Origin of the sequence: Lelliottia sp., from assembly GCF_045627565.1 — a bacterium.
GTDB lineage: Bacteria > Pseudomonadota > Gammaproteobacteria > Enterobacterales > Enterobacteriaceae > Enterobacter.
On sequence record NZ_JAZQNX010000044.1, the window covers coordinates 57,672 to 114,827 of the forward strand.

Genomic DNA, 57,156 nt, shown 5'->3' on the forward strand with positions numbered 1-57,156 from the left:
TTTGATTGCCCTGTTTCCGCTGGCGATTATCGTTCTGGTGTTTCCGATGGCGCTACCGGGTGCGAATTTCACCACCGGTCAGGCTCTGCTGGTCGCGCTGATCTCTGCCGCCATGTACGGGGTATTCCTGCTTATTCAAACCAAGACGCACCAAAGCCTGTTTGTCTACGAGCATGAAGATGACGGCGATGACCCGCATCACGGCAAACCATCCGCGCATAGCAGCCTGTGGCACACCCTTTGGCTGATCGTACATCTGATTGCGGTGATTGCCGTGACCAAGATGAACGCCAATCCGCTCGAAACGCTGTTGACCGAATTGAATGCGCCTGTCGCCTTTACCGGCTTCCTGGTGGCCCTGTTGATTCTCTCCCCAGAAGGGTTGGGTGCGCTGAAAGCGGTACTCAACAACCAGGTTCAGCGCGCAATGAATCTGTTCTTTGGCTCCGTGCTGGCAACGATTTCATTGACCGTTCCTGTCGTGACGATGATTGCCTTTATGACTGGCAATGAGCTGCAGTTTGCGCTGGGTGCGCCAGAAATGATTGTCATGATGGCGTCATTGTTGCTGTGTCAGATTTCGTTCTCGACCGGACGCACGAACGTGCTCAACGGTGCGGCGCATATGGCGCTGTTTATCGCCTATCTGATGACGATCTTCGCCTGAGGCGGGTACTCATCTCCGCCTTCTTGCACGCGTGAAGGCGTAAAACGAAAACGGCAACCCTAGGGTTGCCGTTTTGCTTTCTATCACGGGACACTTTAGTTGCTGGTGTCCAGCTCGTCGAAGCTTTTAACCAGATCGTCAATCGCTTTGATTTGCTTCAGGAACGGTTCCAGTTTATCCAGCGGCAGCGCGGACGGGCCGTCACATTTTGCGTTGGCTGGATCCGGGTGCGCTTCGATGAACAGACCTGCGATACCCGTTGCCATGCCCGCACGTGCCAGTTCAGTCACCTGACCACGGCGACCGCTGGATGCTGCGCCAAACGGGTCGCGGCATTGCAGGGCGTGGGTCACGTCGAAGATAACCGGTGAGTTGTTGGAGACTTTCTTCATCACGCTGAAGCCCAGCATGTCCACAACCAGGTTGTCGTAACCAAAGTTTGCGCCACGGTCACACAGGATAATTTGGTCGTTGCCACCTTCGATAAACTTATCAACGATGTTACCCATCTGACCTGGGCTGACGAACTGTGGTTTTTTAACGTTGATCACCGCACCGGTTTTCGCCATCGCTTCAACCAGATCGGTCTGGCGTGCGAGGAATGCCGGAAGCTGGATCACATCAACCACTTCCGCAACAGGCTGCGCCTGTGACGCTTCGTGTACGTCGGTGATCACTTTCACGCCAAACGTCTGTTTCAGCTCCTGGAAAATCTTCATCCCCTCTTCCAGACCTGGGCCACGGTAAGAGTTGATAGAGGAGCGGTTGGCTTTGTCAAAAGAGGCTTTAAACACATACGGGATACCCAGTTTCTGAGTTACGGTCACGTAGTGTTCGCAGATGCGCATCGCGAGGTCACGGGATTCCAGAACGTTCATGCCGCCAAACAGCACGAACGGCAGGTCGTTTGCCACGTTGATATCACCAATGCTAACCACTTTTTGTTTCATAGGATCGCCTTATACAGGTGTGAATCGGAATTAAGATTAATGCAGTGTAATTTGTTTGTGCGCGATCGCGTTGATCTGCGCGCGAATCATTTCGCTTATCGGGTCTTCCGGGCACTGCTCAACGAAGTAGTTCAAATCCGTCAGCGCAACGTGATCGCAATCCAGTTGTGCGTAGATAAGCCCGCGGTCGCGGATCTCATATGGATCTTCGGGATTGAACTGCAGCAGCACCTCGCTGGCGCGTAGTGCCAGCTCCATCTGGCGCTCTTCCATGAGGGCCGATTTCAGCGTATCGAGCAGCTTGCGCACAACTTCAGCGTTGTCCGCTTCATCAAGATCTTCGTTGAAAAGCTCAGCCACCGGGCTGATGTTGCCTTTCAGCCAGACATCCAGCGTGTGTTCGTCCAGCGTGTCACCGTTGAAGGGGTTGATTAACCACATCTCGCCTTCCAGGGATTCCGCGCGCAAAATCAGCTGCGTCGGGAAAATAACCGGAACCAGCGGAATATCCAGACGGTTCGCGACCCAAAGCAGAACAGCCCCAAGAGCCACTGCGCTGCCCTGACGGTGTTTCAGTACTTCATCCAGCCAAAGCGCATCGGAAAGGCGGTACACGCCACGCGTGTCGCAAAAGCCCCATTCGCCGTAAAACAGCTCGATCAGTTTTTCCAGTTGCCAGTCCTGAGAACGAGCCTGATTGATCTCTTCGCGCGCCAGGCTCACCAGGCTTTCCAGTTCATCGTAGACCCATTCAGATGTGAAATCGTCGCGGATCATCTCCGATATCAGGACCATCCCATCGCAAAGCGGGACTTTATTAAATTCGAAATCGGCTAAGGACTTCATGACTTACCCCAGTAACGGTATTCTTGTGGTGGCGAGTTTAATGATGATGTACAGCACCACCAGCCCCAGCAGAAAGGCAATAAATCCGGCCTGCTGGCTGCGTGGACGACGACGCCCAAGCGCGATAAAACCCAAAACGATGTAGATGATAACGCCAAACAGCTTCTCAGTCAGCCATGTGCCTTTATCAGTAAATGGCAGATAGCCTGTGACCCACATTAAACCCACGCCGGAAAGGAAAAGCACCGTGTCGATACAGTGGGGTGCCACGCGCACCCACCGGGCGTCGATCAGTGAATTGTTGCTGTAGCGCCACCAGTAGCGCAGAACGAAAAAGCTGATGGTTAGCGCAACGGCGGCAATATGCACATAAATCAGAACGCTGAATGTACTCATGCCATTCTTCCCAGCGTTAAACGGTCATTGCCACCGTAGTCCTGGCAGGTTTCGACCCGTTCATAACCAGCGTGCGTAAACAGCGAACGCACCGCCTCGCCCTGCGTCCAGCCGTGTTCAATCAACAGCCAGCCACCAGCGGTTAAGTGCTGGCGTGACAACGTCACAATATGCGCAATATCCGCCAGGCCTTCTTCTGCCGCCACTAACGCCGTGAGCGGTTCAAAGCGCACATCGCCCTGCGACAGATGCGGATCGCGTTCATCAATATACGGCGGATTACTGACAATCATCTCAAACTGCTGGCCGACGAGAGCGTCAAACCAGCTGCTTTGTTGGATTTTTACGTTGTTGAAACCAAGACGCGCCACGTTACGCAACGCGAGCGCGACGGCATCGGGCATAACGTCAACGGCCGTGATCTGACAATCCGGCCGCTCGCTCGCCAGCGCCAGCGCTATCGCACCGGTTCCTGTCCCTAAATCGAGAATCCGACAGGCGGTGGCGGGAAGACGAGCCAGCGCGTGTTCCACCAGGCACTCGGTATCCGGGCGCGGGATCAGCGTGGCCGCAGAAACATACAGCGGCAGCGACCAGAATTCGCGTTCTCCCGTCAGGTGCGCCACGGGTTCACCCGCTTTGCGACGCGACAACAGTTCGGAAAGCTGGGCGTGCTGATCCGCCGTCAGCTCCGTTTCGCCAAACGCCAAAATATAGGTTCGCGCTTTGCCGGTGACATGTTCCAGCAAGATTTCAGCGTCACGGCGCGGGCTTTCGCTTTCGCCAAGCTCGCTAATCGCAACGCGTAACCAGTGCTGAAAATCCATTAGTCTTGATCTGCCAGGGCCGCCAGCTGATCGGCCTGGTATTCCTGCACGATGGGCTCAATCAGCGAGTCGAGTTTGCCTTCCATCGTTTCATCCAGACGGTAAATAGTCAGGTTGATACGGTGGTCGGTCACGCGCCCCTGCGGGAAGTTATAGGTGCGGTTACGGTCGCTACGGTCGCCGCTGCCCAACAGGTTACGGCGGGTTGAAGCTTCGGCCTGCTGACGTTTGGCAATTTCTGCCGCGCGAATACGCGAACCCAATACCGACAGTGCTTTGGCTTTGTTTTTGTGCTGGGAGCGTTCGTCCTGACATTCCACCACAATCCCGGTCGGCAAGTGGGTAATACGGATGGCAGAGTCGGTGGTGTTAACGTGCTGACCGCCCGCGCCGGATGAACGGAAGGTGTCGATACGCAAATCGCCTGGATTAATATCCGGCAGTTCGGCTTCTGGCACTTCTGGCATCACCGCCACGGTACACGCGGAGGTGTGGATACGGCCCTGGGATTCCGTTGCCGGAACGCGCTGTACGCGGTGTCCGCCGGATTCAAACTTCAGACGACCATACACGCCCTCGCCGCTAATTTTGGCGATCACTTCTTTATATCCACCATGCTCGCCTTCGTTGGCACTCATGATTTCAACACGCCAGCGACGCGATTCTGCGTAACGGCTGTACATGCGGAACAGATCGCCGGCGAACAGCGCGGCTTCATCCCCACCTGTACCGGCGCGGACTTCGACAAACGCGTTGCGCTCGTCATCGGGATCTTTCGGCAGCAGCAGAACCTGAAGCTGCTGCTCCATCTCTTCTGCACGGGCTTTCGCCTCCTGCAGTTCTTCTTGCGCCATCTCGCGCATTTCAGGATCGTCGAGCATCATCTGCGCGGTTTCAATATCTTCCTGAACCTGCTGCCAGTCGGTAAAGCAGCGCGAAACATCGCTAAGCTGCGCATATTCACGCGACAGCGCGCGAAAACGATCCTGGTCTGCAATAGTCGCGGCATCGCCGAGCAAGGCCTGAACTTCTTCGTGGCGCTCGTGCAGAGCTTCCAGTTTAGCGACGATAGAGGGCTTCATAGGCGTAAAATGCACCTTGTAATAGAAAATGGGTGTGTGGCGCTATTCCAGCCCGAGGCTGTTGCGCAGAATAGTCAGGCGTTCATCATCCCCGTTACGGGCAGCCTGTTGAAGTGATTTGGTTGGAGCATGAATTAACCGGTTGGTCAGTTTCCACGCCAGGTCCTGCATGATTACCTGCGGATCGCCGCCCTGTTCGAGGGCCGCCATCGCTTTTGCCGTCAGATCGTCGCGCACTTGCTCCGCCTGACCGCGGTATTCACGGATGGTCTCACTGGCGCTTTGCGCACGCAGCCAGGCCATAAATTCGCCCGATTCCTGCTCAACGATGGTTTCGGCCTGAACGGCGGCCGCTTTGCGTTGCGCAAGATTGTGCGAAATGATGCTTTGCAGATCGTCAACGCTGTACAAATAAGCGTTCGCAAGCTTGCCCACTTCTGGCTCGACATCGCGCGGGACGGCGATATCCACCAGCAGCATCGGCTGATTACGGCGCGATTTCAGCGCGCGTTCCACCATCCCTTTACCGATGATCGGCAGCGGGCTGGCGGTTGAACTGATAATAATGTCCGCGTCTTTCAGGCGTTCATCGATATCGCTTAACGCGATAACTTCTGCGCCCACTTCATCCGCCAGAACCTGTGCGCGTTCACGCGTACGGTTGGCGATAATCATGTGCTTGACCTTGTGCTCACGCAGATGACGCGCCACCAGCTCAATCGTCTCCCCTGCGCCAACGAGGAGCACGGTAACGGTTGAGAGGGATTCGAAGATCTGACGCGCCAGCGTACAGGCCGCGAAAGCAACCGAAACCGCACTGGCACCAATATCGGTTTCGGTTCGCACTCGCTTGGCGACGGAGAAGGATTTCTGGAACATGCGTTCCAGCTCGCTGGCTTTTAAATGCCCTTTTTGCGAATCCGCGAAGGCTTTTTTTACCTGACCCAGAATTTGCGGCTCGCCGAGCACCAGGGAGTCAAGACCGCTGGCGACGCGCATGAGATGACTGACCGCATCGTTATCTTGATGCCAGTACACGCTGGTGCGCAGCTCTTCTTCGTTCAGATTATGGTATTCACATAACCAACGAATCAGCGCTTCGTGGAGGTTATCTTGCTCTTCAACGCTCAGGTATAGCTCAGTACGGTTACACGTCGAGAGCACCACACCGCCCTGCACCATCGGTTGCGCAAGCAGGCTGTCCAGCGCCTGGTCGAGCGTATCCGGCGAAAACGTAACACGTTCTCGCAACGCAACAGGGGCTGTTTTGTGGTTGATACCGAGTGCTAAAAGGGTCATGTGAGCGGGAGTAGTACCAGCGTTAATAAGGTTAGCAGGACGCATCATACCTGATGCGCGAGATCAATAAAAGAGACTGCCCCCTTTCGGAGTAATAGGCCTCACCCGCTAATTTCATGATTTAAGACAATATGAACGTAGACGCTGCCACCGCCGGACGCTAGCATTAAGGGTTATAACTGCAACGCATCTCAAGGATTTGTCACTACTATGGCCCGATTGACTCGTTTGTTACCGCTGGCGGCACTGGTACTCTCTGCTTGCTCGATTACTCCGCCCAAGGGCCCCGGCAAAAGTCCTGACGCACCGCAGTGGCGTCAGCACCAGCAGGAAGTGCGCAATCTGAGCCAGTACCAGACCCGCGGCGCTTTCGCTTATCTGTCCGATCAGCAAAAGGTGTACGCACGCTTTTTCTGGCAGCAAACCGGGCAGGATCGTTATCGTCTGCTCCTGCTGAACCCGTTGGGTAGCACCGAGTTAGAACTCAAAGCGCAGCCGGGTGAAGCACAAATTACCGATAATAAAGGCCAGCAGTACACCGGAACCGATGCCGAAGAGATGATTGGCAAGCTGACGGGAATGCCGATTCCTATCAACAGCCTGCGTCAGTGGATCCTGGGCCTCCCGGGCGATGCGACGGATTACAAACTTGACGACCAGTATCGTCTTAGCCAAATCAACTACAGTCAGAACGGTAAAACCTGGAAAGTGGTTTACGGCGGTTACGACAGTGCCAGTAAGCCCGCGCTGCCATCCAGTATGGAACTGACCGAAGGCGGCCAGCGCATCAAGCTGAAAATGGACAACTGGATCGTTAAATGATGACCCAATGGCCCTCCCCGGCAAAACTGAACCTGTTTTTGTACATTACCGGCCAGCGTGCTGACGGGTATCACACGCTGCAGACGCTGTTTCAGTTTGTTGATTATGGCGACACGATCTCCATCGAACCGCGTCAGGACGGAGAAATCCATTTACTGACCCCGGTTGACGGCGTCGCCAGTGAAGACAACCTGATCGTGCGCGCTGCGCGTCTCCTGGTACAAGCGGCGGCAAGCTCAGGCCGCTTGCCTGAGCATTACGGGGCTGATATCGGCGTCGAGAAACGCCTGCCGATGGGCGGCGGGCTGGGTGGCGGGTCGTCAAATGCGGCAACGGTGCTGGTCACGCTGAATCATCTGTGGGGCTGTGGGTTTTCTCAGGACGAGCTAGCCACGCTGGGGCTGACGCTGGGAGCCGATGTTCCGGTATTTGTTCGCGGTCATGCCGCCTTTGCCGAAGGGGTCGGCGAGATTCTTACTCCCGTCGAACCGCCAGAAAAATGGTATCTTATCGCGCACCCGGGTGTGAGCATTCCCACTCCGGTTATTTTTAACGATCCGGATTTGCCGAGAAACACGCCTGTACGGTCAATAGAGACGTTACTAAAATGTGAATTCGGCAACGATTGCGAGGTTATCGCAAGAAAACGTTTTCGTAAGGTTGATGCGGCGCTTTCCTGGCTGTTAGAATATGCGCCGTCGCGCCTGACTGGCACAGGTTCGTGTGTTTTTGCTGAATTTGACACCGAATCCGCCGCTCGTCAGGTGCTAGAGCAAGCTCCGGAATGGCTGCACGGTTTTGTAGCACGTGGGATGAACACGTCCCCTCTACAGCAGCTCATTCTGGCGCAGACTGAGTTTCGGTGACAACGTCACCCTGTTCCAGACGTTGCATCGCGCTCTTTAATACACCGCCTGGATAGCGTTCGCCTGGCCCGCACAGTTTGTGGCGAAAGTTATCCCCATTGGACGCATGCCTGAGGTTCTTCTCGTGCCTGATATGAAGCTTTTTGCTGGTAACGCCACCCCGGAACTAGCACAACGTATTGCCAACCGCCTGTACACTTCCCTCGGCGACGCCGCTGTAGGTCGCTTTAGCGACGGCGAAGTCAGCGTACAAATTAACGAAAATGTACGCGGTGGTGATATTTTCATCATCCAGTCCACCTGTGCTCCAACTAACGACAACCTGATGGAATTGGTTGTTATGGTCGATGCCCTGCGCCGTGCTTCTGCAGGCCGTATCACGGCTGTTATTCCTTACTTTGGTTATGCTCGCCAGGACCGTCGCGTCCGTTCAGCGCGTGTTCCCATTACCGCTAAAGTTGTTGCTGACTTCCTGTCGAGCGTTGGTGTAGACCGCGTTCTGACCGTTGACCTGCACGCAGAGCAGATCCAGGGCTTCTTCGACGTTCCTGTTGATAACGTATTCGGTAGCCCAATCCTGCTGGAGGATATGCTGCAGCTGAATCTGGACAACCCAATTGTGGTTTCCCCGGATATCGGTGGCGTGGTTCGTGCGCGTGCGATTGCAAAACTGCTCAACGATACCGACATGGCTATCATTGATAAACGCCGTCCGCGTGCTAACGTTTCTCAGGTGATGCACATCATCGGTGATGTTGCTGGCCGTGACTGCGTTCTGGTTGATGACATGATCGATACCGGCGGCACGCTGTGCAAAGCCGCCGAAGCGCTGAAAGAACGTGGTGCTAAACGCGTATTTGCGTACGCAACTCACCCGATTTTCTCGGGTAATGCGGTCAATAACCTGCGCAACTCCGTGATCGACGAAGTTGTGGTTTGCGATACCATTCCACTCAGTGAAGAGATCAAGGCGCTGCCAAACGTGCGCACTCTGACCCTGTCCGGAATGTTGGCCGAAGCGATTCGTCGTATCAGCAACGAAGAATCCATCTCTGCTATGTTCGAGCATTAATCGAACCCGGCGCAAAAACCCGCTGCGGCGGGTTTTTTTGTCTGTAACATTCATTTGTATGATCAATGCCAACTTCACCTGCCATTCACATGACAGATGATGCGCTCACGGATGAAAGATAATTGTGAAAAATATCGCCCCCTCACATGTTCTGCCCTTTCGCGCCCTCATCGACGCCTGCTGGAAAGAGAAATACACCTCATCGCGATTCGTCCGCGATCTGATTGCCGGTATCACGGTTGGGATCATCGCCATTCCGCTGGCGATGGCACTGGCTATTGCGAGCGGTGTTGCCCCGCAGTACGGGCTTTATACTTCAGCAGTTGCCGGTATTGTCATTGCCCTGAGCGGCGGGTCGCGCTTTAGCGTATCTGGCCCGACCGCCGCCTTCGTGGTGATCCTCTATCCCGTCTCACAGCAGTTTGGGCTGGGGGGGTTACTGGTTGCAACGCTAATGTCCGGCGTGTTTTTGATCCTGTTTGGGCTGGCACGTTTTGGCAGACTGATTGAGTATATTCCGCTTTCGGTGACGCTGGGGTTTACCTCCGGGATCGGCATTACCATCGGGACCATGCAGATTAAGGATTTCCTGGGTTTGCAGCTCGCGCATGTGCCTGAACACTATCTGCAAAAAGTCGGGGCATTGTTTATGGCGCTGCCCACGGCAAATCTGGGTGATGCGGCGATTGGCATTGTCACGCTGGGTACGTTAATTCTTTGGCCGCGCCTGGGCATTCGTTTGCCGGGTCATTTGCCCGCGCTGTTATTGGGTTGTGCAGTCATGGGGGCGGTCAATGTGTTGGGTGGACAAGTTGCCACCATAGGCTCGCAGTTCCACTATATTCTGGCGGATGGTTCTCAGGGTAGCGGTATCCCTCAGCTTCTGCCGCAGCTGGTGCTGCCCTGGGATCTGCCGGGCTCCAGCTTCACGTTGAGCTGGGACTCGCTAGGCGCACTGCTTCCCGCCGCATTCTCCATGGCGATGTTGGGTGCGATAGAATCGCTCCTCTGCGCCGTTGTCCTCGATGGCATGACCGGAACCAAGCACAATGCCAATGGCGAACTGGTTGGACAGGGATTAGGCAACATTATCGCCCCGTTCTTTGGCGGTATTACCGCGACGGCCGCGATTGCGCGCTCAGCCGCTAACGTGCGCGCAGGGGCAACCTCACCGGTTTCCGCCATTATTCACGCGCTTTTGGTGATCCTCGCACTGCTGGCCCTGGCCCCTTTATTGTCCTGGCTGCCGCTGTCTGCGATGGCTGCCCTGCTGTTGATGGTCGCGTGGAACATGAGCGAAGCGCATAAAGTGGTTCATCTCCTGCGGCGTGCGCCAAAAGACGACATCATTGTGATGCTCATCTGTATGTCGCTGACGGTGCTGTTTGACATGGTGATCGCCATTAGCGTGGGGATCGTGCTGGCGTCGCTGCTGTTTATGCGACGCATTGCGCAGATGACGCGTCTGGCCCCAGTGAATGTTCAAGTCCCTGAGGATGTACTGGTTTTGCGCGTCATTGGCCCACTGTTTTTTGCCGCGGCAGAAGGTCTGTTTAGCGATCTGGAATCCCGGATTCAGGGTAAACGCATTGTGGTGTTGAAGTGGGATGCGGTTCCGGTACTCGATGCGGGTGGTCTGGATGCCTTCCAGCGCTTTGTCGAACGTCTACCGGAAGGCTGCGAGCTGCGCGTCAGTAATCTTGAATTCCAGCCGCTGCGCACGATGGCGCGCGCTGCTGTGCAACCGATTCCTGGGCGACTGGCATTTTATCCCAACCGCGAGGCGGCATTAGCAGATCTGTCCTGATACCGTTGACGGGCGTTGATGTCATTCTTTAGGCATAAAAAAACGGCTCTCTTGGGAGCCGTTTTTACATTCACATAGCGCGTTAGCCGTGCTTGTGCTGGTCGCGGCGGCAGCGTTTATCATAATGACGCACCCACCAGTATCTGTCGCTGACCTGTTCATGACCGCTCACACGTGCGCCCGCAAGCCACAGAACCGCCCCAACGAAGATGCTAAGAATCGCACCATGGGCGAAATACTGCGGCAGGTCAATCTGAGGCAACTGGTTTAAAATTGAATAACCCACACCGGCTACCATCACGAACAGGCCCAATCCCATCAGCACATTACCGAGTCGTGAAGCGTTTTTGCGTTTCATATATCACCTCCGCAGCCTGGGTTGCAGGGAAAATGTCCCTAATCCTTGTGTGTAAAGTATAGACAACACCCCTTTTATGAGTTGCGTGAATGATCACATTAATGACTCTCGTCACAACAAAAGTTTACAAATAAGCACCTGAACAACATGAAATTCTAATGATTCAACTGCGTCATTATTCGCAAATCCCCCTTCCTTTCGCAGAATTTTGTCAATCGGCGCGGCAAACAGTAAACTACGCGCCAAATCTGGAACCTTTAGGAATTGAAACGTGACGATTAAATTGATTGTCGGCCTTGCCAACCCCGGTGCGGAATACGCGGCAACCCGCCATAACGCCGGCGCCTGGTATGTTGATTTACTGGCTGAGCGGTTGCGTGCCCCCCTGCGTGAGGAGCCGAAATTCTTTGGCTATACCTCGCGCATCAACCTTGCGGGTGCTGATGTGCGTTTGCTGGTTCCAACCACGTTCATGAATTTAAGTGGCAAAGCGGTGGCCGCGATGGCGACATTTTATCGCATTAATCCGGATGAAATTCTGGTCGCTCACGATGAACTCGACTTACCGCCAGGCGTGGCGAAATTCAAACTGGGCGGCGGTCACGGCGGGCATAATGGCCTGAAGGACATCATCAGCAAGCTCGGCAATAACCCGAACTTTCATCGCTTACGCGTGGGAATTGGTCATCCAGGCGATAAAAATAAAGTTGTGGGTTTTGTGCTAGGCAAACCGCCGAGCTCAGAACAGAAGCTCATCGACGAAGCCGTAGACGAAGCGGTACGCTGTACGGAAATCTGGTTGCAGGATGGCTTAACCAAAGCGACCAATCGCCTGCACGCTTTCAAAGCGCAATAATCCCGTCGTACAGGCTTTTTTACCGCGCGTGACGCAGGTTACGTGTATAATAGGCAAAGTTATTTACTTTTCTTCGATCTGTTAACGCTAACGGGTTGAATATCAAGACATTAAGGTGATTTAAAGATGGGATTTAAATGCGGTATCGTTGGCCTGCCAAACGTTGGCAAATCCACCCTGTTTAACGCGCTCACCAAAGCGGGCATCGAAGCAGCAAACTTCCCGTTCTGTACCATTGAGCCAAACACCGGTGTCGTGCCGATGCCCGATCCACGTCTGGACCAGCTCGCGGAAATCGTAAAACCACAGCGCATTCTACCGACAACCATGGAATTCGTGGATATCGCCGGTCTGGTTAAAGGGGCTTCCAAAGGAGAAGGTCTTGGCAACCAGTTCCTGACCAACATCCGTGAAACCGAAGCGATCGGTCACGTGGTTCGTTGCTTCGAAAACGACAACATCATCCACGTGAATAATAAAGTGGACCCGGCTGACGATATCGACGTCATTAATACCGAGCTAGCACTGTCTGACCTGGACACCTGCGAGCGCGCGATTCACCGCGTGCAGAAACGTGCCAAAGGCGGCGATAAAGACGCGAAAGCAGAACTGGCTGCGCTGGAAAAATGTCTGCCTCAGCTCGAAAACGCGGGCATGCTGCGTTCACTGGCACTGACCGAAGAAGACAAAGCGGCGATCAAATACCTGAGCTTCCTGACGCTCAAGCCAACCATGTACATCGCGAACGTTAACGAAGACGGTTTTGAAAACAACCCGTACCTCGACAAAGTGCGCGAAATCGCAGCTGGCGAGGGTTCCGTCGTCGTGGCGGTGTGTGCTGCCGTTGAGTCTGACATTGCTGAACTGGACGACGCCGATCGCGAAGAGTTCATGGCCGAACTGGGTATTGAAGAGCCAGGTCTGAACCGCGTGATTCGCGCGGGCTACGAGTTGCTGAATCTGCAAACCTACTTCACCGCTGGCGTGAAAGAAGTTCGCGCATGGACGATTCCTGTTGGCGCTACCGCTCCGCAGGCCGCAGGTAAGATCCATACCGATTTCGAAAAAGGTTTTATCCGCGCTCAAACCATCGCGTTTGAAGACTTCATCGCCTACAAAGGTGAGCAAGGCGCGAAAGAAGCCGGCAAAATGCGTGCTGAAGGTAAAGACTACATCGTGAAAGATGGCGATGTGATGAACTTCCTGTTCAACGTCTAATTCTTTCTGCTTTCTCGTGGGGTTTCACAAAAACTCATGAAGAGTGCCTGAAACATTAAAATCCACGCATTGGCGTGGATTTTTTTATCAAAAAATTGATACCCCAGTCGCAAGTCATTCGCCCAAATCCACCAGCAGCAACGTGCCAAAACTCCCCGGCGGCACATGGTGATTCGCCCCCTTCGGCACAAAGCAAAACTCCCCCGCAGCCAGCGTAAAATGCTGTTCCTCAATAACCAGCGGCAGTTCACCATCAAGCACCAGAAGCATCTCCTCAAAATCATTGTGCGCTTCCGGAGGAATGCCCTCTCCGCCCATTTTAATGATTTTGATTCTGGCGTCTCCCACCGCACCCAGGATTTGCGACTGCCAGATTTGCGGTATTTTTGCCACGATGCTCGCAATTGACGTTTTCATCCCTTTCCCTCTCTGTATTTTTGTTGTGCGAGACGAAAGGTTTAACATGATAAAGATAAAATACTGTTACTAATTCGTTGAATTATCATTAACAAAAATCTTCTAAGATTAGCTAATAATCGGCTTAAAACGAAAATGAAGCCGTTTTCTATCCGCATAGTCAGGAGTTCCCATGAATAACAAACGCCGCTCAGTACCCGGAATCCGACACTATGACGGTCCAGCCGGCGGATGGGGGGCCTTAAAAGCCACCGCCATTGCCGTGCGCACGCAAATGGATACCTTCGAAGCACCCGCCACGTTGCTTAATACCAATCAGCCTGATGGATTTGACTGCCCAGGCTGTGCGTGGCCGGATAAAGAACACAAATCAACGTTCCAGTTCTGCGAAAATGGGGCCAAAGCCGTTACGTGGGAAGCCACCAACAAGCGCGTCACGCCCGCTTTTTTTGCCGAAAATACCGTTACGTCACTGCTGGCAAAAAGCGACTTTGAACTGGAAGGCTACGGCCGACTTACGCACCCGCTTGAGTATCATCATGCGAGCGACACATTTCGCCCGGTGGAATGGGAACGCGCCTTCGCCCGGATCGGCGAAGTGCTGCGTGACCTTCCTGCCGACGCCGTCGAGTTTTACACCTCTGGCCGCGCATCCAATGAAGCTGCGTATCTGTTTCAGCTTTTTGCGCGCGAACTGGGTACCAATAATTTTCCTGATTGTTCCAATATGTGCCATGAAGCCACCAGCGTGGGTTTGCCTCGATCAATCGGTATTGGTAAAGGCACGGTTTCACTGGATGATTTTGACAGCACCGAGCTTGTCATTTCGATAGGTCATAATCCTGGAACCAACCATCCGCGCATGATGGGCACACTGCATGAGTTGGCCCGGCGCGGAGTGCCTATTATCGTCCTCAACCCGATGCGTGAAAGAGCGCTGGAACGGTTTGCCGATCCGCAAAGTGTTATCGAGATGGCGACCTACGGCTCAACGGATATCGCGTCGACCTATTTTCAGGTTAAAGCCGGAGGCGACGCCGCCGCACTGAAAGGTATCGCGAAACATCTGCTGGCCCTTGAGTCCCAGCAGGGCAAAGTGCTGGACAGCGACTTTATTGCCCAACACACGCAAGGTTTTGACGCATTTTCCGCTGACATTACCGCGACCCCGTGGGAAGCCATTGAACGCGAATCGGGTCTTACCCGCGCCGATCTGGAAACCGTGGCAGTCGCTTATGCTAAATCGAATGCCACCATCATTACCTATGGTATGGGGATCACCCAGCACAACAAAGGTACCGCTAACGTGCGTCTGATTGCCGACCTGCTGCTGATGCGCGGCAATATCGGCAAGCCAGGCGCCGGGATTTGCCCCTTGCGCGGGCATTCAAACGTGCAAGGAAACCGGACGGTAGGCATCACCGAAAAACCCTCTGCCACCTTTTTGTCGCGCATTGAAGAGGTGTTTGGTTTCACTCCGCCGTCAAAACACGGCCATGATGCGGTGCAAACCACGCAGGCCATGATCGCCGGGCAATCTAAAGCCTTGATCTGCCTGGGCGGCAATTTTGCCGTGGCGATGCCTGAGCACGAGCGCGTTTTCCCGGCGATGCGCAAACTGGATTTGAGCGTCCACGTCGGCACCAAGCTGAATCGCACGCATCTGCTCACCGCCAAAGAGACGTTTATTTTCCCCTGTCTGGGGCGTACAGAGCTGGATATGCAGCTGACCGGCAAGCAGTCGATCACCGTTGAAGACTCCATGTCGATGGTCCACGCCTCGTCCGGAAAACTCAAACCCGCGTCACCTCACCTGCTCTCTGAACCGGCGATTGTGGCGGGAATGGCCAAAGCAACGCTGCCTGACAGCAATGTCGCCTGGCAGGAACTGGTGACGAATTACGATTTGATCCGTGATTTGATTGAAAAAACGTTGCCGGGCTTCGACCACTACAACGATCGCATCAGAACGCCGGGTGGTTTTCGCATGCCGTTACCGCCAACCGAGCGCGTCTGGCCCACCCCAACAGGCAAAGCGATGTTTTCTGTGTTTGACGGTGTCGATGAGAACATCAATGGCATCGGGGAGAACGTCCTGCGGCAGGTCACGCTACGCAGTCACGATCAGTACAACACCACGATTTATGCCCTCAATGACCGCTATCGTGGGGTGTTTGGCCGCCGAGATGTGCTGTTTATGAACGAAGGGGATATGGCGCAGCTGGGGCTGGAGCACGGCGACCGCGTGGACATTACCACTGCGCTGCCGGACAGCGAACTGCGTTTGAACGATATCACCGTGGTGGCGTATCACATTGCCAGCGGTACGGTCGGAGCGTATTACCCTGAGGCGAACGTGTTGGTCCCGCTGGATTACCTGGATAAAGAGAGCGGAACGCCGTCCTATAAATCCGTGCCCGTCACCGTCACTCTGCGTTCAAAAGAGATCCGCCCGCTCTAATCGCTACGCCGACGCCGCGGCAAACACGCCCGGCGTCGTGCCAAAATGTGCGCGAAAGTGTTTAATCAAATGGCTTTGATCGAAAAAGCCCACGTCGCTGGCAACCTGCGCGGCACTCACGCCTTTGGCGAGCAACGCTTTGGCGCGCACCAACCGAAGCTGCGTCAGGTATTGATGGACAGAAAGCCCAGTCATATTCTGAAACGTGCGCATAAAGTAGAACTCGCTTAACCGCGCCACCTCAGCAATCTCTTTCACCGAAACGGGATGCATGTACGCGCATTGCAGAAAATCGACCGCACGACGGATATCCGCGCGTACAACGTCCTGCCGTCCACTGCGCGCAGATCGTTCCCCGTAGCGCCCCACCAGCAGGTTCAACACCTGATACATCACGCACTCTTTTTCCAACGGATCGCGACTTTCGCTCAGCACGGCCGAGGCCTGCAGCATACTGCGCGCCATTTTGGGATCGTGACGCATGCCTTCGGAACCAAAATTCACCTCGCCCTTGCCGCGAAGCACCGTTTCAGCCACATCGTTCAGCAGAGCTTGCGAGGGATAAAAGGCGCAATAGTCCCAGCCTTCGTCGCGCTGCACCGCTTCGCCGGTATGCACTTCGCCCGGGGCGATAATCATCACCGTGCCCGGCGCGGCAATTCCACGCTCACGGCAGATGCGCGTGCGTTGTGCCCCGCGCGCAAAGGCAGCGATAACAAATTCATCATGGAAATGGGCCGGATAACTGTGCTCGTAGCAGGACGCGCGCAGGATCTCCATCCCGCCGTGCAGCCCTTTATCACGCCAGAGCTTGATTTCATCCCGCGATTCTCTCATTCCGGTTATGCCTTTCATCCCTAAAGCGGATTATTTCTGCCATTGAGCAGGATTTTACTATAGCGATTTTTGCCAATTATTAAGATTATCATTCCGTGACATATAAACGAGATAAATAGATGTTAATGAATACAACGACTTCTCAGCGGAACCACGCCCGAGCGGAATTTCGCGCAGGCGTCACAGCCTGCTTGCCCACCATCCCTGGTTACTGGAGCATCGGTTTTGCCGCCGGTGCAATTGGAACCCTGTCGGGGTTTACGACCATCCAGACAGCCCTGCTGGCAAGTGCTCTGTACGCCGGTTCGGCGCAGTTTCTGTTTTACTCCCTGTGGGCGACGGGCGCAGAAATCGCGTCAGTCGTCTTAAGCGTATTCCTGGTGAATCTTCGGTATCTGCTGATGAGTTCCGCAATGAGCTTGTTCTTTCGTGAGTACACCACAACGCAAAAAATCATCAGCGGACTGCTGCTCACCGACGAAACCTTTGGCGTCGCCGTGCAGCAAGGTAGTCAGCAGAATAAGGTCCCGTTCGCGTGGATGCTGGGGCTTAATCTGGCCGCCTGGATAAACTGGATCCTCGCCTGCGTCGTCGGCGCAGGGCTGGCATCGGCCCTGCCACCGTCGTTAATGGAAGGGTTGAGCTTCAGCCTGGTGTCGATGTTTATCGGCCTGGTCTTGATGATCTGGTTTGCCAGCCGCCGAAAAACGCTCGAATCCTTCAGCATTGCCGCCGCGGTCATGATCACGTTGCTGACGGCAAGCCATACCGATATGAGCGTGGTGGTGATTGTGGCCGCGTCCGTTTCCGCCACGCTGGCGACGCTTGGATTGCGCCTCTTCAGTAAGGGTGAGAAATAAGATGGAACGGAATATTTTACTGGCGATTATGGCCTGCGCGGTCGTCACGGCGTTGATGCGCACGGTGCCGATTCTACTGCTGTCCCGATTCCGTCTGGCCCCCATTTTACAGCAGTGGCTGAGTTTCATTCCCTCAGCGATTATGGCCGCGATTGTCACCGCCGAACTGATGGGGAAACCCGCGCTGACGCCTTCGGGGATCAGCCTGTCGCTGCTCGCTGCGCTGGCCGCCACTCTGGCAGGCATTGTGACGCGCAGCCTGTTCGCGACCGTCATTGCCGGAATGGTGGCGTTTTCAGGATTAAGCTATTTTCTGATGGGCTAGTTTACAGCTGAGTCACGCCTTTTCGCGCCGCCGCATCGCGCCAGTCCAGCAGCAATGAATAGGGCTGGCGCGTCACCTCGCTAAATCCTCCGATAAACATGTCATCGCAAATCTGCCGGTATTTTGCCTCGCTCACCAGATTAGTCAGCGCGGCACGGATGCGTGAAAGCGTCTCGTGCGAGGTGTTCTTCGCAGCGATCAGCGGCAATCCCGGCGCTAACGGGCTTTCGCCAATCACCGTCAATTCGTCAATCAAGTCGGGTTCGTGGCGCAGCAAAAGCGCCCAGGTGATGCAGTCGATAGCCGCGATATCCGCCGCACCGCGCTTAATTTCTATCAATGATTGTCGATGGCTGCCGCTGATGACGACACATTTGAAAAACGGCGCAGGGTGGTCAAGCGACGCGACCATTTTTAGCAGCACGTTGTAGCCAGATTGCGAATCTCTCGCGTTGCACGCCACGCGTTTCCCCTGAAAATCTGCCAGCTTCTGGTGTTTATCCGTCGCGCGCGCCACTAAAAAACTGCGGTAATGAATCCCGTCACAGCCGGGTGCGGTGTAATGAAAGCACCCTACCGTTTGCACGTCCGGTAGCTGCGTCATCAGCGGGAAACCGCAGGTCTGGCTGAGCAGCAGATCCGGGTGACGCCAGTGCGACAGCAAGTCGTCCCCCGGCCCGCTGGTATTGAGTTGACTTACGGGCACACCGCGTTCAGCGAGCAACGTCCGCACGGTAAACGTTAGCGCCTCGTTATCGGCGCGGTTTACGGCATACATCGGGAACGCGAGGAGATTAATCATGGGTATCGCTTGTCTTCACCCCTGGATGGACCGTCACATCCACTGTTTTTGCCCAAAACTGACGTAACCATTCGCCATAGCCGCCTACCACGAATGTGTGGTTACGCCGCTGATAGTCCGCTTTATCACGCAAATAAATGTCTCGCAGGCCGTACCAGGGCACGCCCGGGAGATCGTGATGCACAGAATGATAGTTGAGATTCAGAAATAACACGCGCCACGGCAGCGACGCCTCGTTGATCACCGACCGCGCCAGCGGATCGTCTGCGGCACGATGCTCGTAAAAAGAGCGAATTTTAGTCAGCGCCAGCGCGGGAAAACTCACCGCCAGCACAAAGTACAGCGCAGAAAACCCGCGCCCTTCCATCCAGACAAACAGCCCCGCCAGCAGCGCGACGTGCACCAGCCACATCACCATGGCTTTGTAGTGTAAATCCCGAAACGCCCGCCCTGCACTCGCCAGTGTTTGGCCAATATCCAGCAGAGGCGCTAACAGCAATCGTCCCGGGAAGGTATTACGCAGATGAATGATTTTGCGCTGCCAGGGTGAAAATTGCGCCCAGGTTGCGTCGGTGAAATAGTATGATTCGGGATCGTCCGTCGGCACCGTCAGACGATCGTGGCGATGATGTGCCAGATGCGAATCACGATACAGTCCGTACGGATACCAGACCGCCAGCGGCAGCATGCCCAGTAGCTGATTAAACCACGCCACGCGAGTGGGATGGCCGTGGATCAGTTCATGCTGCAGCGACAGATACCAGGCGGTGAACCCGATAAGCAACAGCGTGGAGGGAATGAGGCCGAGGGATTGCCAAAAAATTAGCGTCGTAAACCAACCGCCGTAGATTCCCGCAATCAGCATCCACGTCGGGAATTCGCTGCGCCACAGCCAGCCTTGCGAAAGACGTCGTATGGCCTCCCGCTGCTCTTCATGTAAATAGTAAGACGACCTTTTACCCATCTGTTCCAGCGCCATTTCCGCAGTCTGTGTTTATCTACGACGATCTGAGAAAAGGCCGGAAATCACAAAGAATTTAAATGGCTAACCTTTGCCAAAATATGGCGAGAAAAGCGGTGAGAGGGAGTGTTAACGCCGGGATTGCCCTGGTCGCCGTATTCCTGGAATTGGGCATACTGCGTATCGCCGTCATTCCGAGTCAGAAACGGGCTCATGCCCGAAAAGTGCCGCCCGCCGTGTGAAATAAACGCCCCTTTTCGGGGCGTTTTCTTATTCCGCCATCACCGGTTTGACCCGCACGCCCGCTAGCACAATCACCATGGCGGAGACCAGCAGCAGACCGCTGCCAGCAAATACGCCGCTGGCACCGTTAAGATCAAATATCGCCCCGCCACCTGCCGCGCCAGCACCAATCGCGAACTGAATGGAGGCGACCAACAAACCGCCCGCGCTTTCGGCCTCGTCAGGAACAGTCGTGGCAAGCCAGGTTGACCAGCCTACCGGCACCAGCCCAAACGCAAATCCCCACAGCGCCACCAGCAGACCGTCCAGCATCGCCAGATGACCAAACGCCACCATCATCAACGCCAGGATGCCCATCACGAAAGGAACCAGCGCCAGCGTCAGGCGCAAATTACGCGCCAGCAACATCCCGGCAATCGACGTGCCGACAAAATTCGCCAGCCCGAAGCCAAGCAGGATCAGGGAAATAGTCTCTACGCTGGCCTGTCCAACGGTTTCGAGGAACGGACGCAAATAAGTGAAGAAAGCAAAATGTCCGCTGAAAATGAGTACCGTCGCCAGTAAACCGCCAATCATCCCCGGACGGCGCAGCACGCGCATGAGCGTCGCCAGGCTGCCGCTGCTCTCCGGCTTCATCGACGGCAGTACCCAGAGCTGCCACAGCAGCGCAACAATGCTCGGCACAATGCAGAGGATAAAGACGTTGCGCCAGCCAATCAGGCTGCCGAGATAGCTGCCGAGCGGCGCGGCAACCACGGTGGCGACCGACACGCTGGAGAAGATCACCGCCAGTGCTTTTGGCACTTTATCCGCGGGCACCAGCCGCATCGCCGTGGCCGTCGACATCGCCCAGAAGCCGCCAATGGCAATCCCCAGCAGTAAACGGCCAAACAGCAACACGTTCAGCGTGGGCGCAAATGCCACCAGCAAACTGGAGATAATTTGCAGCACCGAGAAAAACATCAGCACCCAGCGGCGGTCGATATTTTTCGTCGCGGGCGTGATCAGCAACCCGGTGACCAGCGCAACCAACGCCGTTGCGGTGACCGCCTGCCCGGCCATGCCTTCCGTCACCCCCAGACTTGCCGCCATCGGTGTCAATAAACTGGCGGGTAAAAACTCGGCCGTAATCAGGCCAAATACTCCCAGTCCCAGTGAATAGACGGCTCGCCAGGCGGGTTTTGCGGGCACGATTGCCTCACTCGCCGCGATACATGAACTCATCTGTTGCTCTCCCGTTAGAATAATGTGACAACTGTCACGAATCATAGGGCGTTCCCCACGGACGATCTATGACATATAATCTCCACTTATTGATTATTCGTCCGGAGTTATCTCCATGACCGTTCAGCCACCCGATATGATCAGCGAGCTTTTGCGCGGAATGCGGCTTTCTGGTGTGAAATACCGTCGAATTGAAACCACCGCGCCCTTTGGTGTGTCATTTGCCTATGTCGCTGGCAAAGCGCAGTTTCATTTCGTGAGTCAGGGGACTGCCCTGCTGCGCATGGAGAGCGGCGCGCGCTTTACCCTCAACAGCGGCGACGCGCTGTTTATCCCCAATGGCAATGCGCACGCCCTGCTTTCTGAAGAAAACGCCACCGTCATCCCGGTTTCCGCCTATCCCAGCGAATCGATTTGCAACTCAGTCTGCGCCATTACCTGCGAGCCGTGCCCTCAGAGCGACAAGACGGTGATATTCAGCGGATGTATGGACTTTGAGCTGGGCGGGATGCAGCCGCTGATCAAAGCGATGCCCGAAGTGATGATGGTGAGTCGCCTGATGTCGACGTGGCCCGAGATCCATCCGCTGCTGGCGGCAATGGAGCGCGAGTCCATGACGCGCCAGGTGGGGTTTGCCGGAATTCTGGCGCGCCTCGCGGATGTAGTCGCCGCCCTCATCGTGCGTGGCTGGGTGGAAGCGGGTTGCGGCAAGGCCACCGGCTGGGTACAGGTTTTGCGCGATCCGCGCCTCAGCCGTGCGATTTATGCCATGCACCAGCAGCCAGGCCTCAACTGGAGCGTGGCAGAGCTGGCAAAAGAGGCCGGGACATCGCGATCCGTTTTTGCCGAGCGCTTTTTATCGGCCACCGGTACGACACCGGCAAAATACCTAAGCGAGCTGCGGATGCGGCTGGCGATTCAGTACATTCGTCATGAAAATCAGCCGATTGAAACGGTCGCGCTGCGCCTGGGTTATGGCTCACTCGCGGCGTTTAGTCGCGCTTTTAAGCGCATTGTGGGCCAGGCGCCGGGTGCCTTACGCGAAACCACCCCGATTGCAGAGGAGATCTAAACAGTAAATCGTCTGGTTCTGCCTAAAGTGGGATGTTCAACACGCGAAACCCGCGATATTCGTCTAAGGTTTTCAGGTGATTGACGACAGCGTTCACGCTGCTCGCAAATAAAAGGAGAAGAATCGATGACGATAATTGATCTGCGCCGTCCTGCGGCTTTACCGCTGGCGCTGCGCGTCGCATTGGGAGGCGCACTGCTGGGTGTGGCTGCGTTCAGCCATGCGGAAGAGGCACAATCGACGCAAAAGCAGTCGCCGGATATTCTGCTCGGTCCCCTGTTCGTCGACGTGCAGAGCGCAAAATTATTCCCTGATCAAAAAACCTTTGCCGACGCGGTACCAAAAAGCGATCCCTTAATGATCCTGGCGGATTACCGGATGCAGCATAAACAGTCCGGCTTTGACCTGCGCCACTTTGTCGAGATGAACTTCAGCCTGCCGGGCGAAGGGGAAAAATATGTTCCCCCCGCCGGACAGAACTTACGCGAACATATTGACGGTTTATGGCCGGTGCTGACGCGCACCACCGACAAGGCCAGCAAATGGGATTCACTGCTTCCGTTGCCAAAACCCTATGTCGTGCCCGGCGGGCGTTTCCGTGAGGTCTATTACTGGGACAGCTACTTCACCATGCTGGGCCTGGCCGAGAGCGGCCATTGGGACAAGATCAGCGATATGGTGGCGAACTTTGGCTACGAACTCGACTCGTGGGGCCACATTCCTAATGGGAACCGCAGCTATTATCAGAGCCGCTCCCAGCCGCCTTTCTTCTCGCTGATGGTTGAGTTGCTGGCGACGCATGATAAAGAGGCGCTGAAAACCTATCGTCCGCAGATGGAAAAAGAGTACGCCTACTGGATGGAGGGCGTGGAGACATTGCAGCCGGGACAGGCCAACAAACGCGTGGTGAAACTGGATGATGGCTCGATTCTGAATCGCTACTGGGATGACCGCGATACGCCCCGCCCTGAATCCTGGCTGGATGACGTGACCACCGCAAAAAATAACCCGGACCGTCCGGCGACGGAGATCTACCGCGATCTGCGATCTGCGGCGGCGTCTGGCTGGGACTTTAGCTCCCGCTGGATGGACGATCCGCAAAAGCTGGGGACGATACGCACCACCAGCATCGTGCCTGTCGATCTTAACGCCCTGATGTTCAAGATGGAAAAACTGCTGGCAATAGCCAGCCAGGAATCGGGTGATGCTGCTGCGGCCAGCAAGTATGAAACCCTGGCGACGTCTCGTCAAAAAGCCATGGAAAGCCATCTGTGGAATGAAAAAGAGGGCTGGTACGCCGATTACGATCTGAAAAGCAAAAAGGTGCGTAATCAGCTGACTGCCGCCGCGCTGTTCCCGCTGTATGTGAACGCGGCGTCAAAAGACCGCGCAGCGAAAGTCGCCAGCGCGACGTCCTCGCGTTTGCTAAAACCAGGTGGGATCTCAACGACCACCATCAATAGCGGCCAGCAGTGGGATGCGCCAAACGGCTGGGCACCTTTACAATGGGTTGCCGCTGAAGGGCTGCAAAACTACGGACATGAAAAAGTGGCAATGGATGTCACCTGGCGCTTCCTCACCAACGTTCAGCACACCTACGATCGCGAGCAAAAACTGGTCGAGAAATATGATGTTTCAACCACCGGGACGGGCGGTGGTGGAGGCGAGTATCCGTTGCAGGACGGATTCGGCTGGACCAATGGCGTGACCTTAAAAATGCTGGATCTTGTGTGCCCGAAAGAGAAACCGTGCGACAGCGTACCGGCCTCGCAACCGGCGGCGAATGATGATGTTGCTCCTCAATCATCAGCGCAGAAGAGTGCGGCGCAGTAGCCAGAACGTTATCTTATTGCTCACATCCCAAAAGGGAATAGCAAACAAAACGGCAACCTCAGTTGCCGTTTTCCTTTTTATCTCAGTGCACCGTGCTTAATTAGAAACTGTAGCTCGCTCCGACCTGATAAGTACGGTCGCGCCCAATCCAGCAGTTTGTGGCGTCATAACAGGTAAAGGTTTCTTTGTTGGTGATATTCTGCGCGCTGGCCTTAAGGGTCAGTCCTTCCAGAGAAGGCATAACTTCACCCAGACGATACGACGCGGCCAGATCATACTGCGTCGTTCCGCCCAGTTTGCCCCGATCGTTAGTTGGCGCAATTTCCATCGGCCCGGTATAACGCGCGCCTAACCCCAAATTCAGTCCTTTGAGCGGCGTGCTGTCGAAGGTGTAATCACCCCAAAGATTAAAGGCATTTTCCGGCACCTGCGTCGGTCGTTTGCCCTGATACTTATCATCTTCGGTGTTGATCGCATGGGTGTACGCATAGTTTGCAATCAGCGTCAGATTATCGGTCGGACGGCTGACGACGGACAGCTCTGCCCCTTTCGACTCCACTTCACCCGTTTGACGATAGTTCAGGAAACCGGGATCGGTGGTGACGACATTTTTCTGGCGAATATTGAACACTGACGCAGTCAGCGTGGTGGCGTACTCTTCCAGCAGATATTTGACCCCGCCTTCCACCTGTTTGCTGGTGGTCGGTTTGACATCTTTCGCCATCAACGTGCCCTGCGGCGAAACGGGTGCAAAGCCTTCCGAGTAACTGATGAACGGTGAAATTCCGTTTTCAAAGGCATATAACGCACCCAGTCGCTTGGTTACGCGATCCTGCGATACCCAAGCCTTGTCGCCATTCTGCAGATAGTTGGTGGTGACCGAACGGTAATCGTCGTAGCGCAAACTACCGAGGAGATTCAGGCCGCCAAACTCTACCTGATCCTGCAGGTAGTAACCGTTTTGCTGATAGCTCAGGCGGTTTTTCTGCGCAGTATACAGGCCCAACGCGCTTTCGCTGATTTGTGTGTAATCTGGGTCACGCATATCGATACCCGGCGTTGCCGACGCATAGCGATAGTGGAAATGGGAATTCAATTTCTGATAATCAAAGCCCGCCAGCAGGTGATGTTTCCATTCCCCCAGGGTCACGGTTTTCGTTACCTGGTTATCCATATTGAAACTGTGCAGATCTTCATCCGTGGTGTAAGCAAAGCGATTGAGCTGGTAAACCTCACTTCCCGCGCCCGTTGAATAGACGCTGCGCTGATGGGTGTCGACGTCAAAATAGCGCGCTTTTTGGTTGAAACCCCAGCCGCTGTCAAATTCATGTTCAAAGCTGTAGCCCAGCATCCACTGGCGTTGCTTGAAACCACTCCACTCATCGCCCGCGTAGTCGCGTCGATCAGCATATTTCGACCGCAAATACGATAACGGCAACGGATTCGACGGCGAGAGGCTCGGGGTGTTTTGCGCCAGCGCGTCAAGGGTGAGGCGCGTTTTGCTGTCAGGCTGCCAGGTTACAGACGGCGCGACCAGATAGTTTTCGGTGCGCGTGGTATGCGGCTGATCGTCACCTTCGGTCGCTTTACCCAGCAGACGGTACTTCCAGTCGCTGTCGGCGATTTGCCCGGTGGAATCCAGATAGCCCTCTTTCAGATTGCGCGTGCCGGTAGTAAAGCCCACTTCCGTATGCTGGTCTTTTTGCGGTTTTTTGCCCTGAATATTCACCAGCCCGCCGGGCGAGCCACCGCCGTACAGAACAGATGCGGGACCTTTGAGAATGTCCACACTCTCGATCAACAAGGGATCGATCCGCGCTTTGGTATTTCCGGTCACGTTATAGGGAAGTTGCAAGCCGTTGTAATACTCTTGCTCAACGGTGAAGCCGCGAATTTTGTATTCGCTCATATACGAGGTATTGCCACGCACTTCGGTAGAAACACCCGGCGCATAGCGCAGGATTTCGTTGACCGAATTCGCGTGGCGCTGCGCGATCTCCGTGGCCGATATCGTGTTTATCACCTGCGGGGTTTTACTTTCAGCCACCGCTGATTTTGTGGCGCTGTTGGTCCAACCGGGCAGCGCGCTATCTTGCTCCGTCCCGCTGACCACGATCGTGGATTCCTGAGCAAACGCAGGCGTGTGTAACGCCAGCGTGACTGCGCCTGCCAACGCACATATCGCAAAACGTGAGGTTTTCATATTGTCGTCTTATTATTAGAAATGGATAGAAACGACAATTATTCTCATTTCGATTTACAAAGCAATATCAAGACCAAAAAAAACGGCCCTCAATTGAGAGCCGTTGATGTCTGCTTACGCACGCCTGAGTAATCGGAAGATCGCCAGCACGACGATGGCACCCACAACAGCCACCAGGAAACTGTGCAAATTGAAACCACTCACGCTGCCGCCGACGCCAAACATTGTCGCCAGCCAGCCTCCCACAACTGCACCAATCACACCCAGTACACAGGTCAGGATAAAGCCGCCGCCATCACGCCCAGGCATGATGAATTTTGCGATAATACCGGCAATCAGACCAAACACAATCCACGCGATGATACCCATACGATGCCCTCTTGCAGATTAAACACATGCGCTGAAACCTTCCGCGCAAGTGACTTAAGTATAGGACAGCACGCGAAAATCATTCTTTGTCACCGACTTAATTACGTCTCATTTTAAAAAAAATTCACCGGTTTGTATTAAGTTCTTTCGTTTACTGCCGATACTTCATCGACAGTCTGTCAGACAACCGAGGAGCCATTCGGCGTGAGTAATTACAGTGAGCAGTTCCTGAAGCAAAATCCGCTGGCTGTCTTAGGGGTATTACGCGACCTGCATAAGGGCGAAGTCCCTTTGCGCATCAGTTGGTCTACCAATCAGTTTATCAGCAAGATCCTTGAGGCGACCCCTGAGCGCCTGGTCATCGACCTCGGTAGTCAGGAATATGAAAATCGTGCGGCTTTGCGCGCGCAAAATCTCGCTGTGATGGCGGAAACGAAAGGCGCGAAAGTCGAGTTTGTTCTGCCGCAGCTGATTCAGGGCGACTATCAGGGCCTGCCTGCCTTTTTTGCGCCATTACCCGATAGCGTGTGGTTTGTTCAGCGCCGCGAGTATTTTCGTATCAACGCCCCGCTGCATCCCTCCTATTTTTGTAAAGCCAAAATGCCGGATAAAAAAGAGATCCGCTTCCGCCTGTTTGACCTTTCATTAGGCGGCATGGGCGCATTGATGGATACGATACGACCAGAGGGTTTGGTCGAAGGGATGCGTTTTTCCCAGATTGAGCTGGATATGGGCGGCTGGGGACGGTTTTACTTTGACGCGCAGCTCATTGCCATTAGCGAACGCAAAGTCGTGGACAGCAAAAACGAAACCATTACCACGCCACGTCTGAGCTTCCGCTTTCTGAATGTCGGACCGGGTGCCGAGCGCGAACTTCAGCGTATTATTTTCTCACTGGAGCGAGAAGCGCGGGAACGCGCGAATAAGGTGATTTGATGGGTGCCGGACAGCCTTTCGCTGCCCGGCAACGGCATTACATGGCGTCCATGGCTTTCTGAACTTTCCAGATATAGCGCGGGGCCTGTGGTGCCGGATGATTCTTCGCAACATGGTCAACAAATTCGTTTTTATCCATGCCGTTGATCTCTTCAATCGCTTCTTTGCGATCCGATGAGAAAGTACGTAGCAGTGCGCCTGCGCCGTTAACGTAAGAGACCACCAGCGCGTACTGCATCACTTCCGGATCGTCGATACCTTTAAGAACACCATGTTCCAGAATGCTCAAATACGCCGTACCCATGGAGATATTACGTTCCGGGTTTTTCAGCTCGCTGGTCGACGGCTGACCTTTCCAGCCCATGTAGCGGTATACTTCGCGCCCTGCCGTAGAGGCTTTAAGCTGCATTAAACCGACCGCGTTCGATTTGCTCACAAGCGTAGGATTGCCCCCTGATTCCACCGCGATAATCGCCGTGATCAGCCGCGGACTCACGCCCCAGGCCTTCCCGGCTTTTTCACTGATAGGCATCCACTGCATCGCACGCTTCACAGGCACTTCCGGATTCCATGGCGGATTTTGGTAATCCTTTTTGGAGCTACAGCCCGCCAGCAATACCATCAAAAAAGCAAACCATCTCAATTTCACGTCATCTATCCTTATATCCGGTCATCGCGATTACGCTATCCCCCTTGAAGCAGGCGGCCTATAGGCGGCATGATATAGATAATTAAGTTCTCATTCAGCAAGGAATTGCCATGTCCCGATTTCATCTCATCGCCCCTTCCGGTTACTGCATTAACCAGGACGCCGCACAGCGCGGTATTCAGCGCTTACTGGAATCTGGCCATTCGGTAACAAATCAGACAATTATCCCCCGTCGTCAGCAGCGTTTTGCCGGAACAGAGACGCAAAGACTGGCGGATATCAACGATCTGGTAAACCTTGAAGGCGCGAACAACATCGTGCTGGCGGTGCGTGGCGGGTATGGCGCCAGCCGATTACTCGAAACCATCGACTGGGACGGACTGGCCACTCGCCAGCAGCACGATCCCCTGCTGATTTGTGGCCACAGCGATTTCACCGTCATCCAGTTGGGCTTGCTGGCGCGGCATAACGTCATCACCTTTAGCGGCCCGATGCTGGCAGCGAATTTCGGCGCACCGGATCTGGACGACTTTACACAGGCGCATTTCTGGCGGGCGCTGCAAAATCCCGTTTTCACGATTGAATGGCAAGGCACTGGTACGCAGTGCGAGTGTGAGGGTCAACTATGGGGCGGAAATCTGGCGATGCTGGTGTCGCTGATTGGCACGCCCTGGCTGCCAAATATTGAAAGCGGCATTCTGGTGCTGGAAGATATCAACGAACATCCGTTCCGCGTCGAGCGCATGCTGCTGCAACTTATGCACGCGGGCATTCTCTCCCGTCAGCGTGCCATCGTGCTCGGTAGTTTTAGCGGTTCCACGCCGAACGATTACGATGCCGGGTATACGCTGGAAAGTATGATGGATTACATTCGCTCAAGAGTGAATATTCCCGTGATCGGCGGCCTGGATTTTGGTCACGAACAGCAGACGGTGACCTTGCCGCTCGGCGCACACGCCGTCCTTAAGCACGACGGGGCTGTCAGCGAATTAACAATCAGCGGTCATCCCGTTATAAAGGCATAAAAAAGCCTTTTTACCGGGCCAATAAAACACGGTTTCGGCCGTTATTATGTTAGGGTTTATGTAACAGTTACTACATTGAGGTGGGAGTAAGACAACATTGGATGCCGCAGCGGTAATCAGCCTTTTCATTTTGGGTTCAGTCCTCGTAACCTGCAGTATTTTATTAAGTTCATTTTCTTCGCGTCTCGGCATACCTATACTTGTTATCTTCCTCGCCATCGGCATGCTTGCTGGCATCGATGGTATTGGCGGTATTCCCTTCGATAACTATCCCTTCGCCTACATGGTGAGTAACCTCGCGCTGGCGGTGATATTGCTGGATGGCGGGATGCGCACGCAGGCCAGCTCCTTTCGCGTGGCACTCGGTCCTGCGCTGTCGCTAGCGACGGTCGGTGTGCTGATCACTTCCGGTCTGACCGGCATGATGGCCGCCTGGCTGTTCCACCTGGATATCATGGAAGGGCTGCTGATTGGCGCGATCGTCGGGTCTACCGATGCGGCCGCGGTGTTTTCCCTGCTCGGCGGTAAAGGGCTGAACGAACGTGTTGGCTCAACGCTGGAGATTGAATCCGGCAGCAACGATCCGATGGCGGTGTTTCTTACCATCACGCTGATTGAGATGATTCAGCAGCATGAAACCGGTCTGAGCTGGATGTTCGCCTGGCATATTCTGCAGCAGTTTGGACTGGGGATTATCATCGGCTTAGCGGGTGGCTACCTGCTGCAACAGATGATCAACCGTATTTCCCTGCCTGCTGGCCTGTATCCTTTGCTCGCACTGAGCGGCGGTATTCTGATTTTCGCCCTGACGACCGCACTGGATGGCAGCGGCATTCTGGCTGTGTATCTCTGCGGTTTTCTGCTGGGTAATCGTCCGATACGCAACCGCCACGCGATTTTGCAAAACTTTGACGGTCTGGCCTGGCTGGCGCAAATCGGCATGTTCCTGGTGCTCGGACTGCTGGTGACGCCGTCCGATCTGCTGCCAATTGCCATTCCGGCGCTGCTGCTTTCGGCGTGGATGATTTTCTTTGCCCGTCCGCTGTCAGTCTTTGCCGGACTGCTGCCGTTCCGCGGGTTTAATCTTCGCGAACGCATCTTCATCAGTTGGGTCGGTCTGCGCGGCGCGGTGCCGATCATTCTTGCCGTTTTCCCTATGATGGCCGGTCTGGATAACGCGCGGCTGTTCTTCAACGTCGCATTCTTCGTGGTTTTGGTGTCGCTGCTGTTCCAGGGGACGTCTCTGGGATGGGCGGCCAAAAAAGCGAAAGTGGTGGTTCCACCTGTCGGTCTACCGGTTTCACGCGTTGGTCTGGATATTCATCCGGAAAATCCGTGGGAGCAGTTTGTCTATCAGCTGAGTGCTGATAAATGGTGCGTGGGCGCGTCGCTTCGCGATCTGCATATGCCCACCGAAACGCGTATTGCCGCGCTGTTTCGTGATAATGCGCTGCTGCACCCGACCGGCAGTACCCGCCTGCGCGAGGGGGATATTCTCTGCGTAATTGGCCGTGAAACCGACCTTCCGGCGCTCGGCAAGCTGTTCAGCCAGTCGCCACCGGTGGCGCTGGATCAGCGTTTCTTCGGTGATTTTATACTGGAAGCCAGCGCGAAATTTGCCGATGTGGCACTGATTTATGGGCTGGATGAGGGTCTGGAGTACCGGGATAAACAGCTGACGCTGGGTGAGATCGTGCAGCAACTTCTGGGTGCTGCACCCGTCGTCGGCGATCAGGTTGAGTTTGCCGGGATGATCTGGACCGTCGCGGAGAAAGAAGATAACGCGGTGCGCAAAGTGGGCGTGCGCCCTACGGAGGATGAGACTGAGTAACGTCGCCTCGGCGCATTCCGATTAGAACAGACTAAAAAGGCAACCATCCGGTTGCCTTTATTTTTGGTGGTTACACCGTCACAACAGGCACCCGCGGGGCCAGCGCTGTTAACAGTTCATACCCTACTGTGCCCGCCGCCGACGCAACGTCATCGACTTTCACCTCGTTGCCCCACAATTCGACCGGAGAACCGATGCCTGCCTGCGGGCACGGCGTTAAGTCTATCGCCATCATATCCATTGAAATCGTACCCACGGTGCCGGTACGCACGCCGTCAATCCACACGGGCGTGCCGCTCGGCGCAAGACGCGGATAGCCGTCTGCGTAGCCCCCTGCCACAATCCCAATGCGCTGTTCGCCCGTTGAACGGTAGCGACTGCCGTAGCCCACGGTATCCCCCGCTTTCAGCGTCTGGATGCCGATAATTTCGCTGCGCAACGTCATAACCGGTTTAAGCCCGCTGTTGGCGATGTCCTGCCACTGACCAGACGGCGATGCGCCATACAGCACAATTCCCGGGCGCACCCATTGATAATGCGCTTCCGGGTGCCAGAGCGTCGCGGCGGAATTCGAGAGTGACCTCGCGCAGTCTAGACCCTCTGCCGCCTGCTCAATCCGCGCCATGGCATCCGTAATGCCGTCTGGCTTTTCCGCGTCAGCGAAGTGCGCCATCAACGTCATTTCACCGACGTTTTTGATCTCACGCAGCTGTTGCCAGACCGTGTTAACGCGTTCGGGCTGAAAGCCCAGGCGGTTCATGCCGCTATTCATTTTGAGGTAGATATCGAGCGGCGAATGCAGTTTCGCGTTTTGCAGCGCCTTGATTTGCCAGTTGCTGTGCACGCTGGTGGTCAGACGATACTTATCCAGCAGCGGCAGCTCGTCGGCGTGAAAGAAGCCTTCCAGCAGCAGAATCGGGCCTTTCCAGCCGCGCTCACGCAGCAGGATCGCCTCTTCCAGATTCAGTAAGGCAAAACCATCGGTGGCGCTTAGCGCGCTCCAGATGGATTCAATACCATGGCCGTAGCCGTTAGCTTTTACAACCGACCAAACGCGGGAGCCTGGTGCAGCACGGCGGACAATCTGCAGGTTGTTTTTCAGGGCCTGCAAATCCAGCTGAGCCAGAATAGGACGGGACATGACAACTCCTTGTTAATTATGTGCGCCGTGCAAATGCTGTGGGCGAGATGGTGTAAAACCCGACTGATAGCGCGCAGCGCTTAAATCATCGAACGGAATCGCTGGCGTACGGCCCGAAATCAAATCACTGAGCAACTGCCCCGAGCCGCAGGCCATCGTCCAGCCCAGCGTTCCGTGCCCCGTATTGGTCCATAAATTCTTAAACGGCGTGCGCCCGACAATAGGCGTGCCGTCCGGGGTCATCGGACGCAATCCGGTCCAGAAAGTGGCTTGTTCGACAAATCCTCCCCGAGGGAAGAGATCGCGCACCACCATCTCCAGGGTTTCGCGGCGCGGTTGCAGCAATTCCGTATTAAAACCGACAATTTCAGCCATGCCGCCCACGCGAATTCGGTTATCAAAGCGGGTGATGGCGATTTTGTAAGTTTCATCAAGGATAGTTGAAACTGGCGCGCCATTATCCTCTTTGACCGGGATTGTGAGCGAATACCCCTTAAGGGGGTAGACCGGAATATCCAGCAGTCCCTTCAGCATCGCTGTGGAGTAAGAACCAAACGCCATGACGTAACTGTCGGCTTTGATCACTTCATCGCCACATTTTACGCCGTAGATTTTTCCGCCTTCGGACAGCAATTTATCGACGGGGGTGTTGTAGCGGAACGTGACGCCAGCCTGCTCGCACATCTTCGCCAGACGCTGGGTGAAAAGCTGACAGTCGCCAGTTTCATCATTGGGCAGACGCAGCCCGCCGGTCAGTTTGTGCGCCACTTCGGCCAGCGCCGGTTCAACCTGCGCCAGTTGGCTCGCGTCGAGGAGTTGGTAAGGCACTCCGGCATCTTCCAGGACTGCGATATCGCGCGTAGCGTTTTCATACTGCTGTGCGGTGCGGAACAGCTGCAGCGTGCCGCCCTGACGCCCTTCGTACTCAATACCCGTTGACGCACGCAGGGTTTTCAGACAGTCGCGGCTGTACTCCGCCAGACGCACCATACGGCCTTTGTTTTCCATGTAATGGCGAGTGTCACAGTTGCGCAGCATCTGCCACATCCACTTGAGCTGAGACGGCGTGCCATCGAGGCTGATCGCCAGCGGAGCATGGCGCTGGAACATCCATTTAATGGCTTTTAACGGAACACCAGGTGCTGCCCACGGCGCAGCGTAACCGGGGGAAATCTGCCCGGCATTCGCCGCACTGGTCTCAAGCGCTGATCCCGGCTCACGATCAATGACGGTCACCTCATGTCCAGCCTGACATAAATACCAGGCGCTGGTCACGCCAACGACTCCACTTCCCAGGACGACAACACGCATATCGGCTCCATTATGTGCAAAAGAATAATCATCTAATTACAGATTGATAACCTAGTTGAAAATATTATTCAACATACGACTTTTTTATGGTGACTTACCTCACACCTTCCCTGACAGACCGGGAGAGGGGTATTCTGGGATCTCGTGCTACGCTTTATCGTTAACCAGCAGAATGCTCTGTCGACGTGACGTTTTCTATCAGATCACAAACGCGAAATCGTAAAGAAAACATTTCTACGCCAGCACGTTTTTGAAAGCGTTGTTCTATGCTTGAAAGGAGGCTCTCCAGACAGAGAGAGCACCGACAACGAGGGCGCGCTAATGGCTACCATTGATTCGATGAACAAGGACAGCACACGTCTCAGCGATGGACCCGACTGGACCTTTGAATTACTCGATGTTTACCTGGCCGAGATTGACCGGGTAGCCAAACTGTATCGGCTGGATACCTACCCCCACCAGATTGAAGTGATTACCTCCGAACAGATGATGGACGCCTATTCCAGCGTCGGGATGCCTATCAACTATCCTCACTGGTCATTCGGCAAAAAATTCATAGAGACAGAGCGGCTCTACAAACATGGTCAGCAAGGGCTGGCGTATGAAATCGTTATCAACTCAAACCCGTGTATTGCCTATCTGATGGAAGAAAATACCATTACCATGCAGGCGCTGGTCATGGCGCATGCCTGTTACGGGCACAACTCCTTCTTCAAAAATAACTATTTGTTCCGCAGCTGGACCGATGCCAGCTCGATTGTCGATTATCTGATTTTCGCACGGAAATACATTACCGAATGCGAAGAGCGCTACGGCGTGGATGAAGTGGAGAAACTGCTCGATTCCTGTCATGCGCTGATGAATTACGGCGTTGATCGCTACAAACGCCCGCAGAAAATCTCTCTGCAGGAAGAAAAAGCACGGCAGAAAAGTCGTGAAGAGTATCTGCAAAGCCAGGTAAATATGCTGTGGCGCACCCTGCCGAAACGCGAAGAAGAGAAAACCGTTGCCGAAGCACGGCGTTATCCTTCCGAGCCGCAGGAGAACATTCTCTACTTTATGGAAAAAAACGCGCCGCTACTGGAACCCTGGCAGCGTGAAATCCTGCGTATCGTGCGTAAGGTGAGCCAGTATTTCTATCCGCAAAAACAGACGCAGGTAATGAATGAGGGGTGGGCGACGTTCTGGCACTACACCATTCTCAATCATCTGTACGACGAAGGGAAAGTGACCGAGCGCTTTATGCTGGAGTTCCTGCACAGCCACACCAACGTGGTGTTCCAGCCGCCTTACAACAGCCCGTGGTATAGCGGGATTAACCCGTATGCGCTCGGGTTTGCGATGTTCCAGGACATCAAACGCATTTGTCAGTCGCCGACGGAAGAGGATAAATACTGGTTCCCGGATATTGCCGGATCAGACTGGCTGGAAACGCTGCATTTTGCGATGCGCGACTTCAAAGACGAGAGCTTTATCAGCCAATTTATGTCGCCAAAGATTATGCGTGATTTCCGCTTCTTTACGGTGCTGGATGACGATCACAACAATTATCTCGAAATCTCAGCGATTCACAACGAAGAGGGTTACCGTGAGATCCGCTCGCGCCTGTCCTCACAGTATAACTTGAGCAATCTGGAGCCGAATATCCAGGTGTGGAATGTGGATCTGCGCGGCGACCGCTCCTTGACGCTGCGGTATATTCCGCATAACCGTGCCCCGCTGGATAAAGGGCGCAAAGAGGTACTCAAGCATGTTCATCGCCTGTGGGGTTTTGACGTGATGATGGAGCAACAAAACGAAGATGGTAGCGTGGAATTACTGGAACGTTGCCCGGCGCGTACTAACTCTCTTTAAATAACGCTTACTAACACAACGCAAAAAAAGCCTCTCATTCGAGAGGCTTTTTACTGTTAATGCCCGTGAATCGCTAAATCGCCGGGCAGATTCTTCTGCATACGGTGCCAGATCTCGCCGCTATCACGACCGTAACGACGTACCGTTTCGTAAACCTGATCGTGCATCCCCTCGGAACAGAGTTCGCTGAGCTTATGATAGAAGCCGAGCGCCAGGCTGCGGGCTTCAGGATTGGCGAAATAGTGACGTCCAATGCGGGTATACAGCCCTTTCATGCCGTTGATGATCAGCCCGTAAATTGGGTTACCTGAGGCAAACGCCAGACCACGGAAAATGTTGTAGTCCAGCGTCGCAAAGGCATCGGCATGATCTTCAATGGCATTCGCCGTCGCCAATACTTCCAGCGCCTTATCGGGATGCTGGCGGAAGGCGGTACGAATAAAAATGGTCGAGATGTTGGTGCGCACTGACAGCAAATTATCAATCAGCTGAGGAACACTTTCATGATCGAGGCGTGCGAGCGTTTCAAGAATATTCAGACCCGACGTTTCCCAGAAGTTGTTCACTTTGGTGGGTTTGCCGTGCTGAATGGTCAACCAGCCATCACGTGCCAGACGCTGTAACACTTCGCGTAAGGTGGTTCGTGTGACGCCAATAAGTTCAGAGAGTTCGCGTTCAGCGGGAAGAATCGTTCCAGGCGCAAAACGGTTATTCCAGATGCTTTCAATGATGTACTCTTCAGCGAAACCCGCCGGGCTTTGCGCCTTTATGACCATAGTGAGATTTCCATTACACAGCTTTAGCTAATGGACTCATCATACCAGAGGCTTGCGGAGGCAGGTAGCGCAGCGAAGACGGAAAAAAGGGATCACTGTTTCATTTTTATCAAATACCCGTCCCTGCCCGCGTGGGGCATTCACGCCGATTATGCGTATAATAATGTTTTGCTTAACTTTGGCGGGGAAGGAAGTCTGTCGTGGAAATTTCTTATGGGCGCGCCCTGTGGCGCAATTTTTTAGGCCAGTCTCCTGACTGGTACAAGCTGACGCTGCTTGTTTTTCTGATTATTAACCCGCTGGTGTTCATCTTTCAGCCGTTTATGGCCGGATGGCTGCTGGTCGCCGAGTTTATCTTTACGCTGGCGATGGCACTGAAGTGTTATCCGCTACTGCCTGGCGGCCTGCTGGCGATTGAAGCCGTTGTCATCGGCATGACCAGCGCCGAACGGGTGAAAAACGAACTGGCGACCAACCTTGAAGTGCTCTTGCTATTGATGTTTATGGTGGCAGGGATTTACTTCATGAAGCAGTTATTGCTCTTCATTTTTACCCGCCTGCTGCTGAGTATTCGCTCCAAAACGGTGCTCTCTCTCTCGTTCTGCGTGGCGGCTGCGTTTCTCTCTGCGTTCCTCGATGCCCTGACCGTCGTGGCCGTGGTGATTAGCGTCGCAATCGGATTTTACGGCATTTACCACCGCGTCGCGTCGTCCAGCAGCGATAACGGTCTTCAGGATGACAGCCAGCTCGACGTCAACAAGCGTGACGTACTGGAACAATTCCGCGCATTCTTGCGCAGCCTGATGATGCATGCAGGTGTGGGAACTGCGCTGGGTGGTGTGATGACGATGGTCGGGGAGCCACAAAACCTGATTATTGCGAAAGCAGCTGGCTGGAATTTCACCGAGTTCTTTTTGCGCGTCGCCCCCGTCAGCGTGCCTGTTTTTATCTGCGGAATGCTGACCTGTTTCCTGCTCGAAAGGACAAAAACCTTCGGCTATGGCGTGCAGCTTCCTGGAGCGGTACGCGATGTGCTGCATGAGTTCGACCTGAAAAGCCGCAGCCAGCGTACTCGTCAGGAAAAGCTGGCCTTAATCGCACAAGGGATTATCGGTGCATGGCTGATCTTCGCCCTGGCGTTTCATCTGGCGGAGGTGGGTTTAATCGGCCTCTCGGTGATTATTCTGGCGACGTCCTTTACGGGCGTGACTGATGAGCACGCGATCGGCAAGGCTTTTACCGAAGCGCTGCCCTTCACCGCCCTGCTGGCCGTCTTCTTTGCCATCGTGGCGGTGATTATCGACCAGCAGTTGTTCACACCCATCATTCATTTTGTGTTGCAGGCCTCGCAAGATTCTCAGTTGTCGCTGTTTTATCTCTTTAATGGTCTGCTGTCGTCGATCTCGGATAACGTGTTTGTCGGTTCGGTGTATATCAATGAAGCGAAGACTGCACTGGAGAGCGGTGCGATTGGCATCAACCAATTTGAGCTGCTGGCGGTGGCGATTAATACCGGGACTAACCTGCCTTCTGTCGCGACACCGAATGGTCAGGCGGCCTTTTTGTTCCTGTTGACGTCTGCTCTCGCACCACTCATTCGACTTTCCTATGGAAGAATGGTGTGGATGGCGCTGCCTTATACGGTCGTATTAACGCTGGTAGGTTTGCTGTGCGTCAAATTTACCCTCATTCCCTATACGCAATGGCTCATGCAAATAGGTATACTGGCGGCGCATTAAGTCCCTGATATCGGGCAGTTCGCTGCCCGGTTTGGCTTTCTGCATTATAAATATCCAATTACGCTTTATTTTGCCAGGAGCAGGTGGCGCATAAAACGTTTTGGTTTACACTGCGCTTTCTAAGCAAGTTCCAGGGAAATAATTATGTTGCGATATTTGAACCAGTGCTCTCGCGGTCGCGGGGCGTGGTTGTTGATGGCCCTGACCGCCTTTGCGCTGGAAATGGTAGCGCTTTGGTTCCAGCATGTGATGTTGCTGAAACCATGTGTGTTATGTATTTACGAACGTTGTGCGCTTTTCGGCATTATGGGTGCAGGGATTGTCGGTGCAATTGCTCCGAAATCACCGCTGCGCTACGCCGGGATCGCTATCTGGTTATACAGTGCCTGGAAAGGCATTGAGCTTGCGTGGCAGCACACTGCAATGCAGCTGCATCCTTCGCCGTTCTTGACCTGTGATTTTGCCGCTCGCTTCCCAAGCTGGCTGCCGCTGGACAAATGGCTGCCGCAGGTATTCGTTGCTTCAGGTGATTGCTCCGTACGTCAGTGGGAATTCCTGACGCTGGAGATGCCGCAGTGGCTGGTGGGTATTTTTGTTGCCTACTTCGTCATAGCGCTGCTGGTGCTGATTGCCCAACCGTTCAAGCCGAAACAACGAGACTTGTTTGGTCGTTTGAAATAACCCGCCTCGGCGGGTTTTTTTATGCCCGCTTGGGATGATTCAGAATATGGTCTTCCCAGTCCTGCACTTCAGATTCTTTCACCGCAATATGGCGAACAGAAATACGTTCACCATGCATCGCCACTTTTGAACCGGTGAGCAGCGGATGCCAGGTCGGTAACCCTTTCCCCTCGGCCAGCAGACGATATGCGCAGGTATGCGGCAACCATTCAAAGGTGGGGAGATTATCGCGCGTCAGCTTGATGCAATCAGGCTCGTACTCAAAACGACGCTCATAGTTACGGCACTGGCAGGTTTTGATATTCAACTGCTTGCACGCGACGTTGGTAAAATAGATTTCGTCGGAGTCCTCATCCATCAGCTTATGAAGGCAGCATTGTCCGCAGCCGTCACACAGCGATTCCCACTCCACGTCGGTCATTTCGTCGAGAGTTTTGCTTTGCCAGAAAGGGATTTCGCTCATAAGGATGATGTCCACACGTCAACAGAAAGCGCACCTTATAACGAGTCTGGCACGTGGATGCAAGTTTTGCCGCCGATTAAAGGCGGCAAAAGGATTTTACAGCACGCGGGTTTTAACAGACTGGCCGTTAAATTCGATGTCGAGTTCATCGCCACTGCTCAGCGGACCGACCCCTTCCGGCGTGCCGGTGAGAATGACATCGCCCGGTTTAAGGGTGAAGTAGCGGCTCATGTAGGCGAGGAGCGGCAGGATTTTATGGATCATATCGGCCGTATTGCCCTGCTGGCGGATATCGCCGTTCACTTTCAAGCTGAGCGACGTACTCTGCGGATCGGCTTTAAAGTCAGCCGTCGGGATAAAACCGGAAATTGGACAAGAATTATCAAATCCTTTGGCCTTTTCCCACGGCTGCCCGGCTTTCTTCATTTTGCTTTGCACATCGCGAAGCGTCAGATCCAGCGCAATGCCGTATCCCGCAATCGCTTTCTGCACATGCGCTTCGGAGGCCTGGCGCAGCGTCGCGCCAATCAGCACAGCCAGTTCGACTTCATGATGAACCGACCCCAGCCCCTGCGGCAACGCCAGCGGCTGGCGAATATCACACAGTGCGGTTTCGGGTTTGATAAACAAAACCGGTTCGTCTGGCACGGCACTGCCCATTTCCTGAATGTGCTTCGCATAATTACTACCAACACAAACGACTTTACTCACAGGATAATCCAGTAATGCGCCTTGCCAGTTATGATGCTGATACATGCTCATCCCCTAAACGGTTGATATATCGTCCTCGGATTTCTCCGGCGTTATTTTTTCCCTTCGCCTTCGAGATGCTGTTTTAATAAATTCTCAGGCGGTGGCGGAAGCTGTAAATAATAGCCCTGATCTTTCAATGCGGTTTTGACTTTTTCCAGATCGGCGTTGACCAGCTGCTTGCGCCCGTCCAACGGCAACAGCATCGCCAACTGCGGCGTGCCGAACCCTTTCATTAATTCTTCAGGCACACGGGAAAAATCATCTCTCTTTTCGACATAAAGATAGGTCTGGTCGCGTTTAGCACTTCGATAGATCACACAAAACATGTTTTTACTCTGAATTAACGGGTGGTTGCTTGCCTCAATATACCAGTGACTATAACATGCCTGATACTCTTCGGAATATCGCGGCGAATGTGCAGCGATTAATAGCAAATTGAGTAAGGCCAGGATGTCAAACACGCCCATCGAGCTTAAAGGCAGTAGCTTCACCTTATCAGTGGTTCATTTGCATGATGCAAAACCCGAGGTTATTCGTCAGGCGTTAGAAGACAAAATCGCAGAGGCCCCTGCTTTTCTGAAACACGCCCCCGTGGTGGTGAACGTCAGTGGTCTGGATGCGCCGGTAAACTGGCAGCATCTTCAGCAGGCGGTTTCATCCACCGGTCTGCGGATTGTGGGCATCAGTGGCTGTAAAGATGCCAAATTAAAAAATGAAATCGAGCGCGCAGGCCTTCCCCTTCTGAATGAAGGGAAAGAAAAAACGGCGCGTTCTGCGCCAAAAGAAGCCCCAACGCCCCCGCCGCAAACGCAAACTGTAACGCCAGTCACAAAAACGCGAATGATTGATGTACCGGTTCGTTCCGGTCAGCGCATTTATGCACCAAACTGTGATCTGATTGTGACAAGCCACGTTAGCGCTGGCGCAGAGCTTATCGCCGATGGCAATATCCATGTCTACGGCATGATGCGAGGCCGCGCGCTGGCAGGTGCCAGTGGCGATCGGGATGCGCAAATTTTTTGTACCCATCTGACGGCGGAACTGGTTTCCATCGCAGGTGAATATTGGCTGAGCGATAAAATCCCAGCTGAATTTTATGGCAAAGCGGCCCGTCTGTTACTGGCAGAAAACGCTTTGACTGTTCAACCGTTGAATTGATCCCTTTTAACAAGGAATTTCTATGGCACGCATTATTGTTGTGACTTCGGGTAAAGGAGGCGTTGGCAAGACCACCTCCAGCGCGGCCATCGCTACTGGTTTGGCCCAGAAGGGAAAGAAAACCGTTGTTATCGATTTCGATATCGGCCTGCGTAATCTGGATTTGATTATGGGCTGCGAGCGTCGCGTGGTGTATGACTTCGTCAACGTCATTCAAGGCGACGCCACGTTAAATCAGGCGATGATTAAAGATAAGCGCACCGAGAACCTCTTTATCCTGCCTGCTTCTCAGACGCGTGATAAAGACGCACTGACTCGCGAAGGCGTTGAAAAAGTCCTCGAAGAACTGAAGAAAATGGAATTCGATTTCGTTGTCTGTGATTCACCAGCAGGTATCGAAACCGGTGCATTGATGGCGCTCTACTTCGCTGATGAAGCGATCATCACCACTAACCCTGAAGTGTCGTCCGTGCGTGACTCTGACCGAATCCTGGGAATCCTGGCGTCCAAATCCCGCCGTGCGGAAAATGGTCAGGAACCCATCAAAGAACACCTGCTGCTGACCCGTTATAATCCGGGTCGTGTCAACAAAGGTGACATGCTTAGCATGGAAGACGTACTCGAGATCCTGCGTATCAAACTGCTGGGCGTGATTCCGGAAGATCAATCCGTATTGCGCGCCTCTAACCAGGGTGAGCCTGTGATCCTCGACATCATGGCAGACGCGGGTAAAGCCTACGCTGATACCGTTGACCGTCTGTTGGGAGAAGAACGTCCTTTCCGCTTCATTGAAGAAGAGAAGAAAGGTTTCCTCAAACGCCTGTTCGGAGGATAAGTTATGGCATTACTGGACTTTTTTCTCTCGCGGAAAAAAAGCACCGCTAACATCGCAAAAGAGCGACTGCAAATTATCGTCGCGGAGCGTCGCCGTAGCGATGCAGAACCGCACTATTTGCCGCAGCTGCGCAAAGACATTCTGGAAGTGATTTGTAAGTACGTGCAGATCGACCCGGAAATGGTCACCGTGCAGCTTGAGCAAAAGGACGGAGATATTTCGATTCTGGAGTTGAACGTCACGCTGCCAGAAGCAGAAGAGTCGCGTCCCTAGACGTGTGACGGAAAATTAACCCCGGCGTCACGTTGCGTGCCGGGGTTATCATTGCTTAACGCGGATAGCCTTCCAGCAGCACTTTCAGTCGATCGGCCATCAAATCACCGCGCCAGCCCGCCATCATTTCCGGCAGGCCATTTTGCGTTTTCAACTTCCAGTGCCAGTTCAGCAGTTGGTTAATCTGACGACGTGACGCCAGCAGTTCAGGACTCACTTTGTTTTCCGTTCCCACTTCCAGCACCAGCGCTTTGATATCTTTGAACGCCTTACGATAGCCAGGCATATCCATCAGATTTAACAGCGGCTCAGGCAGTTGATCCTCTGGCAGTTGTTGCGCCTGCGCGACCAATGCCAGCAGGGTTTTCCCGTGGAAACGGATCTCGCTTCCGGACAAGCCAATGCTGTCCAGCTCACCCATGCTGCCCGGCATATAGCGCGCCACAGCCCAAAGGTGCTCTTCACGAACCACAAAGTTCACGGCCAAATCGCGCTCACGCGCCTTACGCAGACGCCAGTCGGCCAGCAGTTGCAGGCAGGCAAGCTGACGGGTTCGCAGTTGCCAGGCGTTGGTGATATCGCGCCAGGCATCTTTCGGATCAACCGTTTCCTGACGGCGCTGCTGAGTCATTCGGCACTCATTCAGCGCCGCATCAAGCCAACCGGCGGCCTCGGCCTCTTTCATCAGCTGACCGGCGATAGGCAGCAGATAGAAAACGTCGGCGGCAGCATAATCAAGCTGACGTTCAGTCAGGGGGCGCGCCAGCCAGTCGGTACGCGATTCGCTCTTGTCGAGTGCAATGCCGGTGTACTCTTCAACCATCGCAGCAAAACCCCAGGAGAGCGGTCGGCCCGTGAATGCGGCCAGAATTTGCGTATCGATTAAGGGTTCCGGCATGATGCCAAAGGTGTTGAGAAACACTTCCAGATCTTCACTGCCCGCATGCAGATATTTGGTGATGGCCGTATTGAGCAGCAGTTCACGCATCGGCGACCAGTCGGTGATGCCGAGAGGGTCGATGAGAGACACATTCTTGCCATCGTACATCTGGATCAAACCTAACTGCGGATAGTAGGTCCGCGTGCGGACAAACTCGGTATCCAGAGCGATGGCGGGAAAGTCGCGAGTGACATCGCACAGCGTTGCCAGTGCGTCGTTGGTTGTGATCATCTGGTAATTCAAAACGGTTTCTCTTAGGTTTGCGCCCATAAAAAACGCCGGCTAAACCGGCGTCTCATGGCGACTTACTCGAAGCTTAGGCTTTATTGTCCACTTTGGCGCGCGCTTCGTCACGTAATTCTCGTCGTAATATCTTCCCGACGTTCGATTTTGGCAATTCATCGCGGAACTCGACCAACTTCGGCACTTTATATCCGGTGAGCTGACGGCGGCAGAAAGTAATGAGTTCATCTTCGGTCAATGAGGATTCTTTCTTAACCACGAAAATCTTCACCGTCTCGCCGCTGCTTCCCGCAGGAACGCCAACGGCAGCCACTTCCAGCACCCCGGAGTGCTGCATGACGACATCTTCAATTTCGTTGGGGTAGACGTTGAAGCCGGAGACAAGAATCATGTCTTTCTTACGATCGACGATTCGTAAGAATCCATCGTCATCCATCACCGCAATATCACCCGTATGCAGCCAGCCGTCTTTCATGATTTCATCAGTGGCGTCAGGTCGCTGCCAGTAGCCCAGCATCACCTGAGGGCCTTTGACGCATAGTTCACCCGGTTCACCGTGCGCAACTTCATTATCTTCGTCGTCGACCAGTTTGGCTTCTGTTGAGGGAACCGGCAGACCAATGCTTCCACTGTGGTAATCAATATCATGCGGATTCACGCTGACTAATGGCGCGCATTCCGTCAGACCGTAGCCTTCAAGCAGGTATTGGCCCGTGAGTTTTACCCAGCGTTCGGCCACGGCTTGCTGAACCGGCATCCCGCCGCCCGCCGAAAGATGAAGGGTAGAAAAATCGAGCTGCTGGAACTCTTTATTATTTAATAGCGCATTAAAGAGCGTATTCACGCCCGTCATCGCCGTAAACGGATATTTAGCCAGCTCTTTAACCAGGCCTGGAATATCACGTGGGTTGGTGATTAACAGGTTTTGTCCGCCCAGTTCGATAAACAGCAGGCAGTTCATGGTCAGCGCAAAAATGTGATACAGCGGCAATGCCGTGACCACCAGCTCTTTGCCACGATGCAGCAGCGGACCGTAGGTCGCATTCACCTGCTCGAGATTGGCCAGCATATTGCGATGCGTCAGCATGGCGCCTTTCGCCACGCCGGTCGTCCCGCCGGTGTATTGCAGGAACGCCAGATCGTCCGGCACCACGTCTGGCTTCACGTATTGCATACGGTAGCCGTTGTGCAGCGCGCGGCGGAAAGAGATCGCGTCCGGAAGATGGTATTTCGGGACCAGACGCTTAACGTATTTGACGACGAAGTTAACCAGCGTGCCTTTGGCCGTCGAAAGCTGATCGCCCATACGCGTGAGGATAACGTGGCGGATCTGCGTTTTATCAACCACTTTTTCCAGGGTGTGGGCAAAGTTGGAGACAATGACAATCGCCGCTGCACCGCTGTCGTTCAACTGGTGTTCCAGCTCGCGTGGCGTATAGAGCGGGTTGACGTTGACCACGATCATGCCCGCACGCAGAATGCCAAAAAGTGCCACCGGATACTGAAGCAGGTTTGGCATCATCAACGCGACGCGATCCCCTTTCTTCAGCCCTAAGCCTTCCTGCAGGTAAGCCGCAAACGCCCGGCTACGCTCTTCCAGTTTGCGGAAGGTCATCACTTCGCCCATGTTCACAAACGCAGGCTGATCGGCGTAGCGCGTGACGGAATTTTCAAATAATTCAACCAGGGATTGATAACGGTCAGGATTGATCTCCGCAGGAACATCCGCAGGATACCGGTTTAGCCAAACCTTCTTCAATGCATCACCTCTGAAATGAGCGTTCGTCGTCATCGCAACCCCGAGAATAAACAGTTCGTTAACATTATATTAACTCAGCGTACCAGTTTATTAATTGTCCAGATTTAAGGTTGCGAAGCGCGTCACTCTTTTTTTTGTGTTATCGCCGTAAAAAACAGAGACAGCGGCTGAGCCGCTGTCTCTTATCTAAATATAACAATACGTTATTCTGTTACGATGGTCTGTACCTGCGCCGGGCCTGGGTTATACCAGCCCCATCCACCGTAGCCGTAACGGTAGGGATGCGGACCCCAGAACCAGGGATCGATCGGTTGCGGCGGCAGCATAACCTGCTGCGTGACGCGCCAGCGTTTATAGCCGTTCGCCTGCATCGTCATAAATTTATACGGCGTGCTGCCGATTTTGCCTTGAACCGCGCCAGTGATTGGCCCGACAACCGTGACCAGTTGTCCACGGAAATCAACCGGATCGAGGAAACCATTTACATCAGCGTAAATACGCCCACGGGAGGCTTCTCCCAGCACGGGCCGTGCGCCGCTATCCAGCGGAACCGTTGCAATCTCGAGCCGGGTTTTGCCCTGCTGATTGATAACCTCAACCACTTTCCCGCCAAAACGCGCTTCCTGCCCGACGTACAGTTCAGGGGCATTCATCACTCGCACCAAATCTTGCTGCGGCGTAGGGCTGGTTCCTTTGATCGCGTCAGGGACGGTCACACAACCACTCAACGCGACGGCAATCGCACTCGCCATAATCAGACGTACAACTTTCTTTTGAACCGCCATGATGCGACTCCCTTTTCTCAGCTCTTATTACTGAGATTCACGCTCTGCCTGGAAGTTTCTTCCAGGCGACTTCATTTCGCAAATAAACTGGCTCAGCCTGTTCAACTGCAACGGTTTTTCCCGCAGCAAAGCGCTGACACGCGATTGGCAACATATCTTCTGCCGCCGGCAGCAACATGTTGCCATCGACCAGCGTCAGGCCACTTTCATTGGCCATGTCCGGCCAGGCTGGCCATCCCGTTCCTACTGTAGCCCAATCGCCAGAAAGGAGTTTCAACCGCTCGCCAACGGCTTCCGGTTTGAGCACGCATTCGGTCTCTTCACCGTGCCAGATACCCCGCTCATCGCGGGTGTATTCCGCCCAGTAGACTTCACCCATGCGCGCGTCAATAGCCGCCAGCACACGCGTTGCGCCAGTTTTTCGGAAAGCGCCTTGCGCCATAGTGGCAAGCGTTGATACGCCGATCATCGGAAGATTTGCGCCCAGCGCCAGGCCCTGCGCAATGCCGATGCCGATGCGCACGCCGGTGAAGCTGCCTGGCCCACGGCCAAACGCCAGCGCGTCAAGTTCAGTTAAGGAGGTGTTGCCCTGGTTCAAAATGTCTTTTACCAGCGGCAGAATACGTTGGGTATGTTCCCGGGGACACTCTTCAAAATGGGCAAAGAGGTTACCGTTATCCCAGAGGGCGGCAGAACACGCCTCTGTTGCGGTATCAATAGCCAGAATTCGCATGGGTCTCGCGCTCTCGCAGTGGTCAGTCAGAAAATGGCGCGCATCTTAGCACACTCCACGGCGAATTACTCCGCCGTTGGGTTCGCCAGGAAACGCACGGCACGATTGATGTCGCGGGTGCGTGGCGCGGGCGGCAAACTCGCCAGAAACGTCGCGCCGTATGGACGCATCACCAGACGGTTGTCGCAGATAACCAGCACGCCGCGGTCATCGATATCACGAATCAGACGTCCAACGCCCTGTTTAAGGGTGATCACCGCATCCGGCAACTGCACGTCATCAAACGGGTCGCCGCCACGTAGACGGCAATCTTCCATTCGCGCTTTGAGCAGCGGATCGTCAGGGGAGGTGAACGGTAATTTGTCGATAATGACCAGCGACAGCGCATCGCCGCGCACGTCCACCCCTTCCCAGAAGCTGCTGGTCGCCACCAGCAATGCGTTCCCGGCGGTGACGAACTGCTGCAGAAGTTGGCCTTTGCTGGTTTCTCCCTGTAACAGGACGGGCAGCGTCATCGTGGCGCGAAACTGTTCCGCCAGGTCGCGCATCATCGCGTGCGACGTGCACAGCATAAAGCAGCGGCCATTGTTGGCTTCGATCATCGGCTTAAGCATCGCCGCCAGATGCCGCGCTGCGCCCGGTTGATTGGGCAGCGGTAAATTACGTGGGACGCACAGCAACGCCTGCGTTTCGTAATCAAACGGGCTGGGCAGCAACAGGGATTCGGTGTTTTCAATACCCAGACGTTCGGTGAAGTGATGGAGATCGTCATTCACCGACAGCGTGGCGGAGGTGAAAATCCAGCTGCCCGGTTTCTGGGCCATCACTTCTTTGAATTTATCTGCCACGGTCAGCGGCGTCAGGGCGAGCGTGAACTGGCGAGCGGTGCATTCGTACCAGTAGCTAAAACCGGGCTGGTTGGTCTCTTTCAGGCGTTTCAGACGCGTGCGATAGAGCGTGGCGCGTTCAAATGCCGCATCCAGCAAGGCGCTGCGGCCAAGCGACAGTTTAGCCACGTCGTAGCACAACTCCAGCGCGTCATCGAGAAGCAACAGCGCGCGTTGAATATTGCTGTCAGCCAGCAATTCACGCAGGTTACCGCGAAAACCCGGCTCACCGAGTTGCAGGCGGAAATCCTGCGCGCTTTGCGCGAGACGATCGGCGCATTTCTGCAGCTGCTGGGTGTCCCGTAATTCGGTGCGGTAGGCAATAGTGAAATCTTTAGCCAGATCCTGCAGCTGACGGCTGGACAGCGACTGACCGAAATACTGGCTGGCGATATCCGGTAACTGATGCGCTTCATCGAAGATCATCACTTCCGCTTCGGGGATCAGCTCGCCAAAGCCGCTGTCTTTAACCACCATATCCGCCAGGAATAAGTGGTGATTAACCACCACTACGTCGGCGTCCATTGCGGTTTTACGCGCTTTGACGACAAAACAATCTTTATACACTGGGCAGTCGCTGCCAAGGCAGTTATCGTTGGTGCTGGTGACCAACGGCCACGCCTGAGAATCTTCCGCGACGCTCGCACAAGTGCTGATGTCCCCATCGGTGGTTTGATTCGCCCACGCGCGCAGAATAATCACATCGCTGAGGGTTTGTACCGGCAGGTCACCGCCCGCAAGAGCCTGCGCTTCAAGGCGCTCCAGGCAGAGATAGTTTGAGCGGCCTTTCAGCAGCGCCAGACGGCCTTTGTATTTCAGCGCTTTGGCGACCGTCGGCAAATCGCGACTGTAGAGCTGATCCTGCAACGCTTTTGAGCCGGTAGAGATGATCACTTTCTTTTTTGCACGCAACGCCGGCGCGAGATAGGCATACGTTTTGCCCGTGCCGGTTCCCGCTTCAACCACCAGGGGTTGGGTGTTTTGAATGGCGCGGGTTACCGCTTCCGCCATGTGTCGTTGCGGCTCACGCGGCTTGAAACCGGGAATCGCCTGCGCTAACTGACCCTCTGCTGCAAAATCGTCTGCCACGTTTCTCTCTCACTGTATTTTTGCACAGGGATTATGTCAGCCCGCCCTCTTCTGTGCCAGTCGAAATAGTGACGAGCGCGGAACAATGTGGCAGTCTTGCCCATTGCGATGGAAAATAATCAGGAAAAAATTTATGACAATTTTGCGCATTGATGCCGAAGCCCGCTGGTCTGACGTCGTCGTTCACAACCAAACCATTTATTACACCGGCGTGCCGGAAAACCTGGATGCTGACGCATTTGAGCAAACGGCCAATACGCTGGCACAAATTGATGCGATGCTGGAAAAACTGGGCAGCGAAAAGTCGCGGATTTTGGATGCGACGATTTTCCTGGCAAACAAAGACGATTTTGCGGCGATGAACAAAGCCTGGGACACGTGGGTTGTGGCGGGTCACGCGCCTGTACGTTGTACCGTACAGGCCACGCTGATGAAGCCGGAATACAAGGTCGAGATCAAAATCATCGCGGCGGTTTAAGCCCGATTACTCTTCGTCGTCTTCATCATCAAAAAGCGCCACAATCCGCTCTCCGGTGTGGGTGGCGCGAATTTCCTGAGCCACCGTTGTAATGGCCTCTCCGCTGCTCATGCCCTGGGTCATGAGTTCCTGAATTCGCTCTACCGCTTTTTGCTGCTGTTCGTGGCTCAGGGAAGGTAAACCTGCAAACATTGTCAACTCCTGCTAAATTATCTGCGCTCATTATTTCACGCTGCCCGGTAGTATGCCACACATGAAGACATTACCCCCCACTGTCATTACATTGCCGTGGCGCCATGACGCCGCCGAATTCTGGTTTACGCGCTTAAGCCCTCTCCCCTGGGCAATGCTGCTGCATTCCGGGTACGCGGATCACCCTTATAGCCGCTTTGATATTCTGGTGGCTGACCCACTGACGACGCTGGTCACCGAGGGCGATACCACGCGCATTACCTCTGCACGCTCTCGTTTGTCTCATGAAGATCCGCTGACGTTACTTGAACACGAGCTCCACGCGCTGGCACTGCCTACGGATTCCCATCCTGACCTGCCTTTTCAGGGCGGGGCGCTGGGCCTTTTTGGTTACGATCTGGGTCGTCGCTTCGAAACGCTGCCCACTATGGCGCAAAATGATATTTCGCTGCCGGATATGGCGGTGGGGTTATATGACTGGGCAATCATTGTCGATCACCACAAAAAAGTGGTTTCGCTTCTCAGCCATTCGGACGCGAATGCCCGACTGGCATGGCTTGACCGGCAACCCGTGCCCGAGACGACTGAGTTTTCGCTGACGTCTGCATGGCACTCAAATATGAGCACCCAGGACTATGCTGAAAAGTTCGGGCAGGTTCAGGCGTATTTACACAGCGGTGACTGCTATCAGGTCAATCTCGCCCAACGATTCCAGACCACGTATCGCGGTGATGAGTGGCAGGCGTTTACGCATTTAAACGCGAACAATCGTGCACCGTTCAGCGCGTTTCTGCGCCTGGAACAGGGCGCAATCTTGAGCCTGTCGCCTGAACGTTTTATACATCTGGCTGACGGAACCATTCAGACGCGCCCGATTAAGGGCACGCTTCCGCGCCTGTCAGACCCCAAAGCCGATCGCGAGCAGGCCGAAAAACTGGCCGCATCACCGAAAGATCGTGCCGAGAATCTGATGATTGTCGATTTAATGCGTAACGATATTGGCCGTGTTGCGGTTCCAGGTAGCGTACGCGTACCAGAACTGTTTGTCGTGGAGCCGTTCCCGGCGGTTCACCATCTGGTCAGCACCATTACCGCCCAGCTTCCTGCCAGCCGTTCCGCCTGCGATCTGCTGCGCGCGGCGTTTCCTGGTGGGTCAATCACCGGTGCACCGAAAGTCCGTGCGATGCAAATTATCGACGAACTGGAGCCGCATCGTCGTAACGCCTGGTGCGGAAGCATTGGTTATGTGAGCGTGTGCGGCACCATGGACACCAGCATTACCATTCGTACCCTGACGGCCTGCGACGGACAACTCTATTGTTCTGCGGGTGGCGGCATCGTGGCGGACAGTCAGGTCGATGCTGAATATCAGGAAACCTTTGATAAAGTAAACCGCATCCTGCAACAACTGGAGAGCTAACGGATGGAGACTCACGATTTAACTCTGGATGATTTTTTGTCGCGTTTTCAGCTCTTGCGTCCGAAGATGAGTCGCGACGTGTTGAACAGCCGACAAGCCGCTGTGTTGATCCCGGTGGTGCGTCGCGAACAGCCAGGCCTGTTACTCACCAAACGCTCATCACACATGCGTAAGCACCCGGGTCAGGTGGCGTTTCCCGGTGGTGCGGTGGATTCCACTGACGCATCGTTGATTGCCGCCGCGCTACGAGAAGCTCACGAAGAGGTCGCCATTCCACCGGAAGTGGTTGAAATAATTGGCGTGCTACCGCCCGTGGATAGCGTGACCGGGTTTCAGGTCACGCCAGTCGTAGGCATTATTCCCCCCGACCTGCATTATCACGCGAGTGAAGAAGAAGTCGCGGCCGTATTCGAAATGCCCCTCAGCGAAGCGCTGCGTTTGAGCCGCTATCATCCGTTGGATATTCAACGTCGTGGGCACGATCACCGCGTGTGGTTATCCTGGTATCAGCATTATTTTGTTTGGGGCATGACGGCGGGGATTATTCGCGAACTGGCCCTGCAAATTGGAATGAAGCCTTAATTCTCCGTTACGCATTTCTACGCCGGGTGCGCGAACTTTGTGACGCGCATCCCTCTCCTGCCTGCCGAAATCATGAGCATATATACTTTACTCAATGATTGCTGACACAAGTTTACCGTAGCGGTCTCGGCATTAGTAAATTCACTCATTATCATTAGTTTTATTCATGTGAATAGTTCAGCCGATCCCAGGGTTCCCTCTTACACTATGCGCAGTTATAACATCGTTACTGGAACCCCAGTAACCCTGTCAGGAGTGAGAAAGTGATTAGTATATTCGACATGTTCAAAGTGGGGATTGGTCCATCCTCTTCCCACACTGTAGGGCCGATGAAGGCCGGTAAACAGTTCGTCGATGATCTGGTCGAAAAAGGATTACTGGAAAGCGTTACCCGTGTAGCTGTAGATGTTTACGGTTCGCTGTCATTGACGGGTAAAGGCCACCACACCGATATCGCCATTATTATGGGTCTGGCTGGAAATATGCCGGACACCGTTGATATTGACGCCATTCCGGCGTTCATTCGAGACGTAGAAACACGCGGTCGCCTGCTGCTGGCAAAAGGTCAGCACGAAGTGGATTTCCCGCATGACGACGGCATGCGTTTTCGCAGTGATAACCTGTCACTGCATGAGAACGGAATGCAGATCCACGCCTTTAACGGCGAAAAAGTGGTTTACAGCAAAACCTATTACTCTATCGGCGGTGGTTTTATCGTCGATGAAGAGCACTTTGGTAAAGACGCTGCGGGCGACGTTAACGTTCCGTATCCGTTTAAATCCGCCAAAGAGATGCTCGATTATTGCCATGAAACCGGCTTGTCCCTTTCCGGGATGGTGATGCAAAACGAACTGGCACTGCACAGCAAAAGCGAAATTGAAGCCTATTTCGGCAACGTCTGGACAACCATGCAGGCATGTATCGACCGGGGAATTAACACCGAAGGCGTGTTGCCAGGTCCGCTGCGCGTTCCACGACGTGCGTCAGCGCTGCGTCGTATGCTGGTCACCACGGACAAATTCTCCAACGATCCGATGAATGTGATCGATTGGGTGAATATGTTCGCGTTGGCGGTAAACGAAGAAAATGCCGCAGGCGGCCGTGTGGTCACCGCGCCAACAAACGGCGCATGCGGTATCGTCCCGGCAGTTCTGGCTTATTACGATCACTTTATCGAACCGGTCACCGCAGATATTTATATCCGCTACTTCCTCACAGCGGGTGCTGTTGGCGCGTTGTACAAAATGAACGCGTCTATCTCTGGTGCTGAAGTGGGCTGTCAGGGTGAAGTGGGTGTGGCATGTTCAATGGCGGCGGCAGGTCTGGCAGAGCTGTTAGGCGCAAGCCCGGAACAGGTTTGCGTGGCAGCTGAGATCGGCATGGAGCATAACCTGGGTCTGACGTGCGACCCGGTTGCCGGTCAGGTACAGGTTCCTTGCATCGAGCGTAACGCGATTGCGTCGGTCAAGGCGATCAACGCCACACGCATGGCGATGCGCCGTACCAGTGAGCCCCGCGTTTCGCTGGATAAAGTCATCGAAACCATGTACGAAACCGGTAAAGACATGAATGCTAAATACCGTGAAACCTCTCGCGGTGGTCTGGCGATCAAAGTGCAGTGTGACTAAACACAGCGCCTGATACTTCCCCTCGCCCATCTGCAACGGATGGGCGATATTTTTCGCCTTTCTCGTCAGCGTAATATTTCCCCACTACACTTGCTTTGTTGCCTCTGGCATTGGGTGCTGGCGGCGTATCGGGCGGCCTTTCATGCAAACTGCACAAAGGATCATAAAAAAATATCGCCAAAAACGCGTTATCGTTTGTGTGATGGTGGCGCTTCTTACGCTCATTTTGACGTTGGGCGTCCGCTTTATTTCGCAGCGCAATTTAAATCAGGAACGCATCCAGGCCTTTGCGACCCACTCCGTCACAGCGCTGGATAAGATTCTGCTTCCGTTACAAAACGGACGCGATGAGTTGCAATCATTAGTCGGTGTCCCCTGCTCTGAGGCCCATCTAATGCTGCGTAAACGGGCGGCGACGTTGCAAACGGTGCGTTCGATTGCGCTCGTTAAAGAGGGCATTCTGTATTGCTCCAGTATTTTTGGCGACCGTAACGTCCAGATACGCCTGACTCAACCCGCGTTGCCTTCCAGTCAGCCTCAGCTCATCTTATCTACCGACCAGTCGTTGCTCAAAGGCAGCCCCATTTTAATTCAATGGTATCCCGTGTCTGACGCCGGAGAAGACGGTGTCATGCAGGTAGTGAATATCGATCTCATCACCAAAATGATGCTTGAGCCGCAGAGTCCGCTGATCACCGACGTCAGCCTGAAAGTGGGAGATAAATTTCTTCGCGATGGTCAAAGCGTCACCGATACGCTGAACGTGCCTGAAGACACCATGATTCTGCGCCAGACCTCTGCGCATTTCCCTTTTACTATCCTGGTCAGCGGCCCTGGCGCCAGTGAGCTGGCGTTGAAAAACTTGCCCTCACAACTTCCGCTGGCGGTATTGATAAGCCTGCTGCTGGGCTATATAGCCTGGCTTGCCACTGCCAGCCGGATGAGTTTTACATGGGAAATTAATCTCGGATTAGCCGCGCGGGAATTTGAGCTTTTTTGCCAGCCGCTGCTTAATGCCCGCACGCAAAAATGCGTCGGTGTGGAGATCCTGTTGCGCTGGAATAATCCCCGTCAGGGCTGGATATCCCCGGACGTGTTTATTCCACTGGCGGAGGAACATAATTTGATTGTTCCCCTGACGCGCTACGTGATGACCGAAACGGTCCGCCAGATTGGCTATTTCCCTGCCAACAAAGGGTTTCATATCGGTATTAACGTAGCGGCCAGCCATTTTCGCAACGGTACCTTGCTGCATGATCTGAATCGTTATTGGTTCAGTGCGCATCCAAAACAACAGTTAATCGTTGAACTTACCGAGCGCGATGCCCTGCTGGACGGGGATTATCGCCTGGTTCGCGAGTTGCATCGCAAAGAGGTGAAACTTGCCATCGATGATTTTGGTACGGGAAACAGTTCCCTGTCATGGTTAGAGAAATTGCGCCCTGACGTGCTCAAAATTGATAAGTCTTTCACGATGGCATTGGGAACGGACGCGGTGAATTCCACGGTGACGGATATTATTATCGCATTGGGTCAACGGCTCAATATTGAGCTGGTAGCGGAAGGCGTGGAAACACAGGAACAGGCACGTTATTTGCGCCATCACGGTGTGAATACGTTACAGGGATTTTTGTATGCACGGCCGATGCCGCTCAAGGATTTTCCGAAATGGCTGGCGGAGAGTTCACCTCCACCAGCGCAGCGTAACAAGCCTTTTTTGAGAATTATGCCGTTACGTTAAGTCCGTTTACTCTTCGTCGTCGTGGGCAGACTGTTCTTTAACAATACGCACCAGGTCAACGCGATAATCATTCGCTTCCACGATCGTGATTTGTAGCGGTGGAAGCTCAAGGATATCGCCCGTACGCGGGATCTGCCCGTTGATAGCAATCACCAAACCCGCAACCGTAGCGATGTCTTCTTCATCATTAATGATGTTATCAAGACCCAACGTGTGCTGCAGCGCATGCAGGTCCGTTGCGCCTTTAACCAGCCAACCGTCGCCATCAGCAACGATCTCTGGCGTTTCATCGGCATCCGGGAATTCACCCGCGATCGCTTCAAGCACGTCCAGCGGCGTCACCAGACCTTGCACCACGCCAAATTCGTTGGTCACGATAACAAAGCTACCGCGAGCACGACGCAGAACGCTAAGCAGGTTGATAGGGTCCAGCGTTTCCGGAACCACAATCGCTGGCGTTGCGGCGGCAATCGCTTCAACGTTCGCGCCCTCTTCCAGACCGACTAGCATCTCTTTAGCGCGAACCACGCCGATGATTTCGTCCAGTTCGCCACGACACACCGGGAACAGGCTGTGTGGTGACGACAGAAGCTGCTGACGGATTTCGTCCACGCTCAGATTGGCGTCAACCCAGCTGATTTCACCTCGTGGCGTCATGATGCCGCGCAGGGAACGGGACGCCAGCGAAAGCACGCCGTTAATCATGTAGCGTTCTTGTTCGACAAAAGCGCCAACCGGCACAGGAACCGGAGCATTACCCGCAGATTCAGGCTGCACTGACTGACGACGGCCCCCCATCAGACGCAAAATGGCGTCGGCGGTGCGGGCACGCAGCGGTTGGTTAGACTGCTGCTTGATGAAATTGCGGCTCGCAATCTGGTTGAACAGCTCGATGATAATCGAGAAACCAATTGCGGCGTACAGGTAGCCTTTCGGAATATGGAAGCCAAAACCTTCAGCGACCAGACTCAGGCCAATCATCAACAGGAAGCTTAAACACAGGACAACCACTGTTGGATGTTCGTTCACAAAACGCGTCAGCGGCTTAGAAGCCAGCAGCATCACAGCCATCGCGATAATGACTGCAGCCATCATCACCGGCAGATGGTTAACCATGCCGACCGCGGTAATCACCGCATCCAGTGAGAAGACGGCATCAAGCACCACAATCTGCATGACGACGACCCAAAAACTCGCATAGCCCTTGCCGTGACCATCGTCGTGTTGCCGGTTTTCCAGCCGCTCATGCAACTCTGTCGTCGCTTTGAAGAGCAGGAAAAGGCCCCCCACCAGCATGATCAGGTCGCGACCCGAGAAAGTGAAATCCCAGACGGTGAACAGCGGTTTGGTCAGTGTGACCATCCACGAAATGACAGATAGCAGCGCAAGACGCATGATCAGCGCCAGCGAAAGACCGATTAAACGCGCTTTGTCGCGCTGTTTTGGCGGCAGCTTATCCGCGAGGATGGCGATGAACACCAGGTTGTCGATACCGAGAACAATTTCGAGCACAACCAGCGTGAGTAATCCCACCCAGATTGACGGGTCCATTAAGAATTCCATGACAAGCTCCTGCTAAAGGAATGACAAAACGGCGCCACGCAAGAAGTGGGCGAAATGGCGGTAGACATGTTCAACGTGTGGCGAGAATCGCCGGCGAGCGAGGCGCTAAATGGCCTGGTAGATGACTGACGTCGGTGACGGTCCATACAGTGGGCTAAGCCCTTTACTCCTGTCAATTAAACGGAGGCTAAACATATCAGAGACAATAGGTTTTTAGCAAAGATTTACTTTCCTTTGCAAAGTTCTGTAACAGAGTCGATTTTCATTTGGGATAAATCTGTTCTACATCGCTAAATTACGGATCTTCATCACATAAATTATTTTTTCACTGTCTAAAATAATTCCCGGAAGTCTTATTTAATTGAACTCTAACCCTTATCTGAATCGATTCGGTTCGCCGGGGAAGATTCTCAGTACGACTGCCTGGCAGGCGTATTAATGATAATAAAGGAGGTAGCAAGTGACCATTGCTATTGTGATAGGCACACATGGTTGGGCTGCAGAGCAGTTACTCAAAACGGCAGAAATGCTGTTGGGTGAGCAGGAAAACGTGGGCTGGATCGATTTCGTTCCAGGTGAAAACGCGGAAACGCTAATCGAGAAATATACGGCTCAACTGGAGAAGCTGGATACTCGCTCAGGCGTGCTGTTTCTCGTCGATACATGGGGTGGCAGCCCGTTCAATGCCGCCAGCCGCATTGTCGTCGATAAAGAGCATCATGAGGTCGTTGCAGGCGTCAATATTCCCATGCTCGTGGAAACGTTGATGGCCCGTGATGACAATCCGAGTTTCGACGAACTGGTCGCACTGGCTGTCGAAACAGGCCGTGAAGGCGTAAAAGCCCTCAAAGCACAACCGGTAGAGAAACCCGCGCCGGTCGCCGCCGCGGTCAAAGCCGCCACCCCTGCCAAACCGATGGGACCGAACGATTACATGATTATCGGGCTTGCCCGTATCGATGACCGTTTGATCCACGGCCAGGTCGCCACACGCTGGACGAAAGAAACCAACGTTAAA

57 protein-coding genes (2 of these 57 running past the window's edge) are annotated in these 57,156 nt (G+C 54.2%); 28 read left to right on the plus strand and 29 right to left on the minus strand.

Annotated features, from left to right (window positions below):
* A protein-coding gene (gene chaA, locus ACKI5T_RS20355) for a sodium-potassium/proton antiporter ChaA (RefSeq protein ID WP_407439791.1) crosses the window boundary here: on the plus strand, positions 1-667 show its 3' portion. Its footprint begins 428 nt before the window's first position; only the last 667 of its 1,095 coding nucleotides appear in the window; its start codon lies off the left edge, out of view; its stop codon occupies positions 665-667.
* 95 nt (positions 668-762) lie between these two features.
* On the opposite strand, the gene kdsA is transcribed toward chaA, so the two are convergent.
* Genes kdsA through hemA form a run of 6 tightly spaced genes read right to left on the minus strand, consistent with a single transcriptional unit; the run spans position 763 to position 6,067 of the window.
* Positions 763-1,617 carry a 3-deoxy-8-phosphooctulonate synthase gene (gene kdsA / locus ACKI5T_RS20360; RefSeq protein WP_012017716.1) on the minus strand — a complete coding sequence of 285 codons (855 nt, stop codon included), beginning with the start codon at positions 1,615-1,617 and terminating at the stop codon, positions 763-765.
* A gap of 36 nt (positions 1,618-1,653) precedes the next feature.
* Positions 1,654-2,463 (minus strand): invasion regulator SirB1, encoded by an 810-nt coding sequence (gene sirB1 / locus ACKI5T_RS20365; protein ID WP_012017717.1) that lies wholly within the window; start codon positions 2,461-2,463, stop codon positions 1,654-1,656.
* A gap of 3 nt (positions 2,464-2,466) precedes the next feature.
* Positions 2,467-2,859 (minus strand): invasion regulator SirB2, encoded by a 393-nt coding sequence (gene sirB2, locus ACKI5T_RS20370; RefSeq protein ID WP_407439793.1) that lies wholly within the window; start codon positions 2,857-2,859, stop codon positions 2,467-2,469.
* Positions 2,856-3,686, minus strand: a complete 831-nt coding sequence (prmC, locus tag ACKI5T_RS20375; protein WP_407439794.1) for a peptide chain release factor N(5)-glutamine methyltransferase — start codon at positions 3,684-3,686, stop codon at positions 2,856-2,858. The genes sirB2 and prmC overlap by 4 nt, the downstream gene beginning before the upstream one ends.
* Positions 3,686-4,768, minus strand: coding sequence for a peptide chain release factor 1 (gene prfA / locus ACKI5T_RS20380; protein ID WP_059179780.1), 1,083 nt, complete (start codon positions 4,766-4,768; stop codon positions 3,686-3,688). Before prfA ends, prmC begins: the two co-directional genes overlap by 1 nt.
* 42 nt (positions 4,769-4,810) lie before the next feature.
* The gene (gene hemA, locus ACKI5T_RS20385) at positions 4,811-6,067 is read right to left on the minus strand and encodes a glutamyl-tRNA reductase (RefSeq protein WP_041689438.1); all 1,257 of its coding nucleotides are present in this window, start codon (positions 6,065-6,067) and stop codon (positions 4,811-4,813) included.
* Between the two features lie 210 nt (positions 6,068-6,277).
* Between hemA and lolB the strand changes: the two genes are divergently transcribed.
* From lolB to dauA, 4 genes are all read left to right on the plus strand, one after another.
* Positions 6,278-6,889: a lipoprotein insertase outer membrane protein LolB gene (lolB, locus tag ACKI5T_RS20390; protein ID WP_059179778.1), complete on the plus strand. Its 612-nt coding sequence runs from the start codon at positions 6,278-6,280 to the stop codon at positions 6,887-6,889.
* Positions 6,886-7,755, plus strand: coding sequence for a 4-(cytidine 5'-diphospho)-2-C-methyl-D-erythritol kinase (gene ispE, locus ACKI5T_RS20395; protein ID WP_407439796.1), 870 nt, complete (start codon positions 6,886-6,888; stop codon positions 7,753-7,755). Before lolB ends, ispE begins: the two co-directional genes overlap by 4 nt.
* Before the next feature lie 124 nt (positions 7,756-7,879).
* Positions 7,880-8,827, plus strand: a complete 948-nt coding sequence (prs, locus tag ACKI5T_RS20400) for a ribose-phosphate diphosphokinase (protein ID WP_012017724.1) — start codon at positions 7,880-7,882, stop codon at positions 8,825-8,827.
* A gap of 124 nt (positions 8,828-8,951) precedes the next feature.
* Entirely contained in the window at positions 8,952-10,634 is a 1,683-nt protein-coding gene (gene dauA, locus ACKI5T_RS20405; RefSeq protein ID WP_407439799.1) for a C4-dicarboxylic acid transporter DauA, read from the plus strand.
* An 82-nt stretch (positions 10,635-10,716) separates the two neighbouring features.
* Here dauA and ychH read toward each other — a convergent pair whose 3' ends face one another.
* Positions 10,717-10,992, minus strand: coding sequence for a stress-induced protein YchH (ychH, locus tag ACKI5T_RS20410; protein ID WP_407439801.1), 276 nt, complete (start codon positions 10,990-10,992; stop codon positions 10,717-10,719).
* 271 nt (positions 10,993-11,263) lie between these two features.
* On the opposite strand from ychH, the gene pth reads away from it, so the two are divergent.
* Both pth and ychF read left to right on the plus strand, forming a co-directional pair.
* Entirely contained in the window at positions 11,264-11,848 is a 585-nt protein-coding gene (gene pth, locus ACKI5T_RS20415) for an aminoacyl-tRNA hydrolase (protein ID WP_186752941.1), read from the plus strand.
* 126 nt (positions 11,849-11,974) lie between these two features.
* A complete protein-coding gene (gene ychF / locus ACKI5T_RS20420) occupies positions 11,975-13,066 on the plus strand; it encodes a redox-regulated ATPase YchF (protein WP_059179774.1) in 1,092 nt (363 codons plus the stop codon).
* Between the two features lie 114 nt (positions 13,067-13,180).
* Here ychF and ACKI5T_RS20425 read toward each other — a convergent pair whose 3' ends face one another.
* Entirely contained in the window at positions 13,181-13,483 is a 303-nt protein-coding gene (locus ACKI5T_RS20425; RefSeq protein WP_407439804.1) for a cupin domain-containing protein, read from the minus strand.
* Positions 13,484-13,655: 172 nt separating this feature from the next.
* Here ACKI5T_RS20425 and ACKI5T_RS20430 point away from each other — a divergent pair, with 172 nt between their 5' ends.
* Positions 13,656-15,944 (plus strand): FdhF/YdeP family oxidoreductase, encoded by a 2,289-nt coding sequence (locus tag ACKI5T_RS20430; RefSeq protein WP_407439805.1) that lies wholly within the window; start codon positions 13,656-13,658, stop codon positions 15,942-15,944.
* 3 nt (positions 15,945-15,947) lie between these two features.
* Here the strand turns inward: ACKI5T_RS20430 and ACKI5T_RS20435 are convergent, their stop codons facing one another.
* Positions 15,948-16,781, minus strand: coding sequence for an AraC family transcriptional regulator (locus ACKI5T_RS20435; RefSeq protein WP_407439807.1), 834 nt, complete (start codon positions 16,779-16,781; stop codon positions 15,948-15,950).
* 119 nt (positions 16,782-16,900) lie between these two features.
* On the opposite strand from ACKI5T_RS20435, the gene ACKI5T_RS20440 reads away from it, so the two are divergent.
* Both ACKI5T_RS20440 and ACKI5T_RS20445 read left to right on the plus strand, forming a co-directional pair.
* Positions 16,901-17,641, plus strand: a complete 741-nt coding sequence (locus tag ACKI5T_RS20440) for an AzlC family ABC transporter permease (protein ID WP_407439809.1) — start codon at positions 16,901-16,903, stop codon at positions 17,639-17,641.
* 1 nt (position 17,642) lies between these two features.
* Entirely contained in the window at positions 17,643-17,966 is a 324-nt protein-coding gene (locus tag ACKI5T_RS20445) for an AzlD domain-containing protein (protein WP_133630075.1), read from the plus strand.
* Position 17,967: 1 nt separating this feature from the next.
* Here the strand turns inward: ACKI5T_RS20445 and ACKI5T_RS20450 are convergent, their stop codons facing one another.
* Together ACKI5T_RS20450 and ACKI5T_RS20455 are read right to left on the minus strand one after the other, a co-directional pair.
* Positions 17,968-18,768 carry a phosphate/phosphite/phosphonate ABC transporter substrate-binding protein gene (locus tag ACKI5T_RS20450; protein WP_407439810.1) on the minus strand — a complete coding sequence of 267 codons (801 nt, stop codon included), beginning with the start codon at positions 18,766-18,768 and terminating at the stop codon, positions 17,968-17,970.
* Positions 18,761-19,732, minus strand: a complete 972-nt coding sequence (locus ACKI5T_RS20455; protein ID WP_407440105.1) for a fatty acid desaturase — start codon at positions 19,730-19,732, stop codon at positions 18,761-18,763. Before ACKI5T_RS20455 ends, ACKI5T_RS20450 begins: the two co-directional genes overlap by 8 nt.
* A 77-nt stretch (positions 19,733-19,809) precedes the next feature.
* On the opposite strand from ACKI5T_RS20455, the gene ACKI5T_RS20460 reads away from it, so the two are divergent.
* Complete coding sequence (locus ACKI5T_RS20460; RefSeq protein WP_407439812.1) at positions 19,810-19,971, plus strand: hypothetical protein; 162 nt, start codon at positions 19,810-19,812, stop codon at positions 19,969-19,971.
* 28 nt (positions 19,972-19,999) lie between these two features.
* Here ACKI5T_RS20460 and ACKI5T_RS20465 read toward each other — a convergent pair whose 3' ends face one another.
* Positions 20,000-21,196 (minus strand): MFS transporter, encoded by a 1,197-nt coding sequence (locus ACKI5T_RS20465; RefSeq protein WP_407439814.1) that lies wholly within the window; start codon positions 21,194-21,196, stop codon positions 20,000-20,002.
* Between the two features lie 115 nt (positions 21,197-21,311).
* Between ACKI5T_RS20465 and ACKI5T_RS20470 the strand changes: the two genes are divergently transcribed.
* Entirely contained in the window at positions 21,312-22,268 is a 957-nt protein-coding gene (locus ACKI5T_RS20470) for a cupin domain-containing protein (protein WP_407439816.1), read from the plus strand.
* 126 nt (positions 22,269-22,394) lie between these two features.
* Positions 22,395-24,101: an alpha,alpha-trehalase gene (locus tag ACKI5T_RS20475; RefSeq protein WP_407439818.1), complete on the plus strand. Its 1,707-nt coding sequence runs from the start codon at positions 22,395-22,397 to the stop codon at positions 24,099-24,101.
* Positions 24,102-24,201: 100 nt separating this feature from the next.
* Here ACKI5T_RS20475 and ACKI5T_RS20480 read toward each other — a convergent pair whose 3' ends face one another.
* Together ACKI5T_RS20480 and ACKI5T_RS20485 are read right to left on the minus strand one after the other, a co-directional pair.
* On the minus strand, positions 24,202-26,304 hold the full coding sequence (locus ACKI5T_RS20480; protein ID WP_407439820.1) for a TonB-dependent siderophore receptor: 2,103 nt from the start codon (positions 26,302-26,304) through the stop codon (positions 24,202-24,204).
* 114 nt (positions 26,305-26,418) lie between these two features.
* Positions 26,419-26,673, minus strand: a complete 255-nt coding sequence (locus ACKI5T_RS20485; protein WP_012017740.1) for a GlsB/YeaQ/YmgE family stress response membrane protein — start codon at positions 26,671-26,673, stop codon at positions 26,419-26,421.
* Positions 26,674-26,877: 204 nt separating this feature from the next.
* Here ACKI5T_RS20485 and ACKI5T_RS20490 point away from each other — a divergent pair, with 204 nt between their 5' ends.
* Positions 26,878-27,609 (plus strand): flagellar brake protein, encoded by a 732-nt coding sequence (locus ACKI5T_RS20490; RefSeq protein WP_407439822.1) that lies wholly within the window; start codon positions 26,878-26,880, stop codon positions 27,607-27,609.
* 37 nt (positions 27,610-27,646) lie between these two features.
* On the opposite strand, the gene emtA is transcribed toward ACKI5T_RS20490, so the two are convergent.
* Positions 27,647-28,258 carry a membrane-bound lytic murein transglycosylase EmtA gene (gene emtA / locus ACKI5T_RS20495; protein ID WP_012017742.1) on the minus strand — a complete coding sequence of 204 codons (612 nt, stop codon included), beginning with the start codon at positions 28,256-28,258 and terminating at the stop codon, positions 27,647-27,649.
* Positions 28,259-28,368: 110 nt separating this feature from the next.
* Here emtA and ldcA point away from each other — a divergent pair, with 110 nt between their 5' ends.
* On the plus strand, positions 28,369-29,283 hold the full coding sequence (gene ldcA / locus ACKI5T_RS20500) for a muramoyltetrapeptide carboxypeptidase (RefSeq protein ID WP_407439824.1): 915 nt from the start codon (positions 28,369-28,371) through the stop codon (positions 29,281-29,283).
* A gap of 97 nt (positions 29,284-29,380) precedes the next feature.
* Positions 29,381-31,114 (plus strand): potassium/proton antiporter, encoded by a 1,734-nt coding sequence (locus ACKI5T_RS20505; RefSeq protein WP_407439826.1) that lies wholly within the window; start codon positions 29,381-29,383, stop codon positions 31,112-31,114.
* A gap of 70 nt (positions 31,115-31,184) precedes the next feature.
* Here ACKI5T_RS20505 and dadX read toward each other — a convergent pair whose 3' ends face one another.
* Positions 31,185-32,255: a catabolic alanine racemase DadX gene (gene dadX, locus ACKI5T_RS20510; RefSeq protein WP_407439828.1), complete on the minus strand. Its 1,071-nt coding sequence runs from the start codon at positions 32,253-32,255 to the stop codon at positions 31,185-31,187.
* A 12-nt stretch (positions 32,256-32,267) separates the two neighbouring features.
* Positions 32,268-33,566, minus strand: a complete 1,299-nt coding sequence (locus tag ACKI5T_RS20515; RefSeq protein WP_407439830.1) for a D-amino acid dehydrogenase — start codon at positions 33,564-33,566, stop codon at positions 32,268-32,270.
* A gap of 321 nt (positions 33,567-33,887) precedes the next feature.
* On the opposite strand from ACKI5T_RS20515, the gene ACKI5T_RS20520 reads away from it, so the two are divergent.
* Positions 33,888-35,420, plus strand: coding sequence for a SpoVR family protein (locus tag ACKI5T_RS20520; protein WP_012017747.1), 1,533 nt, complete (start codon positions 33,888-33,890; stop codon positions 35,418-35,420).
* A gap of 56 nt (positions 35,421-35,476) precedes the next feature.
* Here ACKI5T_RS20520 and fadR read toward each other — a convergent pair whose 3' ends face one another.
* Positions 35,477-36,196: a fatty acid metabolism transcriptional regulator FadR gene (gene fadR, locus ACKI5T_RS20525; protein WP_407439832.1), complete on the minus strand. Its 720-nt coding sequence runs from the start codon at positions 36,194-36,196 to the stop codon at positions 35,477-35,479.
* Positions 36,197-36,396: 200 nt separating this feature from the next.
* On the opposite strand from fadR, the gene nhaB reads away from it, so the two are divergent.
* Positions 36,397-37,935 (plus strand): Na(+)/H(+) antiporter NhaB, encoded by a 1,539-nt coding sequence (gene nhaB / locus ACKI5T_RS20530; protein WP_407439833.1) that lies wholly within the window; start codon positions 36,397-36,399, stop codon positions 37,933-37,935.
* Positions 37,936-38,079: 144 nt separating this feature from the next.
* Entirely contained in the window at positions 38,080-38,616 is a 537-nt protein-coding gene (dsbB, locus tag ACKI5T_RS20535) for a disulfide bond formation protein DsbB (protein WP_407439834.1), read from the plus strand.
* Positions 38,617-38,635: 19 nt separating this feature from the next.
* Here the strand turns inward: dsbB and ACKI5T_RS20540 are convergent, their stop codons facing one another.
* The 3 genes from ACKI5T_RS20540 to ACKI5T_RS20550 form a co-directional block, all read right to left on the minus strand.
* Complete coding sequence (locus ACKI5T_RS20540) at positions 38,636-39,079, minus strand: YcgN family cysteine cluster protein (RefSeq protein ID WP_133630059.1); 444 nt, start codon at positions 39,077-39,079, stop codon at positions 38,636-38,638.
* 96 nt (positions 39,080-39,175) lie between these two features.
* The gene (locus ACKI5T_RS20545; RefSeq protein ID WP_407439836.1) at positions 39,176-39,835 is read right to left on the minus strand and encodes a fumarylacetoacetate hydrolase family protein; all 660 of its coding nucleotides are present in this window, start codon (positions 39,833-39,835) and stop codon (positions 39,176-39,178) included.
* A 47-nt stretch (positions 39,836-39,882) separates the two neighbouring features.
* Positions 39,883-40,158 (minus strand): YcgL domain-containing protein, encoded by a 276-nt coding sequence (locus ACKI5T_RS20550; RefSeq protein ID WP_059179810.1) that lies wholly within the window; start codon positions 40,156-40,158, stop codon positions 39,883-39,885.
* Positions 40,159-40,282: 124 nt separating this feature from the next.
* Here ACKI5T_RS20550 and minC point away from each other — a divergent pair, with 124 nt between their 5' ends.
* Genes minC through minE form a run of 3 tightly spaced genes read left to right on the plus strand, consistent with a single transcriptional unit; the run spans position 40,283 to position 42,098 of the window.
* Positions 40,283-40,990, plus strand: coding sequence for a septum site-determining protein MinC (minC, locus tag ACKI5T_RS20555; RefSeq protein WP_407439837.1), 708 nt, complete (start codon positions 40,283-40,285; stop codon positions 40,988-40,990).
* Positions 40,991-41,012: 22 nt separating this feature from the next.
* On the plus strand, positions 41,013-41,825 hold the full coding sequence (gene minD, locus ACKI5T_RS20560; protein WP_012017755.1) for a septum site-determining protein MinD: 813 nt from the start codon (positions 41,013-41,015) through the stop codon (positions 41,823-41,825).
* A 3-nt stretch (positions 41,826-41,828) separates the two neighbouring features.
* Positions 41,829-42,098 carry a cell division topological specificity factor MinE gene (minE, locus tag ACKI5T_RS20565; protein WP_010432714.1) on the plus strand — a complete coding sequence of 90 codons (270 nt, stop codon included), beginning with the start codon at positions 41,829-41,831 and terminating at the stop codon, positions 42,096-42,098.
* Between the two features lie 55 nt (positions 42,099-42,153).
* Here the strand turns inward: minE and rnd are convergent, their stop codons facing one another.
* From rnd to ACKI5T_RS20590, 5 genes are all read right to left on the minus strand, one after another.
* On the minus strand, positions 42,154-43,281 hold the full coding sequence (gene rnd / locus ACKI5T_RS20570; RefSeq protein ID WP_407440107.1) for a ribonuclease D: 1,128 nt from the start codon (positions 43,279-43,281) through the stop codon (positions 42,154-42,156).
* 73 nt (positions 43,282-43,354) lie between these two features.
* Positions 43,355-45,040 carry a long-chain-fatty-acid--CoA ligase FadD gene (fadD, locus tag ACKI5T_RS20575; protein WP_407439839.1) on the minus strand — a complete coding sequence of 562 codons (1,686 nt, stop codon included), beginning with the start codon at positions 45,038-45,040 and terminating at the stop codon, positions 43,355-43,357.
* Positions 45,041-45,243: 203 nt separating this feature from the next.
* The gene (locus ACKI5T_RS20580; protein WP_012017758.1) at positions 45,244-45,825 is read right to left on the minus strand and encodes a Slp family lipoprotein; all 582 of its coding nucleotides are present in this window, start codon (positions 45,823-45,825) and stop codon (positions 45,244-45,246) included.
* 37 nt (positions 45,826-45,862) lie between these two features.
* Complete coding sequence (gene tsaB, locus ACKI5T_RS20585) at positions 45,863-46,558, minus strand: tRNA (adenosine(37)-N6)-threonylcarbamoyltransferase complex dimerization subunit type 1 TsaB (protein ID WP_407439841.1); 696 nt, start codon at positions 46,556-46,558, stop codon at positions 45,863-45,865.
* 65 nt (positions 46,559-46,623) lie between these two features.
* Positions 46,624-48,534 (minus strand): ATP-dependent DNA helicase, encoded by a 1,911-nt coding sequence (locus tag ACKI5T_RS20590; protein ID WP_133630054.1) that lies wholly within the window; start codon positions 48,532-48,534, stop codon positions 46,624-46,626.
* Between the two features lie 133 nt (positions 48,535-48,667).
* On the opposite strand from ACKI5T_RS20590, the gene ACKI5T_RS20595 reads away from it, so the two are divergent.
* Complete coding sequence (locus tag ACKI5T_RS20595) at positions 48,668-49,012, plus strand: RidA family protein (protein WP_407439843.1); 345 nt, start codon at positions 48,668-48,670, stop codon at positions 49,010-49,012.
* 6 nt (positions 49,013-49,018) lie between these two features.
* On the opposite strand, the gene ACKI5T_RS20600 is transcribed toward ACKI5T_RS20595, so the two are convergent.
* Complete coding sequence (locus ACKI5T_RS20600; protein WP_012017762.1) at positions 49,019-49,204, minus strand: YoaH family protein; 186 nt, start codon at positions 49,202-49,204, stop codon at positions 49,019-49,021.
* Between the two features lie 52 nt (positions 49,205-49,256).
* On the opposite strand from ACKI5T_RS20600, the gene pabB reads away from it, so the two are divergent.
* From pabB to ACKI5T_RS20620, 4 genes are all read left to right on the plus strand, one after another.
* Positions 49,257-50,624 (plus strand): aminodeoxychorismate synthase component 1, encoded by a 1,368-nt coding sequence (gene pabB, locus ACKI5T_RS20605; RefSeq protein ID WP_407439845.1) that lies wholly within the window; start codon positions 49,257-49,259, stop codon positions 50,622-50,624.
* Positions 50,625-50,627: 3 nt separating this feature from the next.
* Entirely contained in the window at positions 50,628-51,206 is a 579-nt protein-coding gene (locus tag ACKI5T_RS20610) for a CoA pyrophosphatase (protein WP_407439846.1), read from the plus strand.
* Between the two features lie 263 nt (positions 51,207-51,469).
* Entirely contained in the window at positions 51,470-52,834 is a 1,365-nt protein-coding gene (gene sdaA / locus ACKI5T_RS20615) for an L-serine ammonia-lyase (RefSeq protein WP_407439848.1), read from the plus strand.
* 142 nt (positions 52,835-52,976) lie between these two features.
* On the plus strand, positions 52,977-54,575 hold the full coding sequence (locus ACKI5T_RS20620) for an EAL domain-containing protein (protein ID WP_407439849.1): 1,599 nt from the start codon (positions 52,977-52,979) through the stop codon (positions 54,573-54,575).
* Positions 54,576-54,581: 6 nt separating this feature from the next.
* Here the strand turns inward: ACKI5T_RS20620 and yoaE are convergent, their stop codons facing one another.
* The gene (yoaE, locus tag ACKI5T_RS20625) at positions 54,582-56,138 is read right to left on the minus strand and encodes a CNNM family cation transport protein YoaE (RefSeq protein WP_407439851.1); all 1,557 of its coding nucleotides are present in this window, start codon (positions 56,136-56,138) and stop codon (positions 54,582-54,584) included.
* A complete protein-coding gene (locus ACKI5T_RS20630; protein ID WP_407439853.1) occupies positions 56,126-56,284 on the minus strand; it encodes a protein YoaL in 159 nt (52 codons plus the stop codon). Before ACKI5T_RS20630 ends, yoaE begins: the two co-directional genes overlap by 13 nt.
* 314 nt (positions 56,285-56,598) lie before the next feature.
* Between ACKI5T_RS20630 and manX the strand changes: the two genes are divergently transcribed.
* Positions 56,599-57,156, plus strand: the 5' portion of a protein-coding gene (gene manX / locus ACKI5T_RS20635; protein WP_059179741.1) for a PTS mannose transporter subunit IIAB. 405 nt of this gene lie beyond the right edge of the window; only the first 558 of its 963 coding nucleotides appear in the window; its start codon is at positions 56,599-56,601; the stop codon falls past the right edge of the window.

Coding starts and splice junctions, on each gene's coding strand:
- kdsA (WP_012017716.1), bottom strand. CDS start 1,617: ATGAAACAAAAAGTGGTTAGCATTGGTGATATCAACGTGGCAAACGAC.
- sirB1 (WP_012017717.1), bottom strand. CDS start 2,463: ATGAAGTCCTTAGCCGATTTCGAATTTAATAAAGTCCCGCTTTGCGAT.
- sirB2 (WP_407439793.1), bottom strand. CDS start 2,859: ATGAGTACATTCAGCGTTCTGATTTATGTGCATATTGCCGCCGTTGCG.
- prmC (WP_407439794.1), bottom strand. CDS start 3,686: ATGGATTTTCAGCACTGGTTACGCGTTGCGATTAGCGAGCTTGGCGAA.
- prfA (WP_059179780.1), bottom strand. CDS start 4,768: ATGAAGCCCTCTATCGTCGCTAAACTGGAAGCTCTGCACGAGCGCCAC.
- hemA (WP_041689438.1), bottom strand. CDS start 6,067: ATGACCCTTTTAGCACTCGGTATCAACCACAAAACAGCCCCTGTTGCG.
- lolB (WP_059179778.1), top strand. CDS start 6,278: ATGGCCCGATTGACTCGTTTGTTACCGCTGGCGGCACTGGTACTCTCT.
- ispE (WP_407439796.1), top strand. CDS start 6,886: ATGATGACCCAATGGCCCTCCCCGGCAAAACTGAACCTGTTTTTGTAC.
- ychH (WP_407439801.1), bottom strand. CDS start 10,992: ATGAAACGCAAAAACGCTTCACGACTCGGTAATGTGCTGATGGGATTG.
- ychF (WP_059179774.1), top strand. CDS start 11,975: ATGGGATTTAAATGCGGTATCGTTGGCCTGCCAAACGTTGGCAAATCC.
- ACKI5T_RS20425 (WP_407439804.1), bottom strand. CDS start 13,483: ATGAAAACGTCAATTGCGAGCATCGTGGCAAAAATACCGCAAATCTGG.
- ACKI5T_RS20430 (WP_407439805.1), top strand. CDS start 13,656: ATGAATAACAAACGCCGCTCAGTACCCGGAATCCGACACTATGACGGT.
- ACKI5T_RS20435 (WP_407439807.1), bottom strand. CDS start 16,781: ATGAGAGAATCGCGGGATGAAATCAAGCTCTGGCGTGATAAAGGGCTG.
- ACKI5T_RS20440 (WP_407439809.1), top strand. CDS start 16,901: ATGTTAATGAATACAACGACTTCTCAGCGGAACCACGCCCGAGCGGAA.
- ACKI5T_RS20445 (WP_133630075.1), top strand. CDS start 17,643: ATGGAACGGAATATTTTACTGGCGATTATGGCCTGCGCGGTCGTCACG.
- ACKI5T_RS20450 (WP_407439810.1), bottom strand. CDS start 18,768: ATGATTAATCTCCTCGCGTTCCCGATGTATGCCGTAAACCGCGCCGAT.
- ACKI5T_RS20455 (WP_407440105.1), bottom strand. CDS start 19,732: ATGGGTAAAAGGTCGTCTTACTATTTACATGAAGAGCAGCGGGAGGCC.
- ACKI5T_RS20460 (WP_407439812.1), top strand. CDS start 19,810: ATGGCTAACCTTTGCCAAAATATGGCGAGAAAAGCGGTGAGAGGGAGT.
- ACKI5T_RS20465 (WP_407439814.1), bottom strand. CDS start 21,196: ATGAGTTCATGTATCGCGGCGAGTGAGGCAATCGTGCCCGCAAAACCC.
- ACKI5T_RS20470 (WP_407439816.1), top strand. CDS start 21,312: ATGACCGTTCAGCCACCCGATATGATCAGCGAGCTTTTGCGCGGAATG.
- ACKI5T_RS20475 (WP_407439818.1), top strand. CDS start 22,395: ATGACGATAATTGATCTGCGCCGTCCTGCGGCTTTACCGCTGGCGCTG.
- ACKI5T_RS20480 (WP_407439820.1), bottom strand. CDS start 26,304: ATGAAAACCTCACGTTTTGCGATATGTGCGTTGGCAGGCGCAGTCACG.
- ACKI5T_RS20485 (WP_012017740.1), bottom strand. CDS start 26,673: ATGGGTATCATCGCGTGGATTGTGTTTGGTCTGATTGCCGGTATTATC.
- ldcA (WP_407439824.1), top strand. CDS start 28,369: ATGTCCCGATTTCATCTCATCGCCCCTTCCGGTTACTGCATTAACCAG.
- dadX (WP_407439828.1), bottom strand. CDS start 32,255: ATGTCCCGTCCTATTCTGGCTCAGCTGGATTTGCAGGCCCTGAAAAAC.
- ACKI5T_RS20515 (WP_407439830.1), bottom strand. CDS start 33,566: ATGCGTGTTGTCGTCCTGGGAAGTGGAGTCGTTGGCGTGACCAGCGCC.
- ACKI5T_RS20520 (WP_012017747.1), top strand. CDS start 33,888: ATGGCTACCATTGATTCGATGAACAAGGACAGCACACGTCTCAGCGAT.
- fadR (WP_407439832.1), bottom strand. CDS start 36,196: ATGGTCATAAAGGCGCAAAGCCCGGCGGGTTTCGCTGAAGAGTACATC.
- dsbB (WP_407439834.1), top strand. CDS start 38,080: ATGTTGCGATATTTGAACCAGTGCTCTCGCGGTCGCGGGGCGTGGTTG.
- ACKI5T_RS20540 (WP_133630059.1), bottom strand. CDS start 39,079: ATGAGCGAAATCCCTTTCTGGCAAAGCAAAACTCTCGACGAAATGACC.
- ACKI5T_RS20545 (WP_407439836.1), bottom strand. CDS start 39,835: ATGTATCAGCATCATAACTGGCAAGGCGCATTACTGGATTATCCTGTG.
- ACKI5T_RS20550 (WP_059179810.1), bottom strand. CDS start 40,158: ATGTTTTGTGTGATCTATCGAAGTGCTAAACGCGACCAGACCTATCTT.
- minC (WP_407439837.1), top strand. CDS start 40,283: ATGTCAAACACGCCCATCGAGCTTAAAGGCAGTAGCTTCACCTTATCA.
- minD (WP_012017755.1), top strand. CDS start 41,013: ATGGCACGCATTATTGTTGTGACTTCGGGTAAAGGAGGCGTTGGCAAG.
- minE (WP_010432714.1), top strand. CDS start 41,829: ATGGCATTACTGGACTTTTTTCTCTCGCGGAAAAAAAGCACCGCTAAC.
- ACKI5T_RS20580 (WP_012017758.1), bottom strand. CDS start 45,825: ATGGCGGTTCAAAAGAAAGTTGTACGTCTGATTATGGCGAGTGCGATT.
- tsaB (WP_407439841.1), bottom strand. CDS start 46,558: ATGCGAATTCTGGCTATTGATACCGCAACAGAGGCGTGTTCTGCCGCC.
- ACKI5T_RS20595 (WP_407439843.1), top strand. CDS start 48,668: ATGACAATTTTGCGCATTGATGCCGAAGCCCGCTGGTCTGACGTCGTC.
- ACKI5T_RS20600 (WP_012017762.1), bottom strand. CDS start 49,204: ATGTTTGCAGGTTTACCTTCCCTGAGCCACGAACAGCAGCAAAAAGCG.
- pabB (WP_407439845.1), top strand. CDS start 49,257: ATGCCACACATGAAGACATTACCCCCCACTGTCATTACATTGCCGTGG.
- ACKI5T_RS20610 (WP_407439846.1), top strand. CDS start 50,628: ATGGAGACTCACGATTTAACTCTGGATGATTTTTTGTCGCGTTTTCAG.
- ACKI5T_RS20620 (WP_407439849.1), top strand. CDS start 52,977: ATGCAAACTGCACAAAGGATCATAAAAAAATATCGCCAAAAACGCGTT.
- yoaE (WP_407439851.1), bottom strand. CDS start 56,138: ATGGAATTCTTAATGGACCCGTCAATCTGGGTGGGATTACTCACGCTG.
- ACKI5T_RS20630 (WP_407439853.1), bottom strand. CDS start 56,284: ATGGACCGTCACCGACGTCAGTCATCTACCAGGCCATTTAGCGCCTCG.